This is a genomic window from Erwinia sp. TECH1 (assembly GCF_054057575.1).
Genome location: NZ_JBSRZK010000001.1, coordinates 4443794 through 4500888, shown reverse-complemented (window position 1 = coordinate 4500888; position 57095 = coordinate 4443794). Strand labels below are relative to the sequence as shown.

General features: G+C 56.1%; 48 protein-coding genes and 2 pseudogenes (1 of these 50 cut by a window edge). 29 read left to right on the top strand and 21 right to left on the bottom strand.

Annotation, left to right across the window (positions count from 1 at the left end; translation table 11 throughout):
• Window positions 1–208: 208 nt before the first annotated feature.
• From ACVWZ0_RS21160 to ygfK, 4 genes are all read right to left on the bottom strand, one after another.
• Window positions 209–1540, bottom strand: a complete 1332-nt coding sequence (locus tag ACVWZ0_RS21160; RefSeq protein ID WP_253457395.1) for a nucleobase:cation symporter-2 family protein — start codon at window positions 1538–1540, stop codon at window positions 209–211.
• Window positions 1541–1688: 148 nt separating this feature from the next.
• Complete coding sequence (locus ACVWZ0_RS21155) at window positions 1689–1844, bottom strand: hypothetical protein (RefSeq protein ID WP_253457399.1); 156 nt, start codon at window positions 1842–1844, stop codon at window positions 1689–1691.
• 58 nt (window positions 1845–1902) lie between these two features.
• On the bottom strand, window positions 1903–3228 hold the full coding sequence (gene ssnA, locus ACVWZ0_RS21150) for a putative aminohydrolase SsnA (protein WP_253457402.1): 1326 nt from the start codon (window positions 3226–3228) through the stop codon (window positions 1903–1905).
• A 2-nt stretch (window positions 3229–3230) separates the two neighbouring features.
• Window positions 3231–6338 (bottom strand): putative selenate reductase subunit YgfK, encoded by a 3108-nt coding sequence (gene ygfK, locus ACVWZ0_RS21145; protein WP_253457405.1) that lies wholly within the window; start codon window positions 6336–6338, stop codon window positions 3231–3233.
• 341 nt (window positions 6339–6679) lie between these two features.
• Here ygfK and ACVWZ0_RS21140 point away from each other — a divergent pair, with 341 nt between their 5' ends.
• Complete coding sequence (locus ACVWZ0_RS21140) at window positions 6680–6802, top strand: XdhC family protein (RefSeq protein WP_253457408.1); 123 nt, start codon at window positions 6680–6682, stop codon at window positions 6800–6802.
• 141 nt (window positions 6803–6943) lie between these two features.
• Here ACVWZ0_RS21140 and arcC read toward each other — a convergent pair whose 3' ends face one another.
• Genes arcC through ygeW form a run of 5 tightly spaced genes read right to left on the bottom strand, consistent with a single transcriptional unit; the run spans window position 6944 to window position 12949 of the window.
• Window positions 6944–7876: a carbamate kinase gene (gene arcC / locus ACVWZ0_RS21135; protein ID WP_253457411.1), complete on the bottom strand. Its 933-nt coding sequence runs from the start codon at window positions 7874–7876 to the stop codon at window positions 6944–6946.
• Entirely contained in the window at window positions 7873–9261 is a 1389-nt protein-coding gene (gene hydA / locus ACVWZ0_RS21130; protein WP_253457414.1) for a dihydropyrimidinase, read from the bottom strand. The genes arcC and hydA overlap by 4 nt, the downstream gene beginning before the upstream one ends.
• Window positions 9262–9290: 29 nt before the next feature.
• Window positions 9291–10502 carry a YgeY family selenium metabolism-linked hydrolase gene (locus ACVWZ0_RS21125; protein ID WP_253457416.1) on the bottom strand — a complete coding sequence of 404 codons (1212 nt, stop codon included), beginning with the start codon at window positions 10500–10502 and terminating at the stop codon, window positions 9291–9293.
• Window positions 10503–10518: 16 nt separating this feature from the next.
• On the bottom strand, window positions 10519–11715 hold the full coding sequence (locus ACVWZ0_RS21120) for a diaminopropionate ammonia-lyase (protein WP_253457419.1): 1197 nt from the start codon (window positions 11713–11715) through the stop codon (window positions 10519–10521).
• A gap of 43 nt (window positions 11716–11758) precedes the next feature.
• A complete protein-coding gene (gene ygeW, locus ACVWZ0_RS21115) occupies window positions 11759–12949 on the bottom strand; it encodes a knotted carbamoyltransferase YgeW (protein ID WP_253457422.1) in 1191 nt (396 codons plus the stop codon).
• Between the two features lie 355 nt (window positions 12950–13304).
• Between ygeW and ACVWZ0_RS21110 the strand changes: the two genes are divergently transcribed.
• On the top strand, window positions 13305–15083 hold the full coding sequence (locus ACVWZ0_RS21110) for a sigma 54-interacting transcriptional regulator (RefSeq protein ID WP_253457425.1): 1779 nt from the start codon (window positions 13305–13307) through the stop codon (window positions 15081–15083).
• Between the two features lie 3 nt (window positions 15084–15086).
• On the opposite strand, the gene ACVWZ0_RS21105 is transcribed toward ACVWZ0_RS21110, so the two are convergent.
• From ACVWZ0_RS21105 to ACVWZ0_RS21095, 3 genes are read right to left on the bottom strand one after another with little or no spacing between them, the layout of a single operon-like run.
• Window positions 15087–15653, bottom strand: a complete 567-nt coding sequence (locus ACVWZ0_RS21105) for a nucleotidyltransferase family protein (protein WP_253457428.1) — start codon at window positions 15651–15653, stop codon at window positions 15087–15089.
• Between the two features lie 7 nt (window positions 15654–15660).
• Window positions 15661–16122, bottom strand: a complete 462-nt coding sequence (locus tag ACVWZ0_RS21100) for a (2Fe-2S)-binding protein (protein WP_253457431.1) — start codon at window positions 16120–16122, stop codon at window positions 15661–15663.
• Window positions 16123–16133: 11 nt separating this feature from the next.
• The gene (locus tag ACVWZ0_RS21095; RefSeq protein WP_253457434.1) at window positions 16134–19352 is read right to left on the bottom strand and encodes a molybdopterin cofactor-binding domain-containing protein; all 3219 of its coding nucleotides are present in this window, start codon (window positions 19350–19352) and stop codon (window positions 16134–16136) included.
• Between the two features lie 364 nt (window positions 19353–19716).
• Between ACVWZ0_RS21095 and ACVWZ0_RS21090 the strand changes: the two genes are divergently transcribed.
• From ACVWZ0_RS21090 to fdhF, 3 genes are read left to right on the top strand one after another with little or no spacing between them, the layout of a single operon-like run.
• Complete coding sequence (locus ACVWZ0_RS21090) at window positions 19717–21660, top strand: FAD-dependent oxidoreductase (RefSeq protein ID WP_253457437.1); 1944 nt, start codon at window positions 19717–19719, stop codon at window positions 21658–21660.
• Complete coding sequence (locus ACVWZ0_RS21085; protein WP_253457440.1) at window positions 21657–22184, top strand: 4Fe-4S dicluster domain-containing protein; 528 nt, start codon at window positions 21657–21659, stop codon at window positions 22182–22184. Before ACVWZ0_RS21090 ends, ACVWZ0_RS21085 begins: the two co-directional genes overlap by 4 nt.
• On the top strand, window positions 22177–24327 hold the full coding sequence (gene fdhF / locus ACVWZ0_RS21080; RefSeq protein WP_253457443.1) for a formate dehydrogenase subunit alpha: 2151 nt from the start codon (window positions 22177–22179) through the stop codon (window positions 24325–24327). Before ACVWZ0_RS21085 ends, fdhF begins: the two co-directional genes overlap by 8 nt.
• 135 nt (window positions 24328–24462) lie before the next feature.
• Here the strand turns inward: fdhF and ACVWZ0_RS21075 are convergent, their stop codons facing one another.
• Entirely contained in the window at window positions 24463–25302 is an 840-nt protein-coding gene (locus ACVWZ0_RS21075) for a MurR/RpiR family transcriptional regulator (protein WP_253457446.1), read from the bottom strand.
• 265 nt (window positions 25303–25567) lie between these two features.
• Window positions 25568–27487, bottom strand: coding sequence for a bifunctional 5-dehydro-2-deoxygluconokinase/5-dehydro-2-deoxyphosphogluconate aldolase (locus ACVWZ0_RS21070; protein ID WP_253457449.1), 1920 nt, complete (start codon window positions 27485–27487; stop codon window positions 25568–25570).
• 528 nt (window positions 27488–28015) lie between these two features.
• On the opposite strand from ACVWZ0_RS21070, the gene iolD reads away from it, so the two are divergent.
• The 4 genes from iolD (at window position 28016) to iolE (ending at window position 32976) form a co-directional block, all read left to right on the top strand.
• Window positions 28016–29956 (top strand): 3D-(3,5/4)-trihydroxycyclohexane-1,2-dione acylhydrolase (decyclizing), encoded by a 1941-nt coding sequence (iolD, locus tag ACVWZ0_RS21065; protein ID WP_253457452.1) that lies wholly within the window; start codon window positions 28016–28018, stop codon window positions 29954–29956.
• A 79-nt stretch (window positions 29957–30035) separates the two neighbouring features.
• Window positions 30036–31049 (top strand): Gfo/Idh/MocA family protein, encoded by a 1014-nt coding sequence (locus ACVWZ0_RS21060; protein WP_253457454.1) that lies wholly within the window; start codon window positions 30036–30038, stop codon window positions 31047–31049.
• A 60-nt stretch (window positions 31050–31109) separates the two neighbouring features.
• Window positions 31110–31991, top strand: coding sequence for a sugar phosphate isomerase/epimerase family protein (locus ACVWZ0_RS21055; RefSeq protein ID WP_253457457.1), 882 nt, complete (start codon window positions 31110–31112; stop codon window positions 31989–31991).
• Window positions 31992–32079: 88 nt separating this feature from the next.
• Window positions 32080–32976: a myo-inosose-2 dehydratase gene (gene iolE / locus ACVWZ0_RS21050; RefSeq protein ID WP_253457460.1), complete on the top strand. Its 897-nt coding sequence runs from the start codon at window positions 32080–32082 to the stop codon at window positions 32974–32976.
• A gap of 203 nt (window positions 32977–33179) precedes the next feature.
• On the opposite strand, the gene ACVWZ0_RS21045 is transcribed toward iolE, so the two are convergent.
• Together ACVWZ0_RS21045 and ACVWZ0_RS21040 are read right to left on the bottom strand one after the other, a co-directional pair.
• Window positions 33180–33737, bottom strand: coding sequence for a DcrB family lipoprotein (locus ACVWZ0_RS21045; protein WP_125289947.1), 558 nt, complete (start codon window positions 33735–33737; stop codon window positions 33180–33182).
• Between the two features lie 133 nt (window positions 33738–33870).
• A complete protein-coding gene (locus ACVWZ0_RS21040; protein ID WP_253457463.1) occupies window positions 33871–34536 on the bottom strand; it encodes a 7-cyano-7-deazaguanine/7-aminomethyl-7-deazaguanine transporter in 666 nt (221 codons plus the stop codon).
• 195 nt (window positions 34537–34731) lie between these two features.
• On the opposite strand from ACVWZ0_RS21040, the gene tusA reads away from it, so the two are divergent.
• Window positions 34732–34977 carry a sulfurtransferase TusA gene (tusA, locus tag ACVWZ0_RS21035; RefSeq protein WP_253457466.1) on the top strand — a complete coding sequence of 82 codons (246 nt, stop codon included), beginning with the start codon at window positions 34732–34734 and terminating at the stop codon, window positions 34975–34977.
• Window positions 34978–35017: 40 nt separating this feature from the next.
• Here tusA and ACVWZ0_RS21030 read toward each other — a convergent pair whose 3' ends face one another.
• Window positions 35018–37240: a zinc/cadmium/mercury/lead-transporting ATPase gene (locus ACVWZ0_RS21030; RefSeq protein WP_253457469.1), complete on the bottom strand. Its 2223-nt coding sequence runs from the start codon at window positions 37238–37240 to the stop codon at window positions 35018–35020.
• An 84-nt stretch (window positions 37241–37324) separates the two neighbouring features.
• Entirely contained in the window at window positions 37325–37951 is a 627-nt protein-coding gene (locus tag ACVWZ0_RS21025) for a lysoplasmalogenase (RefSeq protein ID WP_253457472.1), read from the bottom strand.
• A 132-nt stretch (window positions 37952–38083) separates the two neighbouring features.
• Between ACVWZ0_RS21025 and ACVWZ0_RS21020 the strand changes: the two genes are divergently transcribed.
• Window positions 38084–38434, top strand: coding sequence for a DUF2500 domain-containing protein (locus tag ACVWZ0_RS21020; protein ID WP_253457475.1), 351 nt, complete (start codon window positions 38084–38086; stop codon window positions 38432–38434).
• 29 nt (window positions 38435–38463) lie between these two features.
• On the opposite strand, the gene ACVWZ0_RS21015 is transcribed toward ACVWZ0_RS21020, so the two are convergent.
• Both ACVWZ0_RS21015 and rsmD read right to left on the bottom strand, forming a co-directional pair.
• On the bottom strand, window positions 38464–38733 hold the full coding sequence (locus tag ACVWZ0_RS21015; protein WP_253457478.1) for a DUF1145 family protein: 270 nt from the start codon (window positions 38731–38733) through the stop codon (window positions 38464–38466).
• Window positions 38723–39328: a 16S rRNA (guanine(966)-N(2))-methyltransferase gene (gene rsmD / locus ACVWZ0_RS21010; RefSeq protein WP_253457481.1), complete on the bottom strand. Its 606-nt coding sequence runs from the start codon at window positions 39326–39328 to the stop codon at window positions 38723–38725. Before rsmD ends, ACVWZ0_RS21015 begins: the two co-directional genes overlap by 11 nt.
• Before the next feature lie 298 nt (window positions 39329–39626).
• Here rsmD and ftsY point away from each other — a divergent pair.
• The 4 genes and pseudogenes from ftsY to rpoH all read left to right on the top strand — a co-directional run bounded on the left by ftsY (window position 39627) and on the right by rpoH (window position 43890).
• Window positions 39627–41124: pseudogene (ftsY, locus tag ACVWZ0_RS21005) on the top strand (signal recognition particle-docking protein FtsY).
• A 5-nt stretch (window positions 41125–41129) separates the two neighbouring features.
• The gene (gene ftsE, locus ACVWZ0_RS21000) at window positions 41130–41798 is read left to right on the top strand and encodes a cell division ATP-binding protein FtsE (protein WP_125289938.1); all 669 of its coding nucleotides are present in this window, start codon (window positions 41130–41132) and stop codon (window positions 41796–41798) included.
• Entirely contained in the window at window positions 41788–42774 is a 987-nt protein-coding gene (gene ftsX / locus ACVWZ0_RS20995; RefSeq protein ID WP_253457488.1) for a permease-like cell division protein FtsX, read from the top strand. Before ftsE ends, ftsX begins: the two co-directional genes overlap by 11 nt.
• Before the next feature lie 261 nt (window positions 42775–43035).
• Window positions 43036–43890 carry an RNA polymerase sigma factor RpoH gene (gene rpoH / locus ACVWZ0_RS20990; RefSeq protein ID WP_125289936.1) on the top strand — a complete coding sequence of 285 codons (855 nt, stop codon included), beginning with the start codon at window positions 43036–43038 and terminating at the stop codon, window positions 43888–43890.
• Between the two features lie 265 nt (window positions 43891–44155).
• Here rpoH and panM read toward each other — a convergent pair whose 3' ends face one another.
• A complete protein-coding gene (gene panM / locus ACVWZ0_RS20985) occupies window positions 44156–44542 on the bottom strand; it encodes an aspartate 1-decarboxylase autocleavage activator PanM (protein ID WP_253457491.1) in 387 nt (128 codons plus the stop codon).
• Window positions 44543–44927: 385 nt separating this feature from the next.
• Here panM and ACVWZ0_RS20980 point away from each other — a divergent pair, with 385 nt between their 5' ends.
• The 14 genes and pseudogenes from ACVWZ0_RS20980 to ugpQ all read left to right on the top strand — a co-directional run.
• Entirely contained in the window at window positions 44928–46040 is a 1113-nt protein-coding gene (locus tag ACVWZ0_RS20980) for a branched-chain amino acid ABC transporter substrate-binding protein (RefSeq protein WP_253457494.1), read from the top strand.
• Window positions 46041–46229: 189 nt separating this feature from the next.
• Window positions 46230–47156, top strand: coding sequence for a high-affinity branched-chain amino acid ABC transporter permease LivH (gene livH, locus ACVWZ0_RS20975; RefSeq protein ID WP_125289933.1), 927 nt, complete (start codon window positions 46230–46232; stop codon window positions 47154–47156).
• Window positions 47153–48422, top strand: a pseudogene (locus ACVWZ0_RS20970) (high-affinity branched-chain amino acid ABC transporter permease LivM). Before livH ends, ACVWZ0_RS20970 begins: the two are co-directional and overlap by 4 nt.
• Window positions 48419–49183 carry a high-affinity branched-chain amino acid ABC transporter ATP-binding protein LivG gene (gene livG, locus ACVWZ0_RS20965; RefSeq protein WP_253457500.1) on the top strand — a complete coding sequence of 255 codons (765 nt, stop codon included), beginning with the start codon at window positions 48419–48421 and terminating at the stop codon, window positions 49181–49183. Before ACVWZ0_RS20970 ends, livG begins: the two are co-directional and overlap by 4 nt.
• Window position 49184: 1 nt before the next feature.
• A complete protein-coding gene (gene livF, locus ACVWZ0_RS20960; RefSeq protein WP_253457502.1) occupies window positions 49185–49892 on the top strand; it encodes a high-affinity branched-chain amino acid ABC transporter ATP-binding protein LivF in 708 nt (235 codons plus the stop codon).
• A 244-nt stretch (window positions 49893–50136) separates the two neighbouring features.
• Entirely contained in the window at window positions 50137–50739 is a 603-nt protein-coding gene (locus ACVWZ0_RS20955) for a lysozyme family protein (protein ID WP_253457505.1), read from the top strand.
• The gene (locus ACVWZ0_RS20950; RefSeq protein WP_253457508.1) at window positions 50729–51157 is read left to right on the top strand and encodes a hypothetical protein; all 429 of its coding nucleotides are present in this window, start codon (window positions 50729–50731) and stop codon (window positions 51155–51157) included. The genes ACVWZ0_RS20955 and ACVWZ0_RS20950 overlap by 11 nt, the downstream gene beginning before the upstream one ends.
• A 360-nt stretch (window positions 51158–51517) precedes the next feature.
• Window positions 51518–51805 (top strand): lysozyme family protein, encoded by a 288-nt coding sequence (locus tag ACVWZ0_RS20945; RefSeq protein ID WP_253457511.1) that lies wholly within the window; start codon window positions 51518–51520, stop codon window positions 51803–51805.
• 308 nt (window positions 51806–52113) lie between these two features.
• Window positions 52114–52530 (top strand): hypothetical protein, encoded by a 417-nt coding sequence (locus ACVWZ0_RS20940; RefSeq protein ID WP_253457514.1) that lies wholly within the window; start codon window positions 52114–52116, stop codon window positions 52528–52530.
• Between the two features lie 277 nt (window positions 52531–52807).
• On the top strand, window positions 52808–54124 hold the full coding sequence (gene ugpB, locus ACVWZ0_RS20935; protein ID WP_253457517.1) for a sn-glycerol-3-phosphate ABC transporter substrate-binding protein UgpB: 1317 nt from the start codon (window positions 52808–52810) through the stop codon (window positions 54122–54124).
• A 78-nt stretch (window positions 54125–54202) separates the two neighbouring features.
• On the top strand, window positions 54203–55090 hold the full coding sequence (gene ugpA, locus ACVWZ0_RS20930) for a sn-glycerol-3-phosphate ABC transporter permease UgpA (protein ID WP_253457520.1): 888 nt from the start codon (window positions 54203–54205) through the stop codon (window positions 55088–55090).
• Window positions 55087–55935 carry a sn-glycerol-3-phosphate ABC transporter permease UgpE gene (gene ugpE / locus ACVWZ0_RS20925; RefSeq protein WP_253457522.1) on the top strand — a complete coding sequence of 283 codons (849 nt, stop codon included), beginning with the start codon at window positions 55087–55089 and terminating at the stop codon, window positions 55933–55935. The genes ugpA and ugpE overlap by 4 nt, the downstream gene beginning before the upstream one ends.
• A 1-nt stretch (window position 55936) precedes the next feature.
• Complete coding sequence (locus ACVWZ0_RS20920; RefSeq protein WP_253457525.1) at window positions 55937–57004, top strand: sn-glycerol-3-phosphate import ATP-binding protein UgpC; 1068 nt, start codon at window positions 55937–55939, stop codon at window positions 57002–57004.
• Window positions 57001–57095, top strand: partial view of a glycerophosphodiester phosphodiesterase gene (gene ugpQ / locus ACVWZ0_RS20915; RefSeq protein WP_253457528.1) — the 5' end (the start) only. 649 nt of this gene lie beyond the right edge of the window; the window shows 95 of its 744 coding nt (coding positions 1–95); its start codon is at window positions 57001–57003; the stop codon falls past the right edge of the window. The genes ACVWZ0_RS20920 and ugpQ overlap by 4 nt, the downstream gene beginning before the upstream one ends.

Genomic DNA, 57095 nt, shown 5'->3' with positions numbered 1-57095 from the left:
TGTCGGTCAGGGATAATGAATATAAATATGTCGGCACAGGCTATCGGTATCAAAATACTGCGTCACAACTTTGACAGCATGGCGATACGCAGGGGCTAATATTTATTCTTTCCTGAAGCCAGCCTCTGCAGCTGGCTGCTCTCTGGATAAGATGCCAGAAATAGCGGCCTCAGGTTAATTGCTACCCGGTTTTAGCTGTACGAATTTTTCAGCCGGACTGACTTTCCTGCACGTCTGGCGTTCCTTTGATGGTGTTAAACACAATATTCAGCAGCACGGCAACCACGCAGGCGGCGCTAATGCCGGAGTGGAAAATCGTTCTGATCCAATCCGGGAAGCAATCGTAAAACGTGGGCATCACAATGGGGATCATGCCAAACGCAATAGCCGTTGCTACCACTACCAAATTCATCGTGTCTTTATAATCGACTTTTGCCAGCGTACGAATACCGGATGCCCCCACGGTACCAAACAGTACCACGCCCGCACCGCCCAGTACCGGAGCCGGAACGGCTGCGACTATCCGACCCAGCACGGGCAGACAGCCAAGCAGCACCAGGATAATGCCGCCCGCCGCCACTACATAGCGGCTTTTGATGCCGGTAATGGCAACAAGACCAATGTTCTGTGCAAATGCGCTTTGTGGAAAGGAGTTAAACAGCGGCGCGAGCGCGCTGGCTAACATATCCGCCCGCAGACCGCTGGCGATACGTTTGCCGTCGACCTCCGTGTCGATAATCTCGCCAATAGCGATCAGTCCGGCAGTGGTTTCCGTCAGCAGAACCAGCACGATAAGCGTCATGGACAGAATGGCCGCTACGTTAAAAACCGGCAGCCCAAAGCTGAGGATACCCGGTAGCGCTATCATCTCGCCGTGCAGGACATCAGTAAAATGCGCTTTGCCGCTGACAAAGGCAAACAGCGTGCCCAGAACTATTGCCGCCAGAACGGCCAGTCTTTTCATCGCGGCATTACCCACGCGATGAAAAAGTAGCACCAGACCTAAGGTCAGCGCGGCCAGCCCGATATTGCCTGGCGATCCCCATTCCGGCGCGTCGGCATCGCCACCCATCGCCCAGCGGGCGGCAACCGGCATCAGCGACAGACCGATGACCGTAATCACCGTCCCGGTAACGACGGGAGGGAAGAAGCGGATGACATGAGCAAACAGCGGCGCAATCAGCAGGCCAATCAGCGACGAGGCTATTACTGCGCCAAACACTACCGGTAAGCCACCGTCTCCCGCCACCAGCGCCATCATGGTCGCCACGCCCGCAAAAGAGACGCCCTGTACCAGCGGCAAACGGGAGCCAAAGAAGGGCACGCCCAGCGCCTGCAATAAGGTGGCACAGCCGCTGACAAACAGCGCAGCCGTGACCAGCATGCCCAGTTCGGCAGCATGCAGCCCCGCTGCCGAGCCGATAATCAGCGGCGGCGCGATAATGCCGCCATACATCGTCAATACGTGCTGCAATCCCCAGACAAAGGATTTGCCTACCGGATAAAGTGTATCTTCTGGCCTGACGCGATCGATGCTCATAACAGTTGTCCTTTATCGGGGAGTAGCCCCGTTACTGTCTGCCTTGCAGGCCGCGATTTCACACTGCCTGCGGAAGAAATGCTGCGGCGGCAGCGAGGTGGCAAAGCGACAGACCACCAAAGCGCAGCCGGACGGCACGATAATCCGTTTACCGGCTATGCCAGACGCCGTGCCGATGGCCAGCGGCACGGCATACCAGCACATGCTCCAGGCCAAAGAGGGTCGGGTGTCCGGCGGGCAATACCCGATCGACAGGCGGCGCAGAAACCGGAAGCGGTTCAGGACGAGCGACAGAAGCGTTCATTAATGTATCTCCCTTACGGCCGGGAACGCACCCGGCTACGATTCGAAGGCGTACAGATCTACAGCTTTGCCATGTTTTGCCACAGCCTGGCTGCGGCTTTGCGCGCCCGCGCATAGAGCGGTGCAATGTCGGAGGGGAACTGACGATCTTCATAGACCAGCCGGCCGGCGATAATGACGCTGTGCACCGCCGCGCTGTTAAGTCCAAAAGCCAGATGCCCGGCGAGATTTTCCGCCTGCAACGGCGTCGGTGAAACGTAGTCGCAGATGGTCAAATCGGCGGTATAGCCCGCCGCCAGCTGACCAAAAGGTTGGGCAAAATTACGCTCCAGCAAAATATTGCCGTTATGCAACATGCGCAAAAAGCTGTCAGGCCAGAGCGGGCCGCCCGCGTCCCGGTGTTTGAAATAAGCGAATTTCAGCTCCTCAAACATGTCGGCACCGATACCGTCGGTGCCAAGCGCCGCCAGCTGGTAATCAGCCAGATGATGGTTGTAGCCGACATGATTGTTCATGTTGGATCGCGCATTGTGCGCCAGGCAGGCGCTACGCTGGTTCAGCAACGCAATCTCATCGGCCGAGAGCCAGAGTCCATGGGCGATAAGCGTTTTCTCATCCAGCAGGCCGAATTTATCAAGGCGGGCAATAGGATCCATGCCGTATCTGTCGTGACTGTGTGAAACATCGTAACGATCTTCCGCTACGTGGATATGCAGGCCGCGCCCCGTTTCCTGCTTCGCTTCGGCCAGCATCGTCAGGCCGCTGTCCGGCACGGTGAAGGGAGCGTGCGCGCCGATATGGCATTCCACCAGGCGCTCTTCCAGGCTATCGTTTCGCCGGGCGTCAATCAGCCGGGCAAAATCGATATTTTCCGCGATGCCTGCTTCCAGCTCCTTCAGGCCGCCGTTGCGATCCGTGGTTTCAAAACAGGTCATGCCGCGCAGTCCGGCTTCAATAAAGCCGCGCCGCAGGATCGCCAGCGATCCTTTGATAAGATTTGGCGAAGCATGATGATCGATAACCGCAGTGCAGCCGTGGCGAATGGCCTCCAGCGAACAGATCAGGCCGCTGTAATAGAGCGACTCTTCATCCAGTGCGCGATCCAGCCGCCACCAGAGGTTTTTTAACGTAGAGATAAAGTCCGGGCAGGGCGCTATCGGCGCCATGATCCCCCGCGAGAGGCCGGAGTAAAAATGATTATGCGCACAGACCAGCCCCGGCATAACCAGTTTGCCGTGCAGATATTTGCATTGCGCATGAGGATAATCCACCGACAAATCGCCGCCGACGGCAATAATTTTTTCGCCATCGATGGCGATATCACCGTTTTTGACAACCCGGGCGGGATTGAAATTTATTAGAGTGCAGTTTTTTAGCAGCAGCATGGTTATTCCTCCACTCTGCTCAGCAGATAAGAATGCTGCTGACGCGTGTAGCTGATGATGCGGGCCATTGTCTTTAAGTCTTCAGGCAGCGCTTCCGTGATTTCGCCCCGGTCGTCAACGTTTAGCTGCCAGACGCGGTTGTTCAGGCGTAGCCGCACGCTCTGCTTATCCAACAAAAATCCGGGGTTGCTGCTGTTGTCAAAATCATCCTGACGACTGAACAGGGTAATCTTGTCCTGATAAGGTTTGCCCCGCCACGGGCAGAACTGCGCGCAGTTGCCGCATTCGTTGCAAAGCGCATCCAGATGCAGGATCTGTTGACGACTGCTGAAACCCGGCACGGCAAGCGCGACGTTTGCACGGTTTGGACAGACATCAACGCAGCGCGCGCAGACGTAGTTGCATTCCAGGCATCGGGCCGCTTCCTGCCTGGCAAAAGCTTCCTGGTCGTCTGCATCAATCTGCCGTACGGCAACAATGCCGCGTCGCTGATAAATGGTGAGGGGATTGCTGTTCAGCCAGCGCTTGTGATCGTCGTCGCAGTGGATATTTTCCCGCTGGAGGATAGTGCGGGTCGCTTTACGGGCGTCGCCAATTGCGGCCACGACCGAAGCGGGGCCGCTCTGTACGTCACCGATTAAAAAAACGTTCGGCAGGCTGGTTTCCAGCGTATGCGGGTCAACGTCAACCTGCCCGGAAGCGGAGAGCGGCAGGCCGATTTGCCGGAGTATTTCGCCGTCCGGTTTTTCTCCGGTAGCGGCTATCAGGGCGTCAAAGCGTTGGTTCAGCGTTTGTGATGTGGCTAACGGACGACGGCGCCCCTGTGAGTCAGGCTCGCCGGACTGCATCACTCGCAGCGTCAGGCCTCCGTCAGGCGTAAAAGTTTCCGGATTCACCAACGTCATAAACTGCACGCCATCCTGCCTGGCTTCCGCTATCTCTTCCGGCCAGGCGGGCATATCCCGCTCTTCCCGACGATAAAGCAGCGTTACCGATCGCACGGCTGGCACCTTCAGCGCGGCCCTGGCGCAGTCCATTGCCGTATTGCCCGCGCCGACTACCGCCACATCGCCCTGAATAGCCGGATCGACTCGCTGCTGGTTAAATTGCTGCAAAAAGCCAAAGGCGTCGAACACGTGCGGATTGCCGCCTGCCAGCGACAGCGCGTTGCTTTTTCTCGCGCCAATACCTATGCAGATCCAGCGGAAGCCCTGCTGACGAAGCTGCTCAAGCGTCAGATGAGGGTCACAGTTGAAAACGAACCTCACGCCGTGGTCGGCAATAAACTGAATGTCCTGCTCAATCAGGTGCGCCGGAATGCGAAAACGCGGCACGATATGCTGCACGATGCCGCCTGGCGTGGCTTCCCGCTCAAACAGCGTAACCGGATGGCCCGCCCGCGCCAGAAAAAAGGCGGCGGCAAGCCCTGCCGGGCCGGCACCCAGGATCGCAACGGGGTGTTTATCGCCCGAGCCTGCCGGTTTGTGCCAGCGTTGACGATAGGTCTCCCAGCCTTTTTCCAGCACAATTTTTTTGATACGCCGAATATTCAGCGCATTGTCGTAATCCAGTCGGGTGCAGTTGTTCTGACACTGATGGTCGCAAATATGGCCCGTAATGGCCGGTAGCGCATTGCGTTGATAGATAAGATCCAGTGCCTCGACATAACGGCCTTCTCCCGCCAGCCGCAGGTATTCCGGAATATCCTGATGAATAGCGCAGGCGGTGACGCAGGGCGCGACATAGCAATCCGTCAGCGGCAGCGGGCCGCCTACGTCTATCTGCTCGCGAGATTTCCATGACTTTTGCGCCCATTGGGCGGACAGGGCATCATCAGCCAGCTTTTGCAGCCCGGCAACATCGATGCACTGGCGTTCCCAGCCCTGACTGTTTTCCAGGATTTGCGCGCAGGTCTTCAGCCGCAGATAGCCGCCGGGCTTGAGCAGGTCGGTAGCCAGGGTGATCGGTTGGATGCCAGTCGCGAAAATATCGGCGATATTGTACTGGCTGGCACCGCCCGAATAGGAGATGGGCAGCCTGCCGGCGAAATGGGTTGAAAGCAGCGCCGCAACGTTAATCGATAGCGGATAGAGGGCGCGCCCCGACATATACATCTCTTCGCCCGGCAGGCGATGCTTATGATTACGAGCGCCCAGCGTATTGGTCAGTTTTACACCGAAAGTCCGCTGTTTTTCCCGCCCCAGCGCCATTAATCTTTCAAGCATTCCCAATGCTTGCCCAAGCGGCAGATCGTGGCTGAAAGACGCCTCGTTCAACTCGATATAGTCAAAACCATTGTTATCGAGGATCTGACGCACGCGCTGATATCCCAGCAGCGTGGGATTCAGCTTAACAAAGGTGTGCAGCTGCTTCTCTGTCAGCATATAGCGACAAATAGACTCGATTTCGTCAGGCGGGCAGCCATGCATGGTGGAAAGCGTCACGCTGTTGACCATGCGGCTGGAAATGCGTGCGGGCAACGCCTGTAAATCAGCGGGCTGGGCTTTTTGCAGCAGCTGCCAGTCGCCCTGAGTAATAAAACGCTGCAGCTTTTGTTGATAAAGCGCGAATTTCTCATTCTGAGCGGCGTCCAGCATCTCATTGATAAAGGTCTGCATAGCGGGCTGCTTTATGCCCTGCAGGTCGTAGCCGACGCTCATATTAAAAATAAAAGAGCGTTTTGCGCCGTCGCGCCGTGGCGTATAAATCGTTTCCAGCAGGTGCAGGATAAACCAGGCCTTCAGGTATTCGTCCCAGGCCTTCTTCAGCGTAAATTCGGTGGACCACTCGGTGTTAAAAGCTTCGTCGCTGGCATCAATACAGGGCTTTTCAAGCTCCAGCCTGTCCAGGATCTGCACGGTTTTCAACTCGATAAAACTGCCGCCGGTCAGCCAGGACACGATGATATTTTGCGCCAGCTGCGTATGCGGTCCGGCGGCCGGGCCGACAGGCGTGTCGCAGCTTTCGCCAAACAAAGCGATTTGGCGACGCGGATCCCGTTGATAAAATTCCGTTTCCGGGATGCCGAAAATCGAACGATTCTCTTGATATTCCGCGCAGGTTCGCATCAAAAGTTCATCGAAAGGGATGGGACGCATGATGTCACCCATAAGTAGCTCCTTAATGCTGCTGAGCGATGCCGCTCGTGTAAACAAATGCAGTTTTGTCAGTGCGTAGCAACAAGTGAGCCAGAGGCGTTTAGCGATGTCTTTTCATGCAGGTTTCGTGACACTATTCGCAAAATCATCGTCTGCCTGCCCGCAGAAAAGCGGGTAGTGAGAATGAGTAGCATCCAGAATGGCCAGGCCTGGCGCGACATGGGGAAATCTTCGCAATATAAGAACGTAAGCTCTCATTATGAGAAGGCTTGCCCTGGCCGGTTGCCCGGCGCGCTGAAAAAAGCGGCGCAACGGTTGCAGCAGACTAAAAGATCCACACTCAGGAGAAGGAGGTGAGCCTGTCTGCTATAGCCAGCCGTCTGGGGAAGGAAAACCGCGCTTTTACGCTATTACATGTCGTCGAGAGTCGCGGCTCTGCACCGCGTCACGTAGCCACCATGCTGGTGCGAGAATAGGGCAAAACGGACGGGACGATTGGAGGGGGAATGATTGAACGTCTGGCGCCGGAAGAGATAGCGGTAAGCATTGTGGCCGCGCCCATCCGACGCGTCGGCGGCAGGGCAGGCCTGAAACAGCCGCCGATGCGCGCTCTGCCGCTACTGTTGAATAAGCGTGCCGGTCTGGCCAACAATCCCTTCTCTGGCCTTAGAAAGCAGCGTAATCAGGGCCTGACGGCCAGGCTTTGATTCGGCAAATGCGACGGCCGCTTCGACTTTCGGCAGCATCGAGCCTGGCGCGAACTGATTATCAGTAATATGGTGCAAAGCTTCCTGCGGCGTCAGCGTGTCCAGCCAGCGCTCCGTCGGCTTACGGAAATCGATAGCAACTTTTTCGACCGCGGTCAGAATAATCAGCATATCCGCATCGATATCCTGAGCCAGCACCGCGCTGGCAAGATCCTTATCAATAACGGCATTTGCGCCCTGTAGATGATTTCCCTGGGCGACCACCGGGATGCCGCCGCCGCCAGCGGTAATCACAATCTGACCGGCTTCCAGCAGGGTTTTTACCGCGCGCGCTTCGACGATCTCCAACGGTTTGGGCGAGGCAACTACCCGTCGCCAGCCGCGCCCGGCATCCTCCATCAGCAGCATCCCTGTTGATTTCAGCTTGCGCGCCTCCTCTTCTGACAGAAAAGAGCCGATCGGCTTGTCGGGATGAGTGAAAGCGGGATCGCGCGCGTCCACGCGCACCTGCGTGATCAGCGATACCACGTTTTTATCCATGTTCTGATTAAGCAGCGCTTCCCGCAGCGCGTTTTGCAGATCGTAACCGATATATCCCTGACTAAGCGCCACACATACCGACATCGGCAATACCGGAGAATGCGCCGCCGTGTGGGCCGCCGCTTCAAAGGCCTGATGGATCATCCCTACCTGTGGGCCGTTGCCGTGGGTGATCACCAGCTCGTGGCCTTCGGCTATCAACGCCACAATGGTTTCCGCCGTATTCTGCACGGCCTGCATCTGCTCCATCAGCCCCGCGCCAAGGGCGTTGCCGCCCAGCGCCAGTACTATCCTCTTTTTCATAGGTGACTCCCTGTTACAAATGGCTTGCGAGAAATAAAGCGGCCGTGTCCTGCCTGACCGGTAAAGCGGCCTTCCCGACAGACCACTGTTCCACGTGAAAGGGTCATAACCGGCCAGCCCTGACAGCAGAAGCCTTCATAGGGCGTATAGTCGCCGTTATCATGCAGATCGGCATGGTGGATAATCTGCTGACGTCGGGGATCGAAAAGCACCAGATCGGCATCCGCGCCGGGCTGTAGGCTGCCTTTTTCCGGCCACAGACCAAACAGTTTTGCGGGCATCGTGCTGGTTAGCGAAACAAAGCGTGAACGGCTGATACGCCCTTTCATCACGCCTTCGGAAAAAAGCAGGGCCAGGCGATTCTCTACGCCCGGCAGGCCGTTGGGGCAGCGGGTAAAATCGTTGGCCGCCATCTGTTGGCGTTGCCGGTAAGGAAAATTGCAGTGGTCGGTAGCCAGGGTATCAATCGCGCCGTTGGCGATACCAACCCATAATTTATCCCGCTCGCTGCATGGCCGCAGCGGCGGGCTGAGGATGTATTTCAGCCCGTCAGGCCGCAGGTAGCGGTTGATGTCCAGCAGCAGATACTGGGGGCAGGTTTCTGCCCATACCGGCTGGCCGCTGGCGCGCGCCATACGGACATAATCCAGCCCGAGGCCGTTGGAGAGATGAACGATATATAAAGGCGCATTGTCCGCCAGCCTGGCCAGGTTGATAGCGCGCGCGATCGCCTCCGCTTCGCAGGCCAGCGGACGGCTGTGAGCGTGCCAGACGGGCGCCGTTTTCCCCTGTTGCTTAAACTGTTGTCGTCGCCAGCGTATGGCCGCATCGTTCTCCGGGTGCACCGTGGCCAGCGCGCCCGCTTCGTTAAGGCGCTGCAGCACGTTCAGGACATCTTCATCATGCAGCATATAATCGTAGGTCAGATAAAATTTGAAGCTGCTGATCCCCTCATGCTGCGCCATCGGCGCGATCTCCTCCAGAATTTGAGGCGTCACATGCTGGATCACGCCGTGAAAACTGTAATCGATAACTGCCTCGACCGCGTCGCGATGATATTTCTCCAGCTGGTGGTGCAGCGTACAGCCTGGCGGGCCAAAGCCCATATGATCGACAATAGTGGTGGTACCGCCGCAGGCTGCGGCGCGCGTACCGGCAAAAAAGTCGTCGCAGCTCTGCGCGATGCCGACGTCGATATTAAAATGGGTATGCACATCCACACCGCCCGGCATTACCAGTAGCTCACGAGCGTCGATAATGTTCATGGTTTCGTCCGCCTCGATTTGCGGCGCGCGACGAACGATTTTTCCCTGCATGATCAGCAGATCCTGGCGGTATTCCCCGGCGTCATCTACCAGGGTGCCTCCCTTCAGTAACGTTTTCATCCCCGTCCTCCTGTCGACGCCGGTTGCCGTCAGGCCTGCTGCTGTAGCCAGGTCAAAGGCGTGGCGGCATAGAGTGCGGCGCAGGTGACCAGATGCGCTTTCCAGGTTTTTTCATTCGGCGCGTGGGCTTCTGGCTCTTTACCTGGCCCAAAGCCGATAACGGGAATGCCATGACGGCCCATAATGGAAACGCCGTTGGTGGAAAAGGTCCACTTATCCACCACCGGCTCGCGTTTAAACAGGCCCCGATAGGCCGCGCTAAGCGTTTTGACGGTGATGTGGTCAGGCTCCACTTTCCAGGTAGGAAAGTAGCAGTCGGTTGGGTAGACCAGCCCCGTCCAGGAAGGGCGCTCGTAGGTATAAAGCGAGACTTCTGCCTTAGCCGACTTAACGGCAGGCAGAGCGCGGATCTCCTCCAGCGCGTTTTCCCATGTTTCGCCCCAGGTGAGACGACGATCGATGGAAATGGCGCAGCTGTCTGCGACGGCACAGCGGCTGGGCGAGGTGAAAAAGATTTCCGAAACGGTCAACGTGCCTTTACCCAGGAATTCGTCATTGCCCAGCTTGCCGGACAGCGCCTGCAGCTCGGTCAGGATGGGCGCCATTTTGAAAATCGCGTTATCGCCGCGTTCCGGCGCAGAGCCGTGGCAGCTGACGCCCTGTACCTCTACCCGTATTTCCATGCGGCCACGGTGTCCGCGATAGATTTGACAGTCGGTAGGCTCCGTACTGATGACAAATTCGGGCCGGATATTCATCTGCTCAATAAGATATTGCCAACAAAGGCCGTCACAGTCCTCTTCCTGAACCGTTCCGGTAATCAGCAGCGTGTAGTCGTCTTCCAGATGGAGATCCTTAATGATCTTCGCCGCGTAAACCATTGCCGCCATGCCGCCTTCCTGATCCGAGGATCCGCGCCCGCCGATCAGCTCGTTATCCTCCATGCCTTCATAAGGATCGAAACGCCAGTTTTTGCGATTGCCGATGCCCACCGTGTCGATATGGGCGTCCATCGCCAGCAGGCGTGGGCCGTGGCCGATATAGCCCAAAATATTTCCCATGGGATCGATCTCGATTTTATCGAACCCTACTTTTTCCATCTCCTGACGTATGCGCGCGACCACAAGCTTTTCATCGCAGCTTTCGCTGGGAATGGCGATCATCTCACGCAGAAAGCGCGTCATTTCCGGCTGGTATTTATTTGCCAGAGCAAGAATATCGTCGAACGGAACGGATTTCATAGTTAACTCCTGTTAATTAAGCGGTAATGCCGTCTTTTCCTTCCCACACTACTTCCCGGTAGTGCTGAGGATCGGTGTCGCCTTCGGTGCTGAGCAGCAGCACGCGCGAAGCCGGGGTAAGCCTGAGTTTTTCTTTTAGCGCCTGCGACTGGGGATGATGCAGAACGGCAGCCAGCACGCCTGCGCTGACCGCGCCCGATTCGCCGGATATAATGCGTGGATCGTCGCCCAGCGGATTACCCAGCACGCGCATCCCCAAAGCGGCGACGCGATCTTCGCAGGAGATAAACTGCCGGGCGCAGCCGCGCAATAGCGGCCAGCCAAGCGGATTTGGCTCGCCGCAGGCCAGCCCGGCCATAATGGTATTCATCTCGCCGCCCACGTTGACCATTTCGCCCCGTTTGGCGGAACGAAAGAGACAGTCGGCTTTGTCCGGCTCTACGACCACAGCATGCAGGCTGGCGGCCTCGTATACGTCGCACAAATAGCCGAGCACGCCAGCAGCCATTGCCCCCACGCCCGCCTGCAAAAAAACGTGGGTCGGCGAAGTGCCCAGCGCCTGCATTTGCTCTACGGCTTCATCCGCCAGCGTGGCGTAGCCCTGCATAATCCAGGTGGGTACCTCGCGATAGCCTTCCCAGGCGGTGTCCTGCACGACTTTCCAGCCCTGCTTTTCGGCATTGCGCATGGTCAGACGCACCGTGTCGTCGTAGTTCATTTGGGTAACGATGCACTCGGCGCCCAGGTCGGTAATATGTTTGACGCGGGCGGGCGAGGAGCCTTTAGGCATATAGATAACGGCATGTTGTCCCAGCTGGCGCGCCGCCCAGGCAACGCCGCGCCCGTGGTTGCCATCTGTGGTGGCGGCAAACGTCATGGGTACGCGCTGCTGCTGACGAAAGGCGGCAAAGGAAAATTCGTTAATATCGCTGCCGGTTTCTTTGCAGAGCAGGCGGGCAATAGCCCATGCGCCGCCAAGCATTTTGAAAGCGTTCAGACCAAAGCGTTGCGACTCATCCTTAACCAGGATTTGTTCAACGCCGAGCGCGGCGGCCAGAGCGGGCAAAGAGAGCAGCGGAGTCGGACGATAGCCCGGCAGCTTGCTGTGAAAAGCCCGTGCGGCCCTGGCGGTGCGGCGGTTGAACAGGTCGGACCGTTCAGGCGCATATGCCGCGTTGTCTTCAATAACCATTTTTAACTCGAAGCTGGACATAGCTGACCTTTCCTCAAAAAAGTGATCGGGAACCGTGGTTTTTTCAGCATTTAATCCTTGGCTGCGCTTCCTGGAGGCGGCGGGTCAGCACGGCAGCGGGATCGGCAAATTTTCGGGCCAGGATCATGCTGGCGATGATCCACGGTTTCCAGCTGGCCTCTTTATAGGTGGCAATGCGATAGCGCTCAAAAACGCTGGCGGCGACCTCGCCCGCCTCGCAGGAAACGTCGGTGATGTCGGCGGGCAGACAGTGCATATAGAGCGCGCTGCCGTCGCGGGTCAGCTTCATCATCTCTTCCGTACAGTGCCACTGCTGATGACGCGCATTTTGTTGCAGACAATGCTGCTCAAGGGCTTTTAGTCCGGCGGTATCCTGATTGCGCAGCAGCATGGTTCTTTGCTGCATCACTTGCCAGGGCGCCCAGGATTTTGGATAGACGATATCGGCGTCGCGGAACGCCTCTTCCATCGTGCTGACCTGACGGAAGCTGCCGCCGGACGCTTTGGCGTTGCGCTGGGCCACTTCCAGCACGTCGGGGATAAGGTCGTAGCCCTCGGGATGCGCCAGCGTGACTTCCATACCAAAACGGCTCATCAATCCAATAATGCCCTGAGGTACCGAAAGCGGTTTGCCGTAGCTGGGCGAATAGGCCCAGGTCATGGCGATTTTTTTGCCTTTCAACTGGTCCAGCCCGCCGAAATGTTCTTTAAGCCAGGCCAAATCCGCCATGGACTGCGTGGGGTGATCGATATCGCATTGCAGATTGACCAGGGCAGGTCGCTGGGGCAGAACGCCCTGGCTAAAGCCCTCATCCAGCGCTGCACCGACTTCCCGCATATAGGCGTTACCCGCGCCCAGATACATGTCGTCGCGAATGCCGATCGCATCCGCGCAAAAGGAGATCATATTGGCGGTTTCACGTACCGTTTCGCCATGCGCGATCTGCGATTTGCCCTCGTCCAAATCTTGTTGCGTCAGCCCCAGCAGATTCAGCGCCGAGGCGTAGGAAAAACGCGTACGGGTGGAGTTGTCGCGGAAAACCGAAATACCGAGCCCACTATTAAAAATCCGGGTATCGATGTTTTTCTCACGCATGATTTTCATCACCTGAGCAATATCCAGCACTTGCTCAAGTTCTTCGCGGGTTTGCTCCCAGGTAAGCAAAAAATCTTTACTGGCCAGGCCAGTTTTCCTCTGGCCAATGGTCCGTAGCAGTGCGCCTGTCTCTTCCATTTAAGCGATTCCTTATAGCGATACGTTATCCCTGCCGCTAACGACATGGCAGGAAGCCTGACCGCTGTAATCAACTTCTGTGCCAGGAGTGGGAGACGCGGCTATCGGTGGCAGAAAAACGTGATCTGTCGCCGAATTTGCGAGATATGTAGCAATTTTAAAACGAAGTGGTTAATGAAGAGGGCTTGAGCAGGGTAACGGGCATGACAGCCAAGGGCATGACGGAGTATGGTGTTACGCGATCGTTGGATTCTCAGCGCTCAAAATGATAAAGCCTGCTGTTTCTCTCAAAATGAGATTCAGCACATGACTCTCCAGGATGAGAGAAGGGATTGTGAACAAAAGGATGCACGTCATGGATGAAGCTCCATCGTTACCCTCTGGTCTGATGGCCATACAGCCGACCATTCTGAATTTCAGCAGCCTGCTGGCTAACGTGCTGGAAATGGAAGTGGAGGTTGTCGATCGCCACCTCATTCGCATTGCCGGCACCGGCCCTTACAGTTATCGCTTCGGACATAGTCCGGAAAGCAATAACCATCTGCTCAGAAACGTCATCGAAACGCAAAAGGAAATGGTTGTCGTCGACTCGCGGTACAACCCCCTGTGCAAAGCCTGTCAGCACCGACAGTTTTGCAAAGAGCGAGCTTTTATCGGCGTACCTATCCTGGCCCCTCACCGTTGTCTGGGCGTCATCAGCCTTATTGCCGTCAATAATGAGCAGCACCGAAAACTCAGCGATAACGCGGATATGTTTGTGCAGTATATGCGGCACGTTTCCCGACTGCTGGTGGCTAATCTCGCCAGCGCTCAGCCACGGCAAACGCAAAGCGATGCCGTCTGGCACACGCTGTTAGGCAGTATGGATCAAGGGGTGATCCTGCTGGATCGGGACGGTAAAGTGAAAGCCGTTAACGATCGTGCGCTCAGCCAGCTGGATGCCACTCACGAAAGTTTAACGGGAAGATCCCTGGCTATTGAGCCGCTCAGCCGTCAGCGGAAAGCGGCTCACGGTCATGCCCAGCACCGCGTGATTATGGGCGACCAGCAGATGCTGTTGACGGGGCAGCTACATCATATCGGTCAGCAAAAACTCTTTTTAATGGCTTTTCATCAGGACGCGCTGGCTGCTTCTTTGCTGACTGAAAACGAGCCGCCCGGCATTGAACGGCTGGTAGGAAAATCCAAAGCAATCCACAAACTGAAACGGCTGATTATGCGCATCGCCTCCAGCCCTTCCAGCGTGATGATACTGGGGGAAAGCGGCACCGGAAAAGAGGTGGTGGCGCGGGCTATCCACAGGCTCAGCAAAAGGCACGACAGGCCGTTTGTGGCGATAAACTGTGCGGCCATTCCTGAAAACCTGCTGGAAAGCGAGCTGTTCGGCTACGTAAAAGGCGCTTTTACCGGCGCGGCGCCCGGCGGACGGGCGGGGCTGATCCAGTCAGCCAACGGCGGCACGCTGTTTCTGGATGAAATTGGCGATATGCCGCTGAGCCTGCAGGCTCGTTTACTGCGGGCGATAGAAAACCGCGAGGTGCTGCCCGTTGGCGCAAGCCGCCCTGTGTCTGTCGATATTCGAATTATTTCCGCTACGCATCAAAACCTGCGGCAATTTATTGAGGAGGGAAAGTTCCGGGAGGATCTCTACTATCGCCTGAACGTTATTCCGCTGGAGGTGCCGCCGCTGCGCGATCGCGAAGGGGATATCGAACTTTTGATGCACTATTTTCTTAATCATCACTCGCAGCGCATCGGCTGCGCCTATCCGGGTATCAGCCGGGAAGCGATAGAGCTGTTACAACGCTATCTGTGGCCAGGCAACGTGCGCGAGTTAAGCAATCTGGTGGAGTATCTGGTCAATATCGTTCCTGAAGGGGAGATAATAGACGGCGCCTTACTGCCTCCGCTGTTCCATACTACAATTCGTTCTGTGCCGTTGATGGCGTACCCGCCGAAAACGGTTTGCGGCCCGGTCGAGGAAGAGGAAGGGGCAAAGCTGAAATCAGTAGAAAAAAGTCTGATAGAAGAAGCGCTGCAGCGCACCCGCAATAAGAAGCAGATAGCGGAAGAGCTGGGCATTGGCGTAGCGACGCTTTATCGGAAAATAAAAAAATATGGCCTGCAGGCCTGAGCTTCAGCAGGCATTGCTAAGGCGTTGCTGATACTGTGCGGGCGTGTCTAAATCCCAGTGAACGGTTGGGCTGTCGATCGGTACGCTGATGCAGCCATATTCCTGAATCAGCTTGCGCAGCGTACTTTGTTCAGGCGCTGCGGTTATTCGCGCCGCCATCCCGGCAGGCAGCAGCACCGGATGCCCATTTTTGCCCGCGTAGCAGGGCAGTTGGCAGCAGAGACTTTGATGCCGCCACAGCTGTGCATAGATGGTCGGATCAATCGCGGGCATATCTCCGGGTACAACGAAAAAGCGCCCGCCGGAAAGCACGGCGGCACCGCAGCGTACCGAAGAGAACATCCCTGCCTGGTAACCGGCGTTGTGGCAAACATCCACGGCAGGCCAATGGGCGTAACGCTGATGAAGCTCTTCAGCACGATAGCCTGTTACCAGGATAACTCTGTCGCAGAACGCCAGCGCATTGCGGATGGCACTGTCCAGCACCGTCGTATCCTGCCATGGCAGCAGCATTTTCCAACATCCCATACGCGATGAGCGTCCGGCCGCCAGCATAATACATTCCTTCATAATGGCTTTACTCCGTCTTCAGCACCGCCTTAATTGATTTAATAATTGGCTTGTAACCGGTACAGCGGCAAAGATTTCCCTCCAGCGCTTCTGCAATCTGCTGGTCGCTCGGGCGAGGGTTTTTATCCAGCAGCGCTTTGGTGCTCATCAGCACGCCCGGCGTGCAAAAGCCACACTGCACGCCGCCGTGGCGCACAAATTCCTGCTGCAGTTTTCTACCGGTTTCATCCTGGTGTAGTGCTTCAATAGTGCTGACCGTCGCACCATCGCACTGCGCCGCCAGCACCAGGCATGAACAGACAGCCTTACCGTTCATGATCACCGTACAGGCGCCGCACTCGCCTACCGAGCAGCCCTCTTTGGTGCCGGTCAGCTGTAAATCTTCCCGTAAAAAATCAAGCAGGCGGCGATTATCCTCAACCGTTTTCTCAACCTGAACCCCGTTTACTGTCAGCCCGATCCTGTTCATTTTTTTGCTCCTTATTTTGTCCCGGCTTCACGGGCTTCCTGCAACATTTGACGCAGCATATTTAACGCTACCGGCACCTTGTACGCGGCGGACCAACGATTGCCTATCGCCGCCATTAGCAGGGCTTCCAGCGCGCTGGCACCCGCCTCTATCTGTGCGACCGTCAACGCCTGTCCGGTCAGAACTTTCTCTACCGCAATCAAGCGTTGAGGTTTACTCAACAACGCGCCATCTACCAGACGACAGCGAACCAGCATCCCCGCATGATTGAAGGTAAACTGGCCGGTAAAGCTCTGACGGGTAATGTTCAGCGCATTGCGACGACCCAGCTGTAGATAGCGTTGCTCAAGGCCAGGATCGCGATAGGGCGCGGGCAGTATCACCGCGGTCAGCAACTCGCCAGGCTGTAGCCGGGTACGATAGCCTGCGGTAATAAAGTCCGACAGCGGCATGCGGCGCTGCGCCTGCTGGCTCTGCAGCACGACGATAGCGTCATAGATAATCAGCGGCGGTACGGAGTCTGCGCAGGGCGCGGCATTAACGATATTGCCACCCAGCGTCGCCCGATTACGGAGCTGTAGTGAACCAATGGTGTTGCAGGCGGTAATTAATAGCGGATAGTGCTCCTGAAGCCGCTGGTCAGCCGTCAAATCACTAAAGCAAACGCCAGCCCCAATGGTCACGCCCTCATCGCAGAGGGCGATACGCTGTAGTTCTTTCAAACCTGAAATATCCACCAGCGGCAGCGGCACCGTACTAAGCCGCGCCTGTACCAGCACATCCGTTCCGCCTGCAATCGGCCTGGCCTGGCCGTCGGCCAGCGCCCGTAGCGCGTCATCCAGCGTGTCCGGCCGGTAAATTTGTAGCGTGTTCAGCCGTAAAACCTGTTTTTTACCGCCCGATTCAGCCTGTAGCTCGCTCTGGCGGACCGGTTTTTTCAACGCGTAGCCCAGGCGAACCTGCTCCAGCGTCAGCGGCAGCGTATAGTTGCGACGTCCAAGCGCGAAGCTCACGGCGTTATTTAGCGCCGCGCCGCCAAGCTCCAGCACGGGTTCGCCAATAACTTTGGCGCCATAGGGGCCAGCCTTGTCATGGTTTTCTACCGCGACGATGTCGATATTCGGCACGTCTTTAATCGTGGGCAGCAGATAGGTATCAAAGTTCTCAGACTTAACCTCGCCTTGCTCTGTATTGAACTCTTCCAGCATGGCGTAGCCGATCATGCCCTGAACCAGACCGCCGTAGACCTGCCCTTCAAAGCCGACTTTGTTGATCACTTTGCCGACGTCATGCACGGCCGTGGCGTTGTTGAACGTAATTTTTCCGGTGCGGGTATCCAGCGCGATATCGGCGACCTGACAGCCGTAAACCCAGGTAAAGTAGGGGCTGCCGCTTCCTTTTTCTTCGTCCCAGTGGATAGCCGGCGCGACGTGCCAGCCGTAAGCCGAAAGATTGGCACCGGCAGCTTTGGTCACGTCAACGACCTGCCGGAACGGCAGTCGCTTAGAGGGTTGTCGGCGGTGAAATACGGTGCCGTTTTCCCATACCAGATCGTCGGGATCGGTTACATCCAGCGTTTGCGCCAGCGCTTTAGCCATGCGTCGCTTGATGGTATTCGCCGCGCTAAGCACCGCCTGTCCGCCCATTAGCGTGCCGCGCGACGCGACGGTAGATCCCCCATCAGCAATCATGGCGGTCGGCGGATCGGTGAAATGAATCTGTGTCAGATCCAGACCAAACGCTTCCGCTGCAATAAGCGACATGGTGGTCTGCAATCCCTGGCCGTTTTCAGACACGGAGGTGGAAAGATTCAGGCTGCCGTCGGCATTGATCTGTATCAGCGCGGAAGAGGCATCCAGCCCCTCGGCGCCCAGCGAACAGCCCCGATGACTGAGCGCCAGCCCAATGCCATATTTAATCGGCCCGCCCAGCTGATTGAGCTGCCGATAGTGCTCCCGCTTCGCCAAAAACTCGGTTTTGTCGATAGCCTTTTGCAGGACTTCCTGCGCGGAGACCTGATGCTCGCTGAGAACCTGCCCAGCCATGCTGGTGTCGTTCTGGCGCAGTACGTTTCTCAGGCGCAGCTCGACGGGTGACAGCCCCATTTTTTCCGCGACCTCGTCCATCAGCGATTCGTTGGCAAAAATAACCTGTGGCGCGCCAAAGCCGCGATAGGCGGAGGTATAATTATTGTTGGTGTAGACGCCGGTAATATCGACGCGCACGTTGGGAATATTATAAGGCCCGGCAGCCTGTACGGAGCTACGCCAGGTGACAAAAGGCGTTTGCCCGGCATAGCTGCCGCCATCCGCAAGGATATCTATTTTTATTGCCTGGATACGCGCCCGATCGTCCAGACCGATTTTGTAATGCATCTGATAAGGATGGCGTTTATAGCTTTCCCGCATTGACTGTTCGCGGTTATAGGTCATTTTTACCGGGCGCGAAGTCAGCACGGCCAGCAGCGCCGCGCGGCAGGCAAGATGATCGATAATATCGTCTTTGCCGCCGAAAGATCCGCCCAGTACGGAGCGCTTCACGTTAACCTTCGACTGCGGCAGATCCAGATATTTCGCCACCATGCCGCGCACGCGATGCGCGTTTTGTATTGACCCATAAATCGTGACGATCTGTTCATTATCGTCGTAGCCAACGGTGATCGACTCTGGCTCAATATAGGCGTGCTCCTGAAAGCCGACCTCAAAATCGCGCTCAAAGATATAGCTGGAGGCCGCAAAGCCCGCCTCAATATCGCCCTTAATCGTATGGTGATGATTAATAATATTATTTTCTTTGTCACTGTGGATGGGCCGTGCCCCCGGCCTGATGGCTTCTCTCACCGATGTTATCGGTGTCCAGGGCGTATAGGCTACGCGGATTTTATCGGCGGCCTGGCTGGCTATTTCATAACTTTCCGCCGCGATCACGGCAATGACGTCCCCCCGAAAAGCAATTTCGCTCTCAACGATAGGCGGATAGTCCGGGATAACCACGCCGATACAGCGCTGGCCTGGGATGTCCTTCCAGGTGGCGATTTTCACCACGCCAGGTAGTTTTTCCGCTTCCGAGATATCCAGCGAGGCGATTTGGCCTGCGGCGATATCGGCGTAGCGACACACGCCATAAAGCATGTTTCTCAGCACAATATCGTCACCATATACGGCTGCGCCTCTGACTTTCGCCTCGCCGTCGACGCGCGGTACTTCATTGCCCACTAAAAGAGTTTTCACGGATTTTGGCCCTCCAGATGCTTCCCGGGACAGCCCTAAGCAAGTGATATGCCAGAGTGTGAAGATGTCCGCGACAAGCGACAGGGCTGTGAGGCATCTCGAAGAAACTGATTTAAAACAAGTCCGCTGCTCGCTTGTGTGTCGCTGGAGTCGTTTCACTTTGAGGTTTTTTTCTCAAAATGAGACGGTAATTCTCCTGTTTACATCTGCCATAGCGGCGACATCCCTCTGTCAAACCGACGTTCTCGTCAGCAACTGCGTAATGCCTCACAAAAATCAGTTCTGAATGGCTTTTTTCCGCAAATGTGCCCTTTTTTTGCATAACCCGACGAAAGGGATCTGTGCGGCATAAAAAGGAGTAAAAATGAACCGGTTTGTCACTGTTAATCCCAGCGAGTGTATCGATTGTCATGTTTGTGAAGTGGCCTGCGCACTAGCGCACGGCGATGGCGAATGGCCAGCCCATCGTGGGCAGTTTCGGCCGCGCATTCATCTTGTCAAAGGCTGCGGCCCCGTTACCTGTCGTCAGTGCAACAAAGCGCCTTGCGTCGCCAGTTGCCCAACTCAGGCGCTTGTTTTTCAATACAACAGCGTGCGGCTGCATGAGGAAAAGTGCATAGGCTGCAAAAATTGTCTGCTGGCCTGCCCGTTTGGTGCGATTGAACCGGCTGCTTCTGAAGACGTAATGAGTAAGTGCGATCTCTGCGAGCAAACCGAGCAGGGCAAGCCCGCTTGCGTGGCTTCCTGCCCGACCCAGGCGCTGCAGGTGATGGATGAAAATACATTGACGCGGCTTCGGCAATACCGTCAGTACGCCACCGCTGACGATAAAGCGCTGCGGCCAGTAGCCGGACGCGCCGCAAAGGCGCTGGATAAGCTGCCGCGCATTGGCGCCCGCAAGCTTAAACCCACGGAGCGCGCCAGGCATTTCTGCGAGATTTATCAGGGCCTCTCGCCGTCGCAGGCGGGCTATGAGGCCGAGCGCTGCCTTTATTGCGCGCAAAAAGCGTGGTGCGGCTGGGCCTGCCCGCTGCACAACGCCATCCCCGATTTTATCCGCCTGGTGCAGGAGGGGCGAATTATCGATGCGGCAGAGCTGTCGCACCAGACCAGCAGCCTGCCGGAAATTTGCGGGCGCGTCTGTCCACAGGATCGGCTCTGCGAAGGCGCATGTACGCTCAGCGGTCGGTCGGGCGCGGTTTCGATAGGTAACCTCGAACGTTACATCACTGATGAAGCGTTCAGGCAGGGCTGGCGCCCGACGCCGCCAGCGATTGAGGCCCGGCGTGAAAAGGTAGCGGTGGTGGGCGCCGGGCCTGCCGGGCTGGGCTGTGCCGATATCCTTGCGCGCAGCGGCGTTCAGGTGGATGTCTACGATCGCCATCCCGAAATCGGCGGGATGCTGACCTTTGGGATCCCCTCTTTCAAGCTGGATAAACAGCTGATGGCAACCCGCCGCGCTATTTTCAGCGAAATGGGAATTAAGTTTCACCTTAGCTGCGAAATTGGCCGCGACCTTCCTTTCTCTCGTCTGCTGGCGGATTACGACGCCGTCTTTTTGGGCGTGGGCACCTATAAATTGATGCAGGCGGGCCTTGAGCATGAGGATGCGCCCGGCGTTATTCAGGCGCTGCCCTATCTGACCGCTAATACGCGACGGGTCATGGGGCTGGCAGAGGATGAACAGCAGCCTTATGTCTCGCTGAAGGGAAAAAAAGTCGTAGTACTGGGCGGCGGCGATACGGCGATGGACTGCGTGCGTACCGCCATCCGGCAGCAGGCGAAACAGGTAATTTGCGCCTATCGACGCGATGAAGAGAGTATGCCTGGCTCTAAAAAAGAGGTCGCCAACGCGCGCGAAGAAGGCGTGGAATTTATGTTTAACCTGCTGCCGCAATATATCGGGCTGGATAAGGGCGGTCGCCTGAGCGGCATAGGGATGATCCGCACCGTTGCCGGTGAGCCAGGCAGCGACGGGCGTCGACGACCGCAGCCGGTCAAAGGATCTGAATTCGTGCTGGCTGCCGACGCGCTGATCCTGGCCTTTGGCTTTCAGGCGCACGAGATGCCCTGGCTGGCGGGACAGGCGATTCGTTTCGATCGTTGGGGGCTGATCAAAACAGGCCAGGCGGGCCGCACAACGCAAACGCATCATCCAAAAGTGTTTGCCGCCGGGGACGCCGTGCACGGTGCCGATTTGGTGGTAACGGCTATGGCGGAAGGGCGTCGCAGCGCGCGAGAGATGCTGGCGATGTTTGAACAGAGCGCGGAAATGACCCGCGCAGAAAGAAAGGAGCGGGCCTTATGAGCCAGTTTATCGTCGCCCAGCCTGAAAAATGTATCGGCTGCCATACCTGTGAGGTTGCCTGCGCCGTGGCGCATACGGGCACGCCGTTACTGGCTGCGCAGCGCTATTTCCCTCGCCTGAAGGTCATTAAATCGTCGCAGGTTAGCGTACCCGTTATGTGCCATCAGTGTAATAACGCGCCCTGCGTCTCTGCGTGCCCTGTTGCGGCGCTGTATAAGGGCGAGCTGGGTATGATAGCAACCCGCCGTCACCGCTGTATTGACTGCAAAAGCTGCGTTATCGCCTGCCCGTTTGGCGCTATTGAAATCGTCAGCAAGCCTGAAGAAAAGCCGCTGATAGTGAAATGCGATCTTTGCGCGGGTCAATCCGACGGGCCTGCCTGCATCCACGTGTGCCCAACCGGCGCGTTGACTTTGATGACCGCCGCCGGACTGACACAACGACAGCAGCAAAAGCAGCAGCGAGCCGCAGCAGAAAGCCAGCTGAACGGCCCTTATTTACAGGAGGTGGAGACACATGGATAAAGCGATTGTTGTTTGTCCCTACTGCGGCTGCGGCTGCAAAATTGCGTTGCAGATTGCAGACGGGAAAGTCGTTGGCGCGGAAGGCGCGCCCGGCGTAACCAATGAGGGAAAGCTTTGCCTGAAGGGCTACTTCGGCTGGGAGTTTTTGAATAATACCCGCCTGCTGACGCCGCGCTTGCAGCATCCTGCCATTCGTCGTAAACGAGGCGGGCCTTTTGAAAAAGTCAGCTGGCAGGAAGCTATCGATTTTGTCAGCAGGCGGCTGCAAAAAATTCGCGCTCGTTCAGGGCCTGAAAGCATTATGGTTACCGGATCTTCACGCGGGCCGGGAAACGAAACCAACTATGTTATGCAGAAGTTTGCGCGCGCCGTATTGGGAAGCAATAACATCGACTGCTGCGCCAGGGTGTGCCACGGCCCTTCCGTCGCTGGCCTGCGGGCGACCCTGGGCAATGGGGCGATGAGCAACGGCATGAAGGATATTGAAGAAAGCGACTGCCTGCTTATCTTTGGTTATAACGCTGCGGATTCTCATCCGATCGTGGCCAGACGCATTCTGCATGCCAAAGAGAAAGGGGCCAAAATTATCGTCTGCGATCCGCGCTATATCGAAAGCGCCCGGCTGGCCGATCTGTGGCTACCGCTAAAAAACGGCAGCAATATGGCGCTGGTGAACGCGCTTGCTCACGTGCTGATCGCTGAAAAACTGTGGGACAAAAGCTATATCGATAAGCATACGGAAGGGCTGGAAGCGTGGCGGGAAGGCGTCCAGCGCTATTCGCCGGAAGCGGTGGAAGCCATCACAGGACTCAAGCCGGAGCTTATTCGCCAGGCTGCTCGCCTTTATGCCAGCGCCCGCAACGCCACTATTTTATGGGGAATGGGCGTGACCCAGTGGGGGCAGGGCGTGGATGTGGTGAAAGGATTGGCCAGCCTGGCGCTGGCTACCGGCAATTTCGGGCGGCCGGGCGTCGGCGTGGGGCCGGTCAGAGGGCAAAATAACGTTCAGGGTGCCTGCGATATGGGCGCTCTGCCAGATGTTTTCCCCGGCTATCAGCCCGTAACGGATAAGGCGGTACGCGAAAAATTTGCCGCCGCCTGGGGCGTTGACTCGCTCAGTGATAAACCCGGATACGCCATTACCGATGTTCCCCATTTAGCGCTGGAGGGCAAGCTGCGTGCCTACTGGATTATGGGCGAAGATCCGCTGCAAACCGAACCGGATCTCGCCCTGATGCGTCAGGCGATGGCAAAGCTGGATCTGATCGTGGTGCAGGATATTTTTATGACCAAAACGGCAGAGCTGGCGGATGTCCTGTTGCCCGCCACCAGCTGGGGCGAGCATGAGGGCGTTTATACCAGTGCCGATCGAGGGTTCCAGCGCTTTGAAAAAGCTGTAGAGCCGCAGGGCGACGTCCTGCCGGACTGGGAAATTATCTGCCGCGTGGCGCAGGCGATGGGGTATCCCATGCGCTACGAAAACAATAAAGCGATCTGGGATGAATTGCGCGCGCTTTGCCCGCTGTACACCGGCGCCACCTGGGAGAAAATGGCCGGGTTCGGCTACGTGCAGTGGCCCTGTCCTGATGAAGCACATCCCGGCACGCCTTACCTCTATGAAGGAAACCGCTTTTCGCGTCCTTCCGGTAAAGGGCTGCTGTTTGCCTGCGACTGGCAGCCGCCCGCCGAAGCAACCGATGAAGCCTGGCCGCTGGTGCTCTGTACGGTACGTGAAGTGGGCCACTACAGCTGCCGCTCGATGACCGGCAACTGCCACGCCCTGGCGGCTCAGGCCGATGAACCCGGCAGGATCCAGATGAATACGGCAGACGCGCGTGCGCTGAATATTCATAACGGCGAACTGGTATGGGTAGCTTCGCGGCGCGGCAGGGTGCTTAGCAGAGCTGAAGTCAGCGACAGAACAAATCAGGGCGCGGTCTATATGACCTATCAGTGGTGGATAGGTGCCTGTAATGAGCTGACCCTCGATCATGTCGATCCGGTAGCGAAAACGCCGGAGTTTAAACACTGCGCTGTTAGGGTAGAGAAAATCGCCGATGCGCAGTGGGCGGAACAGCAGGTTACGGAGCGCTATCGACAAATGAAGGATCGCCTGGCGAAAGCAGCGGCGCCGCTGACGTAAGGCCTGGCGGTTTGCGACCTTCGGGTCTGGCTATTTCTAACCTTCAGGCCTGGCGGTTTATGACCCTCGGGTCAGCGGCTTTAAACTCCCGGGCAGCCGCTGCCTGGTTTTACACTAACGCCATCAGGCGGCCGATCAGTCCTTGACGTTGTGCAGCGCCAGAGAAACGGCCAGCGTCTGCGCAAGGCACAGCGAAGCAACCTGTGAACGGAAGCCGTCAACCTGGGCTTCACGCACCACAAAGCAGACGTCGCTGAAGGCGGCCAGCGGGCTGACCTGGCTGTCGGTAATGGCAATCTGCTGCGCGCCGCGTTTAGCACCCAGCTCAACCAGCTCGACGGCTTCACGCGCATAGGGCGAATAGCTGATAGCGATCACCACGTCTTTAGGGTTCACCATGCTGAGCTGCTCGGTAAACATCCCGCCCAGGCCGTCGATTAAAAAAGCGCGACGTTCCAGATGGCGCAGCGCATAGGTCAGATAGGAAGCGACGCTGAACGAACGACGCAGGCCAATCACATAGATATTTTCCGCCTGCGCCAGCAGCTCTACGGCTTTATTCAGCTGTTCCGGGTTGGTCTGCATCGCCAGCTGCTGCAAAGCCTGGGAATTGACCATGGTAAAGACGTTGAGAATTTCAGCCGGGTTTTCCGGCGGCGTGGCCGTTTCATCCGTCGAGGTCTGGCGGAACAAACGCGCGCGCTCGGTATAGTTAACGGTTTCTTCCATCAGATGCTGACGAAACACCTGCTTCATTTCGTTAAAGCCGCTGAAGCCAAATGCGTTGGAGAAGCGAATTAGCGTAGAAGGCGGCACGTCGGCCTGCTGGGCGATCGAGGCTACGGTGTCAAAAGCGATACTGTTGCTGTTGTCGAGGATATAGCGAGCCACCTGTTTAAGGCGCTTACTCAGGGTATCGTAGCGACGACGAATATCGTCCTGTAACAGGGAAAGCTGTGTTGGGGTAATAGTCATTGACTCAGGCTCGCTAAATTTTAGTCATATTCTTCTGGCGGTTATTCTATCAGATGAACAAAAAATTTCACTTGCTAACGAAATTCAGCGGTTCTATTTCATCGCTATATGAATTCCATCACAGAAAAAAACACGATCGCTGCGGCTTTGCCGACGTTCGCCTTTTTTAAAAACGTAAACCGGGAGGAAGTTACAAAACAGGTGAAATTAACCGCACCGCCAGCGGACGGAAAATGAAGCTGGCGGGCGGCACAGGCACGGAAGGTCAGGTTGCAGGACGGACTTCCCGCCAGTAGTCGATCAGACGCAGATAATTCCCTTTTACCTCAGCGATCAGGGCTTCGTCATTAAGTTCACCTTGCAGCCACTGGCGTGAAGGCTGGCCAAAAATAGTGCGGCCTACCGCAAAACCTTTTACCCAGGGAGCCTGCGCCGCCGCGGCGAATCCCGCCTTCAGCTTCTCTTCCGGCGCATCCAGTCCCAGGATCAAAATGCCGCGACACCAGGGATCCTGCTGCTCAATCAGCCCGCTGATGGCCTGCCAGCTTTCCAGGCTCAGCGGCGGCAGTTTCCACCAGTCCGGCTGGATGCCCAGCGAATAGAAGTGGCTCAGCATCTCCAGATAGTAAGACTCTTGTTTATCCGGATTATTTTCCGGCAGGATCACTTCCAGCAGCAGTTCATGGCCGGTCTTATTACAGCCTTGCCAGACGTCAAGGATGAGCTCGTCCTGCTCTTTACGCAGCTCGGCGCTGTCGTGCGGATGATAGAAAACCAGGCACTTCACCACATGCTCCTGCGGCCAGTCCACCAGCTGCGAACCGATATTGCCATGCTCCAGACGCAGCGGCCTTGAGCCTGGCATCTCAATCGGACGACCGATCCACCAGCCTTTGCCGGTAATCGCATTCAGCGTGGATTGCCCGAAGGTGGTATCGGCCAGAATGCCGCTACGGCGATCCAGCCCGGCTTCCGTGGCGGCTTCCTGCGCCGCGCGCAGCAATAGCGTTTTCAGCTCCGGCAGGCGGGTCGTGTCCACGCCCGCCTCGTTCGCCATATCTACCAGCTGTTTACGATGGTCAAAAGCGAACACGCACAGCTCCGGCCACTGCTGTTTACGCGTGGTAACGCGATGCAGGTGATTCAGGCGGCTGTCCAGGTCGGGCCGCTTAACTTCTTTATCGCGGCTCAGGAAGTCATCCAGCTCGGCTTTGGTCGGCATCGCCGGCGCGCAGCCGTGACGCGAAACCACCAGCGCGCCGCAGGCGTTGGCGTAGCGGCACGCCTGTTCCCAGCTCTCATCGTTCAGCCAGCCGCGCAGCAGGCCGGACATAAAAGCATCGCCCGCGCCCAGCACGTTCAACACTTCCACGCGCACGCCGCTTTGCAGTTTCGTCTGCTCCCAGCTTGTCGGGATTTCGCCCTCCAGCACCACGCAGCCCAGCGCTCCTCGTTTGCAAACCAGCGTCGCTTTAGTTGCCTGACGGACGTTTTTCAACGCGGTCAGCGTATCGGTACTGCCGCCGGCGATATGAAACTCCTCTTCGGTGCCGACCACCAGATCGAAATAATGCAGCACTTCCTGCAGCTGCTGCGTCACGTGGCTGGATTCGATAAAGCGGGTTTCACCGTCACCGAGCGAGGTCAGCCCCCACAGAACCGGACGATAATCAATGTCCAGCGCGGTGCGCAGACCGTGGCGACGAGCGATGTCCAACGCCTTCAGCACGGCAGCGCGGGTATCAGGATGAGACAGATGCGTGCCGGTCACCGCCACGGCGCGGGAAGAGGCGATGTAATCTTCCTGAATATCTTCAGGCGTCAGGCCCATATCAGCGCAGTTATCCCGATAGAACACCAGCGGGAAAGTATCCTGATCTTTGATCCCGAGGATCACCAGGCCTGTCAGGCGGGTTTTATCCGTGATCAGGCATTCGGTATCCGCACCTACGCGCTGCAGCTCTTCCCGCAGAAAGCGGCCCATATGCTCATCGCCCACGCGGGCCAACATACCGGATTTCAGCCCCTGAATGGCCGTACCGTAAGCGACATTGCCGGACGACCCGCCCAGATATTTGGAAAATGTGCTCATATCTTCCAGCCGGGCACCAATCTGCTGACCATAGAGGTCAACGGCAATGCGCCCGATACAGATCACATCAAGCCGCTTCTGTTGTGTACTCATTCTGTTTCCTTCTGTGATAGGCCAGCCGCGCTGTGTCAGCGCATCCTCCTGAACGCATAGCGGCGTCCGGATATGAAGTGAAAATCAGTATGGGGAATAAATATTTCAACTTCAACCAAGAATGAAATTTATACCCCAAAAATGTGAAGTGGCTAAAACTCTCGCATTTTGCGGCGATATGGCGCTGTCACGGCACTCTTTTCATGGTTTCAGCCAGGCAACAGACAGGTTAAAAAATGTGTATTTATATTAATTATTTATTTGATATATAAAGAAATAATCCGCATTTTTGTTGCTGGCATCAGGCCATGCTGCTGCTGCCGGGCCAGGCATTCCGGCGATGTGCGTTGCAGGGCATAATTTGATCTCACTCGCAAAATGAAATGTTTCTTCTGTAATGTGGTTTAGTGAAAAAAATATTTGTTTATAATCGCCTCACGTTTCATTTTCGGCCATTACCGCAGTGGCGATTACTCGGGCGAAACGCGGCAGACCGACGGTCTGTCGCCGTACCGTAAGGAAGAGCAAATGGGCAAGATCAGATTAACCACGGCACAGGCTTTAGTCAGATTTCTCGACAATCAGTATCTGTCGGTAGATGGCGTCGAAACCAAGTTTGTGAAGGGCATTTTTGCTATTTTCGGCCACGGCAACGTGCTGGGGCTGGGGCAGGCGCTGGAGCAGGACAGCGGCGATCTGATCGTGCGTCAGGGGCGTAACGAACAGGGCATGGCGCACGCTGCTATCGGCTACGCCAAGCAGAAGCTGCGGCGGGAGATCATCGCCTGCACCTCTTCCGTGGGGCCTGGCGCGGCCAATATGATCACCGCTGCGGGCACCGCTTCCGCTAACCGTATTCCTTTACTGCTGCTGCCTGGCGATGTGTTTGCTACCCGCCAGCCCGATCCGGTGCTGCAACAGATTGAACAGAGTCACGATCTTAGCATCAGCACCAACGATGCGTTTCGCGCGGTCAGCAAATACTGGGATCGGATAAACCGCCCGGAACAGCTGATGACCGCCTGCATCAACGCCATGCGCGTGCTGACCGATCCGGCAGAAACCGGCGCCGTTACCCTTTCGCTGCCGCAGGACGTGCAGGGCGAAGCCTGGGATTATCCCGACTATTTCTTCCAGAAGCGCGTGCACCTGCTCGATCGCCGTCTGCCGACCGAAGCCCAGCTGGCGGCCGCGCTGAAGCTGATCGCCGGCAAACGCAAGCCGCTGATTGTCTGCGGCGGCGGCGTGAAATATTCCGAAGCGGGCGAGGCGCTCCGCCAGTTTGCCGAGCGTCATCAAATCCCGTTTGCGGAAACGCAGGCCGGTAAGGGCACGATCCTTTCCGATCATCCGCTGAACGTCGGCGGCGTGGGTGAAACCGGCTGCCTGGCGGCCAACCTGCTGGCGAAGGAGGCCGATCTGGTGATTGGCGTCGGCACGCGTTACACCGATTTCACCACCGCTTCAAAATGGATCTTCCAGAACCCGGACGTCAGCTATCTCAACGTTAACGTCAGCAGCTTTGATGCCTGGAAGCTGGACGGCGTACAGGTGGTGGCCGATGCGCGCGAGGCGCTTACCGCACTGGATAACCGGCTGGCCGCTCAGGGCTTCACCAGCGGCTGGGGAGAGAAAATTGCTCAGGCACAGAGCAAATTATTGAAGGAAACGCAGCGCGTTTATCAGGCGGTTTACAGCAACGAGGGTTTTGTGCCGGAGATTGACGATCGTCTGGATCGCGAGGCCGTTTTTGCCGAATTCAACCGGCTGACCGATTCGTTCCTGACGCAAAGCAGCGTGCTGGGTACGCTAAATGAAAATCTCCCAAAGGATGCGGTGATCGTCGCCGCGGCCGGTAGCCTGCCGGGCGATCTGCAACGCGTGTGGCGCAATAAGGATTACAACGGCTATCACGTTGAGTACGGCTATTCCTGTATGGGCTACGAGGTCAACGCTTCGCTCGGGGTCAAGCTGGCCGAGCCGCACCGCGAGGTCTACACGCTGGTCGGCGACGGCTCCTTTATGATGCTGCACTCCGAGCTGGTGACCTCTCTCCAGGAGAACGCCAAAATCAACGTGGTGCTGTTCGACAACATGACTAACGGCTGCATCAACAACCTGCAAATGGAACACGGCATGGACAGCTTTACCACCGAGTTCCGCTTCCGCAATGCCGAAGGCGGCAAGCTGGATGGCGGCCTGATCCCGGTAGATTTCGCCGCCATCGCCGCTGGCTACGGCTGTAAAACATGGCGCGTCACCACGCTGGCGCAGCTGAAGCAGGCGTTGGAAGAAGCGCGTCAGTCGCCGGTATCCACGCTGATTGACATTAAAGTGCTGCCAAAAACCATGGTGCACAAATATTTCAGCTGGTGGCACGTGGGCGGCGCGCAGGTATCGCAGTCCGAACGCATTAACGCCGTGGCCCACATGCTGAACGAGCATCTCGACCAGGCACGTAAATACTAATTCATTCTCTGTGGCCTGAACCGGACGGGTTTTCCCGTCCGGAAGACTCCCCTATACCCTACATTCGAACGGAGTAGTTATGACACTGAAACTTGGCGTAATCGGCACCGGCGCAATCGGTCAGGAACATATTCGTCGCTGCAGCAAAGTGTTGCAGGGCGCGAAAGTGGTGGCCGTCTCCGATATTAATATCGAAGGCGCTAAAGGCGTGGTTAGCCGTCTGGGTCTGGAGGCGGAAGTCTATGCCAACGGCCACGATGTTATTCGCTCCTCTGACGTTGACGCGCTAATCGTCACCTCCTGGGATCCCACGCATGAAGAATTTACGCTCGCGGCCATCGCGGCGGGCAAACCGGTATTTTGCGAAAAGCCGCTGGCGCTGACGGCTGAAGGCTGCCGCCGCGTGGTGGAGGCTGAAATTGCCCACGGCAAGCGTCTGGTGCAGGTGGGCTTTATGCGTCCTTACGATACTGGCTACCGCGCGTTAAAGCAGGTTATCACCAACGGCGATATCGGCGAGCCGCTGATGCTGCACTGCGCCCATCGCAACCCAAGCGTACCAGAAAGCTATACCACCGATATGGCGATTACCAGCACGCTGATCCACGAGCTGGACGTGCTGCGCTGGCTGACCGAGGACGACTATAAAACGGTTCAGGTGGTTTTCCCGCGCGATACCAAAAATACGCATGCGAAGCTGCGCGATCCGCAAATCGTGCTGTTTGAAACGCAAAAAGGCGTGCGCATCGACGTCGAAATCTTCGTTAACTGCGCCTATGGCTACGACATCCAGTGTGAGGTCGTGGGCGAAACCGGGATCGCCAGACTGCCGGAGCCAGCCTCTGTCCAGCTGCGTAAAGAGGCGAAGCTGTCCACTTCCATTCTGACCGACTGGAAGGATCGCTTTATCGATGCCTATGACGTTGAGCTACAGGCGTTTATCAATGACGTCACGGCTGGCCAACTGCACGGCCCTTCCGCATGGGATGGCTATGCGGCTTCCGTAGCGGCAGATGCCTGCCTGAAGGCGCAGGAAAGCGGGGCGATTGAAAGCGTTGAGCTGCCGCCGCGTCCGGCGTTTTACAACAAATAATGCCGACCGACTCCTCTGCGCAGGCAGAGGGGTTGTCAAATGATTAGCAGGGAGAAACCGATGAAAATCGCCTTTGATGTAGACGTCATTAAAGATTTGGGCATCACCAAAATGGTTCACCAGGTGGCGGAGTGGGGCTACAAATATATTGAGCAGTCGCCGCATCCGCAGATTAATCCGTTCTACAAACATCCCAGGGCCAGCCGGGAAATCATCACCGAATACAAAAACGCGCTGCGTGAAACCGGGCTGGAAATCTCTTCCTATATCGTGGTCTACCGTTGGTCAGGCCCGGATGAGGCACGTCGCCAGGCGGCCGTGCGCAACTGGAAGCGTATGATTGAAATCGCGGTGGAAACTGGCGTGCAGGTTATCAATACCGAGCTTTCCGGCACGCCGAACGAACCGGAGATCTGCGAAGAGATGTTTTACCGCTCTATGGAGGAGCTGCTGCCCATCGTCGAGCGGGAAGGTATTCGCATTGAAATTCAGTCACACCCCTGGGATTTCTGCGAAGAAAACAACGAAACTGCCGATCTGGTGAAGTCGTTCCGCAGCGAAAACGTCAAATATCTTTATAGCGTGCCGCATACCTTCTTCTACGACAAAGGCAAAGGCGACGTAAAAAGCATGCTGGAATATGCGGGCGGCGACCTTTCACACGTGCTCATCGCCGATACCATGAACCACACCAAACACTGCCGCTATATCGTCAATCCGCCAGGCGTGGATGCCACCATCCATCAGCACGTGGGCGTGGGTGAGGGCGAAGTGGATTTCGATACGCTGTTTAAAACCCTGCGCGAGATGGATTTTGCCAACCGCACTCATAAAGTCGGCGGCGAGTCGATAGTTGCCGCCTCGCTGTTTGGCTATCCGGAAAAAATGAAATATCAGGCCGTGGAAACCCGTGAGCTGATCGAGCGCGAACTGCTTCGCTAACCTTCAGGCGCAACAGGCCGATCCTACGCGCGGAAAGCCCAGGCAGGCGCGCCGCGCCATCTTAATGACAGACCGCTGAGGCACCACCATGAACAAAGAGAACGTAAAGCTGGCGATAGCCCCGATTGGCTGGACCAATGACGATATGCCTGAGCTGGGTGCAGAAAACACTTTCCAGCAAATCGTCAGCGAAATGGCGCTGGCTGGCTTCACCGGCAGTGAGGTCGGCAGTAAATATCCGCGCGATCCGGCGGTGCTGAAACCGATGCTGAACATTCGCGGTATTCAAATCTGCAACGCCTGGTTCAGCACCTTTTTCGCCAATGGCGACAGGGCAAAAACCATTGATGAATTTATCAACCATCGCGACTTTCTTCACGCGATGGGCGCTAAAGTGATCGGCTGCTCCGAGCAGAGCAAAAGCATTCAGGGCACCACGCTGGCGGTGCTGGAAGAGAAGCCGCATTTTACCGAAGAGGAGTGGCGGCTGACGGCGGAGGGCTATAACGAGCTGGCCGCGCTGGCGGCGGAAAAAGGCATGCAGGTTTGTTTGCACCATCATATGGGGACGGCCATTCAGACTGCGGCAGAGATCGACAAATTTATGTCGTTGACCCAGGACAACGTTTATCTGTTGTTCGATACCGGCCATGCCTACTACTCGGAAGGCAGCCAGGCGCAAATGCTGGCCATTCTGGAAAAATATCTGCCGCGAATCAATCACGTACATCTGAAGGACGTGCGTGATGAGGTGGTGGCACAGGTCAGAAGCCAGCGGCTCTCTTTCCTGGACGGCGTAAAAAAAGGTACCTTTACCGTTCCCGGCGATGGCGTGATTGATTTTGATCCGGTGTTTAAAATCCTGGACGAGTCGGGTTACAAAGGCTGGATGGTGGTGGAGGCGGAGCAGGATCCGGCGCTGGCGAATCCGTTCGAATATGCCGTTAAGGCCCGAAAATATATTCGCGAACACGCAGGTCTGTAAGCCGATCTGTCAGGCATTGCCCACAGGGAAATGTTAGCCAGTAAGGAGTAAGCCGGGAAAGTGATGGTCAGGCATGCGTTTCCCATCACAACGGCAACAGGACTTAGTAAACGGCGCGGTCGGGAAAAGGCTGTTGCAAAACCGCCGCGTAAATAAAAATAGCGCCCGATATTTCCGCCGGGCGCTATTTTTTTAAAGGGAAATTATTTCAGCACTACCGTGTTGATAATATTCTCTGCTTCGGTCTGCGACTGCTGCTGATTGTCCGCAGGCAGCGTAATCTGCAGGGTCAGCAGTTTGCCGTCAACTTTCGCCAGCAGCACTGACGACCAGGAAGACTGGCCCTTGGCCGAAATCACCGAATCCAGCTGCTGTGCTGGCTGGCCTTTCAGCTCGACAGATTTATTGGTCACTACCTGCAGCTGCGCATCGCGGTTACGCTGCTGATCTTCCAGGCGCTTCGCCAGCACGTCCAGGCTTTCATTCGTGGCGTCGCCCGCAATCACGATAATCGCTTTCTGGCCGCTGGCATCGGCGTACACGTGCATATTATTGGCCTGCGTGCCCATTTTTCCACTTTGATCGGACATGCCTGCCGGCAGCGAGAAGCTGAGCTTGCCGTCCATCAGGGTAACGGTCTGGCTGCTTTGGCTGCTGCTGACGCCGTTATCATCGGCGGCGGCTTTATCATCTTTGCCGTCGCAGGCGGCCAGTCCGACCACCAGTAAACCGATACCGGCATATTTCAGTAAGTTACGCATCGTGATCCCTTTTACGTTAGTCGTTCGCGCTGTTCAGCAACTTATACAATAGTAATCAGCGGCTAAAAGCAACCTGCCGTGGCGCGCTGCCCGCCAAAATGCATGGCCGGGCGCGACGCCACAGAGTGACAGACTAGCCGAAGTTGACCTGAGCGCCAGAGGATTTTTCCGTTATCCGCTTCAGCGTGGCGTTTAACAGCACGCCATAGGCCGGCAGGAAGAAAATCATGCAGATAAGCACCTTAAAGCTGTAGTCCACCAGCGCAATTTCCACCCAGTTCTGTGCCATAAACGGATCGGGGCTTTTGTAGAAAGCGATAAAAAAGAACGCCAGCGTGTCGCTGATATTGCCCAGGAACATAGCGGAGGCGGGGGCTACCCACCATTGCGGCAGCTTGCGCAAGCGGTTAAAAACGTGCACGTCGAGGATTTGTCCCAGCGCATAGGCCATAAAGCTGGCGCAGGCGATACGAGCGACAAACAGGTTAACGCTTGCCAACGCGCCCAGTCCCTGCCATTCGCCCTGATAGAACAGCGCAGAAATGCTATAGGAGATAAACAGCGCCGGGATCATCACCGCAAGAATAATTCGTCGGGCCAGCGGCGCGCCGAAAATTCGTACCGTTAAATCGGTAGCCAGAAAGATAAAGGGAAAGCTGAACGCGCCCCAGGTGGTATGGAAACCAAAAATCGAAATGGGCAGCTGCACCAGATAATTACTGGAGGTAATAACCAGCAGATGGAACAGCGATAGCCAGATCAGCGCATGTGTACGCTGACGAGAAGAGAAAGAGATCATCGATGTAGCCTTTTTTAACTATGGGGTGAGGGAACCCAAAAAATTGTCTCGCCTGAGCGATTGCGCGGCATCTTACCGAATCAGCCTGCTAATGCAATGGTTAATTTTAGCGCAAACGTTGTCGTTCATAGCCTGGCTTGCACATACCGACGTCGGGGGTAAAATAGGGGCATTTCCTGTCTGATTGAGAATGTTATGAGCGAACCGTTCGCAAATCCCGACCAAACCCTGGATGCTTTGGGCCTGCGCTGTCCTGAGCCGGTGATGATGGTGCGTAAAGCCGTACGCCATATGCAGGAGGGCGAAACGCTGCTGGTTATCGCCGACGATCCGGCCACCACGCGCGATATCCCCGGTTTCTGCCGCTTTATGGAACATACGCTGCTGGCACAGGCAACCGAGGAATTACCCTATCGCTATCTGTTAAAAAAGGGGTTGTAGCGCCGCGTCCTGCCCGTATCACCACGGGCAGGTTGTAAAGTTAGCGCTTACTCAGCAATCGTAGCGCGTTCGCCGTGACCAACGCGGTGGCGCCGGAGTCCGCCAGCACGGCCAGCCACAGCCCGGTAATGCCCAGCAGCGTGGTGACCAGAAATACCCCCTTCAGCCCGAGCGCCAGCGCAATATTCTGCCGGATATTGGCATGGGTGGCGCGTGCCAGGCGGATCATCGTCGCCAGGCCCGCCAGCCGGTTATGCGTCAGCGCCGCGTCGGCGGTTTCCAGCGCGACGTCGCTGCCGCCGCCCATCGCAATGCCCACCGTTGCCGCTTTCATTGCAGGCGCATCGTTGATGCCGTCGCCGACCATCGCTACGGCGCGCCGTTGGTTTAGCTCATGAATGGCCGCTACTTTGTCCGCAGGCAGCAGGCCCGCGCGATAGCTGATGGCAAGCTCGTTGGCGATAGCGGCCGCCGCGCGCGGGTTGTCGCCGGTCAGCATGACCGTTTCTATGTTTAAAGCATGAAGTTCGCTCAGCGCGGCAACAGCGTCCGCACGTAGCGTATCGCGCAGTGCGATAAGCCCGATCGGCATAGCATCCTGTACGATAATGACCACCGTATTTCCCGCCGACTCCAGCTCCGCCACAATCCTCAGCTGTTCTGCTGTCAGCCTTAGTCCAGCGGGCGCGCAGATTAAAAGTTTGTGACCGCTCACTGTTGCTTCTATACCGCTTCCTGCCACCGCCCGCTGCGCCGTAGCGGCAGGTATAACAAGCTGGCGCTGCTCTGCCAGCCGCACAATCGCCCTGGCCAGCGGATGAGAAGAACCCTGCTCAACGGCAGCGGCTTTAGTCAGCAGTTCCGCTTCGCTGAGGGCAGCAAAGGCCTGAATGCTCTCAATACGGGGTTTGCCTTCGGTCAGCGTGCCGGTTTTGTCGAACGCCAGCGTGCGCACGCCGTTGAGGCTTTCCAGCGCCGCGCCGCCCTTAATCAGTACGCCATGGCGGGCCGCAGCGGCCAGGCCGGAGGTGATCGCCGCTGGCGTAGAGATCACCAGCGCGCAGGGGCAGCCGATCAGCAGCAAAGTCAGCCCTTTATAAATCCATGACGTCCAGTCGCCGGCAAAGAACAGCGGCGGCACGGTTGCCACCAGCAGCGCGACAGCCATCACCAGCGGCGTGTAAATGCGGCTGAACCGATCGAGAAAACGTTCGACCGGCGCGCGGTTAGCGTCTGCTTCTTCAATCAAATGCAGGATACGGTCGATAGCGCTCTGGCCAGGTTTTGACGTGACTTTCAGCCTCACCAGGCTATCGACGCTCAGGCTGCCTGCCGCCACGGCTTCGCCTGCCTGCCGCTCTACCGGCATGGATTCGCCAGTCAGCGCGCTTTCATCAAAGCTGGCGAAGGATGTGACCAGGCTGGCGTCGGCAGGCAGGCGCCCGCCTGCGGCAACCTCAATAAGATCGCCAGGCCGTAGCGCGCTCACGGCCACGGTTTCACGCACCTCGTTCCGGATGCGCAACGCCTGCTCGGGTTTTAACGCCATCAGCGCCGTTACGCCACGGCGCGCGCGCCCTGCTGCAAAAGCCTCCAGACGTTCCCCAAGCATAAACAGCAGCAGCACCATGGCCGCCTCTGCGGTCGCACCGATAAAAAGCGCGCCAAGCGCGGCTACGGTCATTAACGTTTCAATGGCAAAAGGCGTCCCGCTGCGCATCAGGCGCAGGGCGGTACGGGCAACGGGCCAGCAGCCCGCCAGCGTGGTGACGATAAACGCGACTTTCCCGGCCTGCGGATCGATCGTCTGTAGCAGCCAGCTGGCGAGCAGAAGCCCGCCGAGCAGCAGCAGCATGCCGTTTTCCCGCCAGAACCCGGCTGACTTTGCCGCTGGCTGCGTGGCAGAGCGCAGGGTAAACCCGGCTCTGGCAACCGCCTGCTCAACCTGCTGCTGCACATCTTTATCGGCGCTTACCACCAGCTTTTCCGTAGCGAACAGGACGCGAGCCTGAGTGACGCCTTGCAGCTGGCCTACAGCGTTTTCGATTTTCCTGGCGCAGCCCGGACAGTCCATGCCGCCGATTTGCCAGCTGTAGTCCGCGCCGATGCTTTCTTCTTTCTCAGGCAGCGGATCGCTGGCGGTGGCGCACTGGATGTGAAAAGAGGTGATTTTCCCCAGTTCGGGACGCGGCCTGCTGCAACCTTGCTGTCCGGCCGCGTGGCGCTGCCCGCAAAGGCAGGGAGAAGATGGGTGTTGTTGCATGACGCCTCCAGATAAGCCTGACGGGCTGCTTCCCCGCCAGGCTTATCTTACACTCTGGAGCTGACTCCAGAGTCAAGGCATAAATCAGAGATAGAGCGAGCGGACGATCATAAAGTGACCCGCGAAATAACAGGCGGCCGTGATGGCACTGTCGGCGGCAAAGCGGCGACGATAGTGGCTAACCAGCCAAACGATATTGGCGAGCAGCAGCAGCGACGTTCCGACCATTAATGAGAAACCGTAGTCCGTCGGCCGGAAAACGTATTGCTCGGTGGTCAGCCAGACCATCAGCAGCGTCATGCCGATAAAGGTGCAAACCGGCCAGCGCAGATCCTCCAGCTTTGTCCAGATAGCCGCAATCAGCAGCGCGCCGATAACCAATACGGTCAATGGGATCGGCCAGAAGAACGTCAGCGTCATATGGCTGGCGAAGCAGATGGTATAAAGCAGATGCGAGAGGAAAAATGCGCCGATAGCGTAGAGCATCCGCCGTTCGGGCAGCAGCATCAGCGCATCGCCGACCAGCGTCGCCAGCAGACCAAACAGAATGAGATAATCCGTGGCGCTTAACGCTGGCGCTTGCCAGGCCCAGGCGAGCAGCAGTAAAAGCGTGACCGGTTTAAAGACCCAGCGCTGCCATTGCGGGCCACGGTAAGTAGCGTCAACGTACAGCCAGCCGGAAAAAAGCACTGCCAGAAACGACCAGATCATAATGTGTCCCTTTGTTTTTAGATGCTAAATTCCACAGTTCTGGTTTTAGTTTAGGACAGGGGCCAACGATGTGACAATGAGAGGTCTCTGGTTGTATTCTTTCTGTTTACGCTGCAAAAAAGAGGAAAAGTCGTGAAGCCACCCCTGATTTTTTTTATTACGCTGGCCATTATCGCCGTGCTGGCAACCCGGCAATTTATCAAACAGCGACAGGAAGTGGCGGTCAACGATGCTTCGCCCGTACGCAGCCTGCCGGTCGAAATCAAAGACAAACGGGAAGTCTCCACCTCTGCCCTACGCTCGCGCCAGCGTGAAAATATTCCGGTCGAAACAATGCGATACGAAGCGTGGTTCCATCCGCTGAACGGCGCGGGAGATTTTAAGCTGGTACTGAAAGCCAGCGACTATCACCAGCTGGCACGGGGAGAAAAGGGCGAACTACAGGTACAGGGCACGCGATTTATCGCCTTCCGGCCGCGCTGACGGCATGGCCGGAAAGACGACCCGGCCGCCTACTGTTTGGGAAACTGCTTTTTCTGCCAGGCCAGCAGTTCAAACACGCCAAAAAAGAAGATCTTAGCCTGAAGCGCGCCGCTCAGTTTTGGCGCCTCTTTAGCCTGCGTGGCGCGCATCAGCACCAGCTGTAAGCCGTGCATAATCACCATAAAGAACAGCGCGACGTTAATAAAATATTTTAGCGGCGCGGGGTAAGGATGGATCAGGTTGAGCAGCAAAAAGGCCCATACGCATACCATCAGCGCTCTGCCCAGATTAATCAGCATGGCTTTCTCTCTTCTCAGGGGAACGACGAACATAAAGACGACAGGCAACCTGGCCGGCGACCTTCTCGCGGTACAGCTGCCAGTTTACCGGCACGGGCGGCACGCCGCTTTCCACTTCGCTTTCTACATAGATTAAGGCTTCTTCCGCCAGCCAGCCTTGGCTTTCCAGCAGCGTCAGCGTTTCTTCCAGCAGCCCTTTGCGGAACGGCGGATCGATAAAGGCCATCTGGTGAGGTTCGCCAGGCTTCGCCAGAAACTGTAGCGTATTGGTATTAATCACGCGGCCGTTTGCCGCGCCCAGCGTGGCCAGGTTTTTCTCCAGCTGCTGCGCGACCGGGCGCTCCAGCTCCAGCAGCGTAGCCGAGGCCGCATGGCGCGACAGCGCTTCCAGCCCCAGCGCGCCGCTGCCGGCAAAGCAGTCCAGACAACGCGCGCCCTGAATATCGGGCGCCAGCCAGTTAAACAGCGTCTCACGCACGCGATCGGTGGTAGGGCGCAGTCCGGCACTGTCGGGCACCGGCAGCTTTCTGCCGCGCCACTGGCCGCCAATGATGCGGATCTGTCCGGCGCTGCCGCCGCGAGGTTTTTTATTCATCTGACTTAACTCTTCATAATTTGTTGCACAGTTTAACGGGCTTACCGGGCAGAGGAAACGTAAAAAGGGTGCTGTGTTGCGTCAGCAGGAAAGTGTTAGACTAGGGGATTAAGATTATTTTCAGAGACCTGACGGTTTTTTTCCCCGCGAGGAGTGTGGTTGCACCATGGCAAAAAATAAAAAACGTGGCTTTTTTTCCTGGCTGGGATTAGGACGCGAAGAAAAAGCGCCTGAGGAAGAGGTCCAAACGTCAGAACAGCAGCAGAGCGAAACCGCAGATGCCGCCACGCCCCCTGACGTGGAGCAGCGCGCCGAAGCCGTTGTAGAAGTGACGGAAACCGTCGCTCGCGAGCAGGCAGTACGAGACCCGAACGAACAGGCCAGAACAGAGCCGGAAGCGCGCGCAGCCGCTAAACCTGCCGCCAGGACGGAGCCGAAAGAGGAGCCGTTGCCGGAAGAGCTTGCGGTCGCTAAGGCGGAGCCAGAAGAAGAGTGGCTGCCGGAAGCGAGCGTAGCCGCCAGGCCGGAACCGGAAGAAGAGCCGTTGCCGGAAGAGCTTGCGGTCGCTAAGGCGGAACCAGAAGAAGAATGGCTGCCGGAAGAGACGGCGGCCGTACAGGCGGAGCCGGAACCTCTGCCTGAAGAGATTGTTGCTAACGCGCCGGAACCGGAAGAAGCTGCGATCGCCGCCGAACAGGCCGATGACATCACGCCGGAAGAACTGGAAGCCGCCGCGCTCTCTGCCGGTGCCTCAGAAGCTGAGCTGAAGGTCATTGAGGAAGAAGAATCCGTCGCTGCCGCGCTGGTTAAAGTTGAGCAGGCTAACGCCGCTGAAGAGCAGGAGCAGGCTGCGGAAGAGCAGGCGCGCCCGACCAAAGAAGGCTTCTTCGCCCGCCTGAAGCGCAGCCTGGTTAAAACGCGACAGAATTTAGGTTCCGGCTTCGTCAGCCTGTTCCGCGGTAAAAAAATCGATGATGAGCTGTTTGAAGAGTTGGAAGAGCAGCTGCTGATCGCCGACGTAGGCGTCGAGACCACGCGCCGCATCATTACCAACCTGACCGCTCAGGCAAGCCGCAAACAGCTGCGCGACGCCGAAGCGCTATACGGGCTGCTGAAGCAGGAAATGGCCGACATTCTGGCGAAAGTCGAGGCGCCGCTGGACGTCACCGGCAAAACGCCGTTCGTTATCCTGATGGTCGGCGTCAACGGCGTGGGTAAAACCACCACCATCGGCAAGCTGGCGCGCCAGTATCAGGCGGAAGGCAAATCGGTCATGCTGGCGGCGGGCGACACCTTCCGCGCGGCAGCGGTCGAACAGCTCCAGGTCTGGGGGCAGCGTAACAACATTCCTGTTGTCGCCCAGCATACCGGCGCGGATTCCGCCTCGGTCATTTTCGATGCGATTCAGGCGGCGAAAGCGCGCAACGTCGACGTCCTGATTGCCGATACGGCAGGCCGTTTGCAGAATAAATCGCACCTGATGGAAGAGCTGAAGAAAATCACGCGCGTGATGAAAAAACTGGACGAGCAGGCGCCGCACGAGGTCATGCTGACCATTGACGCCAGCACCGCGCCAGAACGCCATCAGCCAGACTAAGCTGTTCCATGAGGCGGTGGGCCTGACGGGCATCACGCTGACCAAGCTGGACGGCACCGCCAAAGGCGGCGTGATCTTCTCGGTGGCCGATCAGTTCGGTATTCCTATTCGCTACATCGGCGTCGGCGAAGGCATTGAAGATTTACGCTCGTTCAAGGCAGACGATTTTATAGAGGCACTATTTGCCCGAGAGGACTAGTTAGGATGATTCGCTTTGAAGAAGTCAGTAAGGCTTATCTCGGCGGTCGGCAAGCGCTACAGGGAGTGGATTTTCATCTGCAACCGGGAGAAATGGCGTTTCTGACCGGGCATTCCGGGGCGGGGAAAAGCACCCTGCTGAAACTGATCTGCGGCATCGAGCGCCCCAGCGCCGGCCATATCTGGTTCAGTGGGCACGACATCAGCCGCCTGAAAAGCCGGGAAGTGCCTTTTTTACGCCGCCAGATCGGCATGATTTTCCAGGATCACCATCTGCTGATGGACAGGTCCGTCTATGACAACGTGGCTATTCCGCTGATTATCGCGGGCGCAAGCGGGGAAGATATTCGCCGTCGCGTGTCTGCCGCGCTGGATAAAGTCGGTCTGCTGGACAAAGCGAAAAGTTATCCTATTCAGCTGTCGGGCGGCGAACAGCAGCGTGTTGGCATCGCTCGCGCGGTGGTTAACAAGCCTGCGGTGCTGCTGGCGGATGAACCAACCGGCAACCTGGATGAAGCCCTGTCCGAAGATATTCTGCGCCTGTTTGAAGAGTTCAACCGCGTGGGCGTGACCGTGCTGATGGCTACTCACGACCGGGCGCTGATCGCCCGCCGCAACTATCGTCTGATGACGCTGAATCAGGGGCGTCTGCACGGAGGCAACTATGGCGAATAAGCGTAACCCGCGTCCGGCCGCGCCAAAAGCGGCGAAGCAGCCTTCCAAAAGCAAAGCGCTGAAGGGCGGCTGGCAGGAGCAGTGGCGCTATGCGCTGCGCGGCACCCTGTCCGACATGTGGCGTCAGCCGCTGGCGACGCTATTGACGGTGATGGTGATCGCCATCTCTCTGACCTTGCCAAGCGTGTGCTTTATGGTGTGGAAAAACGTCAGCAGCGCAGCGCAGCAGTGGTATCCCGCGCCGCAGCTGACGGTGTATCTGAGCAAAACGCTGGATGACGACGCGGCGGAGAACGTTGTGGCCCAGCTGAAAAAAGAAGAGGGTGTGGATAAGGTTAACTACCTGTCGCGCGAAGAAGCGATGGGCGAGTTCCGCAACTGGTCCGGTTTTGGCGGCGCGATGGATATGCTGGAGCAGAATCCGCTGCCGGCCGTAGCCATCATCACGCCGCAAATCAATTTTCAAAACTCAGACACCATGAAGAACCTCAGCTCCCGCGTGGCGAAAGTGCAGGGCGTGGATGAAGTAAAAATGGACGACAGCTGGTTTGCCCGGCTGGCGGCGCTGGCAGGTTTGGTCGGCCAGGTAGCGACCATGATCGGCATCCTGATGATCGTGGCGGTCTTCCTGGTGATCGGCAACAGCGTGCGGCTCAGTATTTTTGCTCGTCGCGACACGATTAACGTGCAGAAGCTGATCGGCGCGACCGACGGCTTTATTCTGCGACCGTTTCTGTATGGCGGCGCGCTGCTGGGCTTCTGCGGCGCGCTGCTGTCGCTGGCGCTGTCCGAAATCCTGGTTTTCCGCCTGGAATCGGTGGTCACCCAGGTTGCCGCCGTGTTCGGCACCACCTTTAGCCTGCACGGGCTGGCCTGGGATGAAAGCCTGCTGCTGCTGCTGATTTCGGCCATGATCGGCTGGGTTGCCGCCTGGCTGGCGACGGTGCAACATTTACGTCGATTTACGCCGCAGTAACCTCTTCTCATTTTTTTTGGTATACTATTCCTCTGTTGCATGAGCATCGTGCCGCAGAGGAAGTCCTCCTCGTAAAAATCTTTCCGGCCTGCTCCCCTTCCCGAGAAATGTGTGTATATTACGCACAGCTGATAGTGAACTTGTGGATAACTTTGTAGTCGAAGTAGCACAGATTGCTCTCCTTTCTCGTTATCGTTCACGTAGTCTTGTGAACCGCTCAGGGAAAGTGCGGCAATATTGCTTAATACAGAGAGGGTTTGAATGACCAAAGAAATGCAAACTTTAGCTATTGCTCCTTTAGGCAACCTGGATTCCTATATCCGGGCGGCTAATGCCTGGCCTGTGCTGACGGCAGAAGAGGAAAAAGCGCTGGCTGAACGGCTGCATTACCAGGGCGATCTGGAAGCAGCCAAGAAGCTGATCCTGTCCCACCTGCGCTTTGTTGTTCATGTCGCTCGTAACTATTCCGGCTACGGTCTGCCGCAGGCGGATCTGATCCAGGAAGGTAACATCGGCCTGATGAAAGCGGTACGCCGCTTTAATCCGGAAGTGGGCGTGCGCCTGGTCTCCTTTGCCGTGCACTGGATCAAAGCCGAAATCCACGAATACGTTTTGCGTAACTGGCGCATCGTTAAGGTCGCTACCACCAAAGCGCAGCGCAAGCTGTTCTTCAACCTGCGTAAAGCCAAGCAGCGTCTGGGCTGGTTTAATCAGGATGAAGTTGAAATGGTGGCGCGCGAGCTGGGCGTAACCAGCAAAGACGTGCTCGAAATGGAGTCGCGCATGGCGGCCCAGGATATGACCTTTGATCCGACGCCGGAAGACGAAGGCGAAGGTCGCTCAATGGCACCAATGCTTTATCTGCAGGACAAATCTTCTGACTTTGCCGACGGCATTGAAGAAGACAACTGGGATAACCACGCCGCAGATAAGCTGAGCGACGCCATGCAGGGCCTGGACGAGCGCAGCCAGGACATTATCCGTGCCCGCTGGCTGGACGATGACAACAAAACCACGCTGCAGGAACTGGCCGACAAATACGGCGTTTCCGCCGAGCGCGTCCGTCAGCTTGAAAAGAACGCGATGAAAAAACTGCGCGTCGCGATTGAAGCGTAATTCGCAGCGGTAAAAAAGGCGGCCTTCGGGTCGCCTTTTTTGTTTTCAGGCTCCGCACGCTGCTAAGCTTTTTTATGCTGAAACGCCAGGCCCGACGTGCCAGACCTCAGGTTCGAACCCCAAAGCCCAAAGCCCAAAGCCCAAAGCCTGAATCCTAATCCCGGGCCTGAATCCTGACCCCAGGCCCGGACTTTACAGCCCGAGGCCTGAATCCTGACCCGGACTTTACAGCCCGAGGCCTTATACCTGAAGCGGCTCTTGCTGCCTAAGCCCGCTGCCAAACCCAGCCGTCTGCGTCGGCGATAAATCCTTGCTTGCGCATAAAAGTCGAAAGCCCTTCGTCACCCGTCTTCGCCATCCTCCAGCGTGTTACGGCCGCGTTTTGCGCCAGCACTTCTTCCAGCAGATAGCTGCCGACGCCGCGCCTTCTGGTGACTTCCCGCACCATAAAATCCTTCAGCTCGCCCTGCGCTTCATTCAGCGTCACTTTCACCGCCGCCAGTAGCCGATCGTTGAACTTTGCCGCATAGAGCCGATGACGATCGTCCAGCCTGTTTTCCAGATCTGCCGGATCGTCTTGCGGCCAGATTTTGCTCAGATCCACAAGATCCTGAGCGCTTAAGCGTTGCAGCCTGAGAATAGTCAGTTTCATAAAAAGTTACCGTGCCGACGTGAGAGGCAGATTGTAGCGAAAACGGACGTGAAGAGGCGCGTAACTTTTTTTGTATAAAAACAAAGCAATCTGTCAGGGTGGCGTTTAAAGTTAAAGATAAACGCTGAGTTAATGCGATGAATGCAGAATAACCCGCTGGCTGAATGCCCAAACAGCCCGCATTTGTACCAGTCATTTATGCTAAAGCTGGCGGTAATATCACATGAAGTCAGTTGATTTACAGAAGAAAATTCCTGTTTAATAACCTGAAATTTATAGTCTTATTAATAAAAATGGCTGTATCCCGCGTTAACCTGTTCTTCTTATGGCGTTTATCGACGGGAGCAGTATAAAAAACCAGCAAACACAAGATGGGGTAGTCAGGATGAAAATGAAAGGTAGCGCGTTTTTAGCAGGCTGCATGGCGTTGGCGCTCAGTCATGCCGCCGCCGCAGAAGACATTAAAGTAGCCATCGTTGGCGCTATGTCTGGCCCGGTCGCGCAATATGGCGATATGGAGTTCACCGGCGCGAAACAGGCTATTGCCGATATCAATGCCAAAGGCGGCGTCAACGGCAATAAACTGGTCGGCGTGCAGTATGACGACGCCTGCGATCCCAAACAGGCGGTTGCGGTCGCTAACAAAGTTATCAACGACGGTATTCGCTACGTTATCGGCCACCTTTGCTCTTCTTCCACCCAGCCCGCTTCCGATATCTATGAAGACGAAGGCGTACTGATGATTACTCCGGCGGCCACCAACGCCGACCTGACGACCCGTGGCTATAAAATGATTATGCGCACCACGGGCCTGGACTCCGATCAGGGCCCGACCGCGGCGAAATATATTCTTGAACAAATCAAACCGCAGCGTATCGCCGTGATCCACGATAAACAGCAGTACGGCGAAGGGCTGGCGCGCTCCGTGCAGGCGAGCCTGAAAAAATCGGGTGGCAACGTGGTGATGTTTGAAGGCGTGACCGCAGGCGATAAAGACTTCTCCACGCTGGTGGCGCGCCTGAAAAAAGAGAACGTCGATTTTGTCTATTTTGGCGGCTACTACCCGGAAATGGGGCAGATCCTGCGCCAGTCACGCGCGGCCGGGCTGCAAACCCGTTTTATGGGGCCAGAAGGCGTAGGCAACGCTTCGCTCTCTAATATCGCCGGCGCGGCTTCCGAAGGCATGCTGGTTACGCTGCCGAAACGTTACGATCAGGTGCCGACTAACCAACCCGTTGTCGATGCGCTGAAAGCGAAAAAGCTTGATCCAACCGGCCCGTTTGTCTGGACGACCTATGCCGCGCTACAGGCTTTAACCACCGGCATGGAGCGCAGCAAAAGCGCCGAGCCGGAAGAGATTGCTAAAAACCTGAAAGAGGGCGCGCCGGTGCCAACGGTAATGGGTGACTTAAGCTGGGACGCCAAAGGCGATCTGAAAGGCTTTGAGTTCGGCATCTTCACCTGGCATGCCGACGGCTCTTCTACCGCGGTAAAATAATAATAGCGGACGTCATACGCTGACGTCCGTAGCGCGATGCTTCACGGGCTGCCCGCATCATTGCTTACCAAGGTTTGAAGGGGTGGAAATATCGGGGTGCCGGATCGGCCCCGATAACGGACTGCTTTCCGCCCGTGTTGTTAAAGCATCTCTCTTTCCGCCTGGGCGGATAGCAGTAAGGTATTCTTTATGTCCGAGCAGTTTCTCTATTTCCTGCAGCAGATGTTCAACGGCGTCACGTTGGGCAGCACCTATGCGCTGATCGCCATCGGCTACACCATGGTGTACGGCATCATCGGCATGATCAACTTCGCTCACGGCGAAGTGTATATGATCGGCAGCTACGTCTCTTTTATCGTCATTGCCGCGCTGATGATGATGGGCATTGATGCCAGCTGGCTGTTGATCGGCGCCGGTTTTCTGGTGGCTATCGTTATCGCCAGCGCCTATGGCTGGAGCATCGAACGCGTGGCCTATAAGCCCGTGCGTTCCTCCAAGCGGCTGATCGCGTTGATATCCGCCATCGGTATGTCTATTTTTCTGCAAAACTACGTCAGCCTGACTCAGGGCTCGCGCGATCTGGCCCTGCCGGGCTTGGTCAGCGGGCAGTGGACGCTGGGCGTCAGTAACGGTTTTGCCGCCACCATCTCCACTATGCAGGTAGTGATTTGGGTGGTGACCTTTGTCGCGATGCTGGCCCTTACGCTGTTTATCCGCTACTCGCGCATGGGTCGCGCCTGCCGCGCCTGCGCCGAAGATCTGAAAATGGCCAGCCTGCTGGGTATTAACACGGATCGCGTGATCTCGCTGACCTTTGTGATCGGCGCGGCAATGGCGGCGGTAGCGGGCGTTCTGCTGGGCCAGTTCTACGGCGTCATCAATCCTTACATCGGCTTTATGGCCGGGATGAAAGCGTTCACCGCGGCCGTGCTGGGCGGCATAGGCAGCATTCCCGGCGCGATGCTGGGCGGCCTGATCCTGGGCATTGCCGAAGCGCTGACCTCCGCCTACCTCAGCACTGAATATAAAGACGTGGTTTCTTTTGCGCTGCTGATCGTTGTGCTGCTGGTAATGCCAACCGGCATTCTGGGCCGTCCGGAGGTAGAAAAGGTATGAAAAACCTGCTTAACGCCTCTGTTTCCGCGCTGATGCTGGTGGTGCTGGCCGCCTTCTTTATGGGGATGCGCCTTAGCCTGGACGGCACGCATCTGGTGGTTAACAACGCCGGCAGCGTGCGCTGGAACTGGATCGCCCTCGGCTGCGCCGTGGTCTTTTTCTTTCAGCTGCTGCGGCCGGTTTTTCAGCGCGGGCTAAAGAAAATTTCCGCGCCTTCGCTGGTGCTGCCGGGCATTGACGGCTCCACCCCAAAGCAGAAACTCTTTTTGCTGCTGCTGATCGTCGCCGCTGCGGCCTGGCCTTTTATGGTGTCTCGCGGCACGGTCGATATCGCCACGCTGACCCTGATTTATGTAATGCTGGGCCTGGGACTGAACGTGGTGGTCGGGCTTTCCGGCCTGCTGGTGCTGGGCTACGGCGGCTTTTACGCCATCGGCGCCTACACCTTTGCGCTGCTTAATCACTACTTCGGCCTGGGCTTCTGGGAATGTTTGCCGCTGGCGGGCATCGTGGCCGCGCTGTTCGGCCTGCTGCTGGGTTTTCCGGTACTGCGCCTGCGCGGTGATTACCTGGCGATAGTCACGCTGGGCTTTGGCGAAATCGTCCGTATTCTGCTGCTGAACAACACCGAGATCACCGGTGGGCCAAACGGCATCAGCCAGATCCCGAAACCGTCGTTTTTCGGTCTGGAGTTTAACCGCAGCGTGCGCGACGGCGGCTGGGACACCTTCCACCATTTCTTTAACCTGAAATACGATCCCAGCGACCGCATTATCTTTCTCTATATGGTGGCGCTGCTGCTGGTTGTGCTGACGCTGTTTGTGATCAACCGGCTGCTGAGAATGCCGCTGGGTCGCGCCTGGGAAGCGCTGCGCGAGGATGAAATCGCCTGTCGTTCGCTGGGCCTCAGCCCGACGCGCATCAAGCTCACCGCCTTTACCATCAGCGCCGCTTTTGCTGGTTTCGCGGGGAGTCTGTTCGCTGCGCGGCAGGGCTTTGTCAGCCCGGAGTCTTTTACCTTCGCCGAATCGGCCTTTGTGCTGGCTATCGTGGTGTTAGGCGGCATGGGGTCGCAGTTCGCCGTGATCCTCGCTGCCGTGCTGCTGGTGGTTTCACGCGAGCTGATGCGCGATCTGAATGAATACAGCATGCTGGTGCTGGGCGGCCTGATGGTGCTGATGATGATCTGGCGACCGCAGGGCCTGCTGCCGATGCAGCGTCCGCACCTGAAGTTAAAAAGCGTGACAAAAAGGAGAGCAGCCATGAAGCCTTTATTGGCCGTAAACGGCCTGATGATGCGCTTTGGCGGCCTGCTCGCGGTCAACAACGTCGAGCTGGAGCTGCGAGAGCAGGAGATCGTCTCGCTGATTGGCCCCAACGGCGCGGGTAAGACTACGGTATTTAACTGCCTGACCGGTTTTTACCGGCCGACGGGCGGCAGTATCAGGCTGGGCGAGCGCCAGCTGGCGGGCCTGGCGGGGCAGGAGATCGCGCGGATGGGTATCGTGCGCACTTTCCAGCACGTTCGCCTGTTCCGTGAAATGACGGTGATTGAAAACCTGCTGGTAGCGCAGCATCAGCATCTGAAAAGCGGCGTGTTTGCCGGACTGCTGAAAACGCCGGGCTTCCGTAAAGCGGAAAGCGAAGCGCTGGACCGGGCGGCCAGCTGGCTGGATCGCGTAGGATTACTGACGCTCGCTAACCGTCAGGCGGGCAATCTGGCCTACGGTCAGCAGCGTCGCCTGGAAATCGCCCGCTGTATGGTTACGCGCCCGCAAATCCTGATGCTGGATGAACCGGCGGCGGGCCTGAACCCCAAAGAGACGCTGGAGCTGGACGAGCTGATCGCCGAGCTGCGCAACGAACACAAGGTGTCGGTACTGTTGATTGAACACGATATGAAACTGGTCATGGGCATTTCCGATCGCATCTATGTGGTCAATCAGGGCACGCCGCTGGCAAACGGCACGCCGGAAGAGATCCGCAACAACCCGGACGTGATCCGCGCTTATCTGGGAGAAGCATAAAATGGCTATGCTTTCTCTGGAAAACGTCAGCGCGCACTATGGAAAAATCCAGGCATTGCACAGCGTCAGTCTGCATATCAATCAGGGCGAAATCGTTACGTTGATTGGGGCTAACGGCGCGGGGAAAACCACCATTCTGGGTACGCTCTGCGGAGAACCGCGTGCGACTCAGGGACGGGTGGTTTTTGACGGCAAGGATATTACCGACTGGCAAACGGCGCGCATTATGCGCGAGGCGATAGCCATCGTGCCGGAAGGCCGCCGGGTCTTTTCCCGCATGACGGTAGATGAGAACCTGGCGATGGGTGGTTTTTTTGCCGATCGTCAGCAGTATCAGTCACGTATCAGGCGCGTCTACGAGCTTTTTCCGCGACTTTATGAACGCCGCGTGCAGCGTGCGGGCACCATGTCCGGTGGCGAACAGCAGATGCTGGCGATTGGCCGCGCGCTGATGAGCCAGCCGCGCCTGCTGCTGCTGGACGAGCCGTCGCTGGGGCTGGCGCCGATCATTATTCAGCAGATCTTCGACACCATCGAGCAGCTACGTCAGGAGGGAATGACCATCTTCCTGGTGGAACAAAACGCCAATCAGGCGCTGAAACTGGCCGATCGCGGTTACGTGCTGGAGAACGGCCACGTGGTGCTGAGCGACAGCGGCGAGGCGCTATTGGCTAACGAAGCGGTACGCAGCGCCTATCTGGGCGGCTGAGATTACGGGGCTGGTTTACCGGCCCCTTTATTATTTCCGGTACTTTTTAATTAATAGTCTGCTTATTTTCCACGTTATTAAAATGTTCTCCCGCTTATTCTCTTTCTGAAGTTTTCTGTATTTATTTTTCAAGCCAACGCTGCGTAACCTTAGAAAATGCCGCCTTAAAATATTGCAGATAGCTACGTAGTAGGAGTATGATTTTTGTGCAGTAGTGAATGGAAAACAAGCACAAGGAGAGGCTATGTCGGAACCAAAGGAAGGGCTACTTACTTTTCGTGCGGAAGGCAATAATTTCAGAGGAAGTCGTTATTATTCCAGAGTTATTCACTGGCCTGGCAATGCCTCAGCTTGTCAGGGGGATGCGTCGGGCGTGACGATTGGACGCGGATTCGATATGGGCAGCAGAACCAAAGCCGAATCCTATAGTTATCTGATAAAGGCCGGGGTAGAGGCGAAAAAAGCAGAAAAAATTTCTACAGGTAGCCGGCTTAAATTTTGTGAGGCTGAAAAATTTGTCAGACAGCATAAAAATGAAATTGGTGAGATAACCGAATTACAGCAGCTGATGCTGTTTGAAGCTGTTTACCCTGAATATACTAATAAAGCTAAGCGTTTTTATAATAAATATAAGGGCGCTAATGCGGTAGCCTGGCGGGAGCTACATCCGGTTTTAAAAGAGGTATTTATTGATATGCGCTATCAGGGGGCAATGACAATTGGTTATGTATCCTCTTTTAAGCGTAACGATATTGGCAGTGCTTTAAAATTAATTGAATCGATTGGGGATTTATATGGCAAGGACAGATATATAAGAAGAAGGGAGACGTTAAGAAATGCTTTATAAAAAAATAAAATTGATGATTGTTATTATGATGAGTATTGTGCCACTGCCCCTATTTTCTCAGGCGTCTACAGTAGAAGAGAGTACCATAGCATTCTGCCTTAATGAAGGCCCTGTTAGCGCTATAGCGGGCTGTTTTACGGCGCTGGAGTTAAAGCGTAATGCGGATTACAATCGCACTTACCAAACGTTTATTAATGAAATAATAAAAAATAAAAGTAATTTTTTGAATTACAATGGGTTTCTTCAGAAAACCAAAAAAGCTAAAGGCTATTTTGATAAATATATGCAAAGTGAATGTCAGGCCTGGGCCGATCAGGTTATAATAGATTCGCCAGCATGGCATACGATTTATAGTCAGTGCATGATAAGATTTTATGAACAACGCATAAATTTTTATAAAAAATATGACTTTCAATAAATCACAGGTTTCATTTCAGGGATGTTTGTGAACGGTCAGGTTCATCACGAAAAATTGTCGAATACGATTGGTCGATAATTATTATAGGGTGTAATTAGATTTGTGTAATACCCTGCTTTTCTATTCTCTTATTAACTACAAAGGCAGGCAATTTATGGATAACAAACAACGCAAATTTCTTATATTAAATCTGGTAAAATCCTTAAAACCCAAGTGATATCAATCATTTTTCTGGAATGGTGATGAATATAACTAACGACTCTTAATACTGAACTGATCGAAAATTTATTGCGGATATGCACGAAGCAGGCGTATGATTTTTGTTCAGATTTGAATGACGAATAAGCATAAGGAGAGGCTATGTCGGACCAAAGGAGGGGCTACTTACTTTTCGTGCGGAAGGCTTTCAGAGGAAGTCGTTATTATTCCTGGATTATTCACTGGCCTGGCAATGCCTCAGCTTGTCAGGGGGATGCGTCGGGCGTGACGATTGGACGCGGATTCGATATGGGCAGCAGAACCAAAGCCGAATCCTGTGGTTATCTGATAAAGGCCGGGGTAGAGGCGAAAAAAGCAGAAAAAATTTCTACAGGTAGCCGGCTTAAATTTTGTGAGGCTGAAAAATTTGTCAGACAGCATAAAAATTAAATTGGTGAGATAACCGAATTACAGCAGCTGATGCTGTTTGAAGCAGTCTATGATGAATATATCATTGATGCAAAAAGATTTTATAATAAGTACCGCAAGCCTGCCTCGATCTCATGATTGGATTTAGACCAAAGAATTAAAGATGTTTTTATTGATATGAAGTACCAGGGCGTGCTTCGTACTGACATGGTCAGATTTTTTTCAAATAATGACAAGAATGATGTTGTCAGGCTGATAAAAACGCACTCCCGACTAAAAAAAGATGATGAAAATCGGCAAAGGATAAAATATTTATTGGAAAATAGAAAATGAAAATAAAGTTGATTTTTATAATTCTGTTGGCACTGTTTTATACCTTTCCTTGCACTGTAAACGCGCAGGTTGAGTTTGAACAGGTGAACTTTATCGGAGGTGCTTATAATATATATATCAACGATAGTGACTGCCAGGTTTTGACTGATTGCAAAAAAGTTAAAGCTGAAATAGTTGATAAGGGGAAAAAGGAAAAGTATAGCGTCTTTGGGGAGAATATTACAACAGGATTCGGGCGTAATCTAAGAGGATATAATTTTTATCGAGGAAACTATAAGTATGAAATATATCGCCCAGAGACAAGATTAAACAATCAGTCAGACCTGAGTAAATGGGTTTTAACCATTTACAAAAAAAATGGTCGTGAGGGTTTTAACAAAATTTTTAGCGAGGAAGGCGAGATGAATATTTGATACTTCCTCAATCAAACCGCGCAGAAGAATTTCATGCTGTGCTTAGCTGTATTTGTAACGATAACCTGTTATCGCCGTTATCGCCGTTATCGCCGTTATCGCCGTTATCGCCGTTATCGCCGTTATCGTCGCTACCTCCGTCTTCTCTCCGTCACCAGCCCGTCATCCGGCTGTCATGCCATTGTTATCTTTCCGTCATTTTTGCATGTCATTTTACCTGCCGAAGCGTTACAGGGCGCGGCTTTGCGCGTAACAACACCGGGTACAGGAAACCGACATGCCATTGTTCTTCCGACATACCATATGTATTGCACTGGGGCTGGCCTTTAGCGCACAGGCGCTGGCTGTCACCGAGATCCCTTTCTGGCACTCGATGGAGGGCGAGCTGGGCGTAGAGGTCAATTCGCTGGCGCAGCGCTTTAACCAATCGCACCCTGATTACAAAATAGTGCCTACCTATAAAGGTAACTACGAGCAAAGCCTGGCTGCGGGGATCGCCGCCGTGCGTTCTGACCGCGCACCTGCCATTCTTCAGGTTTATGAAGTCGGCACCGCCACGATGATGGCTTCACGGGCAATTGTGCCGGTGTACGAGGTTTTTAAAAACGCGGGTATTGCCTTCGATGAAAAACAGTTTGTGCCGACGGTAGCGGGCTATTACAGCGATGCCAAAACCGGCCATCTGATCTCCCAGCCTTTCAACAGTTCTACGCCGGTGCTTTATTACAACAAGGACGCTTTTAAAAAAGCGGGTCTGGATCCGGAGCAGCCGCCGAAAACCTGGCAGGCGCTGGCTAAAGATGCCGAAGCGCTGCGTAAAGCAGGCATGAGCTGCGGCTATGCCAGCGGCTGGCAGGGCTGGATCCAGATCGAGAACTTCAGCGCCTGGCACGGCCTGCCGGTCGCTACAAAAAACAATGGCTTTGACGGCACCGATGCAGAGCTGGAATTTAATAAGTCGACCCAGGTACGCCATATTCAGCAGCTCGCAGAGATGAATAAAAAAGGCGACTTTACCTATTTTGGCCGTAAAGACGAATCCACCGCCAAGTTCTATAACGGCGACTGCGGTATCACCACGGCATCCTCCGGCTCGCTGGCCGATATCCGTCACTATGCCAAATTTAACTATGGTGTCGGCATGATGCCGTACGACGAGACGGTGCCGAACGCCCCACAAAACGCCATTATCGGTGGCGCCAGCCTGTGGGTAATGAAAGGGAAAGATGAAGCGACCTATAAAGGCGTGGCATCGTTTATGCAGTTCCTGACACAGCCGGAAATCGCCGCCGAATGGCACCAGAAAACAGGCTATCTGCCGATCACCACGGCGGCCTACGAGCTGACCCGTCAGCAGGGCTTCTACGAGAAAAATCCGGGCGCCGATATCGCTACGCGTCAGATGCTGAACAAGCCGCCGCTGCCGTTCACTAAAGGGATGCGGCTGGGCAATATGCCGCAGATCCGCACTATCGTGGATGAGGAGCTGGAAGGCGTCTGGACCGGCAAAAAAACGCCGCAGGCCGCGCTGGATAACGCAGTGAAGCGTGGCAATCTCCTGCTCAGGCGCTTTGAGCAAACCGTTAAGCCATAATCTGTAGCGCTGCCGTGCTATACAGCGTACGGCAGCGCCTCGCTAAAACCCTCGCGCCGCACCGTTATCGAGCTTTATATGTCCTCTTCACGCCCTGTTTTTCGTTCACGCTGGCTGCCTTATTTATTAATGTTGCCGCAGCTGTTGATTACGCTGATTTTTTTCCTGTGGCCCGCTGGTGAAGCCTTATGGTATTCGGTGCAGCGCGTCGATCCTTTTGGTCTTTCCAGCACGTTTGTCGGCATGGAAAATTTCACCAGGCTGCTGGACGATGAGTACTATCTCGATTCCTTTAAAACCACGCTGATTTTTAGCGGCCTGGTTACGGTCATCGGCCTGATCGTTTCGCTGTTTTTTGCCGCGCTGACCGATCATGTCCTGCGCCTGAAGCGCTTTTACCAGACGCTGTTTCTGCTGCCTTATGCAGTAGCGCCTGCGGTAGCGGCGGTGCTGTGGATGTTCCTGTTCAGTCCGGGGCAGGGCCTGATTACGCATTTTCTGGCGCAGCTGGGCTATAGCTGGAACCATGCGCAAAACAGCGGCCAGGCGATGACGCTGGTCGTGCTGGCTTCCGTCTGGCAGCAAATGAGCTATAACTTCCTGTTCTTTTTTGCGGCGCTTCAGTCCATTCCCAAATCGCTGATCGAAGCGGCGGCTATCGACGGCGCAGGCCCGATACGCCGTTTTTTTTACCTCTCGCTGCCGCTGATTACGCCGGTGGGCTTCTTTCTGGTGGTGGTCAATCTGGTATACGCCTTCTTTGACACTTTCCCGGTGATCGATGCCGCCACGGGCGGCGGGCCGGTGCAGTCCACCACCACGCTTATCTACAAAATCTATCGCGAAGGCTTTGCCGGTCTGGATCTCTCTTCTTCTTCCGCACAGTCGGTGGTGCTGATGGTGTTGGTCATCGGGCTGACGGTGATCCAGTTCCGTTTTGTTGAGAAAAAGGTGCGCTACCAATGATTGAAAATCGACGCGGGCTGGCCCTTTTCAGTCAGATCATGCTGGGTCTGGGCGCGCTTACCGTGCTGTTTCCGCTCTATGTCGCTTTTGTGGCCGCTACGCTGAACGACAGCGAGGTGTTCCGGGTACCGATGTCGCTGATCCCCGGCCGTTCGCTGTGGCACAACGTGAGCTTTATCTGGCAGCACGGCGTGGGACAGAACAGCGCGCCTTTCGGCAGGATGCTGTTTAACAGCACGCTGATGGCGCTGGCGATAACCACAGGGAAGATTTCGGTTTCTATCCTCTCCGCTTTTGCGCTGGTCTGGTTTCGCTTTCCGCTGCGCGGCCTGTTTTTCTGGATGATTTTTATCACGCTGATGCTGCCGGTCGAGGTGCGCATTTTCCCGACGGTAGAAGTGATTGCAGACCTGAAGATGCTGGATAGCTATAGCGGGCTGACGCTGCCGCTGATGGCCTCCGCCACCGCCACCTTCCTGTTTCGCCAGTTTTTTATGACGCTGCCTGACGAGCTGGTCGAAGCGGCGCGCATCGACGGCGCCGGGCCAATGCGCTTCTTTTGGGACATTGTGCTGCCGCTGTCGAAAACCAATCTGGCCGCGCTGTTTGTTATCACCTTTATCTATGGCTGGAACCAGTATCTCTGGCCGCTGCTGATTATTAATGATGTTGATTTGGGCACCGCCGTGGCGGGCATTCGCAGCATGATCGGCACCGGCGACGGCACGCCCACGCAGTGGAATCTGGTGATGGCCGCAATGCTGCTGACCATGATCCCGCCGGTAGTGATTGTTTTAGTGATGCAGCGCGCTTTCGTTCGCGGGCTGGTAGAGAGCGAGAAATAGCATGGCAGGGGTAAAATTTCAGGCCGTTACCAAAACGTACGACGGTAAAAACCAGATTATTCAGCCGCTTGACGTCGATATTCGCGACGGTGAGTTTATGGTGATGGTTGGCCCTTCCGGCTGCGGTAAATCGACGCTGTTGCGCATGGTCGCCGGGCTGGAAAGGGTCAGCAGCGGCGATATCTATATCGACAGCGAACGCGTCACCGAGCGGGAGCCGAAAGATCGCGGCATCGCGATGGTTTTCCAGAACTATGCGCTTTATCCCCATATGAGCGTGGAAGAAAACATGGCATGGGGGCTGAAAATTCGCGGCATGGGCAAAGCGCATATCCGCCAGCGCGTGCTGGAAACGGCGAAAAGCCTGGAGCTGGAAGCGCTGCTGCACCGTCGTCCGCGCGAGCTTTCCGGCGGTCAGCGGCAGCGGGTGGCGATGGGTCGCGCTATCGTTCGCGAACCGGCGGTTTTCCTGTTTGATGAGCCGTTATCGAATCTGGACGCGCGGCTGCGGGTGCAGATGCGGCTGGAGCTACAGCAGCTGCATCGTCGCCTGCAGACTACCAGCCTGTACGTGACGCACGATCAGGTGGAGGCGATGACGCTGGCGCAGCGGGTGATGGTGATGAACAAAGGCGTGCTGGAGCAGCTGGGCACGCCGGTAGAGATTTATGAGCGTCCGGCCACGCGCTTCGTTGCCAGCTTTATTGGCGCGCCTGCGATGAACCTGCTGGAAGGCGAGATCGATCCGACCGGCACGCGGCTGCTGCTGGGCGACAGCGCCGTGACGCTGCCTCAGGCCAGGCCGCAGTGGGCCGGACGCCGATTGACGTTGGGGATCCGCCCAGAGCATATTAAACTGGCCGATCGGCAAAGCGGGCTGGCGCTGACGGTGGATACGCTGGAAATGCTGGGCGCGGACAACCTGGCGCACGGGCGCTGGGGCGGCCACAATATGGTGGTGCGGCTGCCGCACATCGAGCGCCCGGCCATCGGCAGCCTGCTGTGGCTACAGCTGCCGGCTGATTCGCTACACTTCTTTGATACTGACAACGGACAACGGCTCGAATGACTGCTAAAGCCTGGCCTTACCCGACCATCGTCGCGCATCGCGGCGGCGGCAAGCTGGCCCCGGAAAACACCCTCGCCGGTATTGATACCGG

Bases quoted from the DNA above. Each gene is read 5' to 3' on its own strand.
- ACVWZ0_RS21160 (WP_253457395.1), bottom strand. From the start codon at position 1,540: ATGAGCATCGATCGCGTCAGGCCAGAAGATACACTTTATCCGGTAGGC.
- ACVWZ0_RS21155 (WP_253457399.1), bottom strand. From the start codon at position 1,844: ATGAACGCTTCTGTCGCTCGTCCTGAACCGCTTCCGGTTTCTGCGCCG.
- ssnA (WP_253457402.1), bottom strand. From the start codon at position 3,228: ATGCTGCTGCTAAAAAACTGCACTCTAATAAATTTCAATCCCGCCCGG.
- ygfK (WP_253457405.1), bottom strand. From the start codon at position 6,338: ATGGGTGACATCATGCGTCCCATCCCTTTCGATGAACTTTTGATGCGA.
- arcC (WP_253457411.1), bottom strand. From the start codon at position 7,876: ATGAAAAAGAGGATAGTACTGGCGCTGGGCGGCAACGCCCTTGGCGCG.
- hydA (WP_253457414.1), bottom strand. From the start codon at position 9,261: ATGAAAACGTTACTGAAGGGAGGCACCCTGGTAGATGACGCCGGGGAA.
- ACVWZ0_RS21125 (WP_253457416.1), bottom strand. From the start codon at position 10,502: ATGAAATCCGTTCCGTTCGACGATATTCTTGCTCTGGCAAATAAATAC.
- ACVWZ0_RS21120 (WP_253457419.1), bottom strand. From the start codon at position 11,715: ATGTCCAGCTTCGAGTTAAAAATGGTTATTGAAGACAACGCGGCATAT.
- ygeW (WP_253457422.1), bottom strand. From the start codon at position 12,949: ATGGAAGAGACAGGCGCACTGCTACGGACCATTGGCCAGAGGAAAACT.
- ACVWZ0_RS21110 (WP_253457425.1), top strand. From the start codon at position 13,305: ATGGATGAAGCTCCATCGTTACCCTCTGGTCTGATGGCCATACAGCCG.
- ACVWZ0_RS21105 (WP_253457428.1), bottom strand. From the start codon at position 15,653: ATGAAGGAATGTATTATGCTGGCGGCCGGACGCTCATCGCGTATGGGA.
- ACVWZ0_RS21100 (WP_253457431.1), bottom strand. From the start codon at position 16,122: ATGAACAGGATCGGGCTGACAGTAAACGGGGTTCAGGTTGAGAAAACG.
- ACVWZ0_RS21090 (WP_253457437.1), top strand. From the start codon at position 19,717: ATGAACCGGTTTGTCACTGTTAATCCCAGCGAGTGTATCGATTGTCAT.
- ACVWZ0_RS21085 (WP_253457440.1), top strand. From the start codon at position 21,657: ATGAGCCAGTTTATCGTCGCCCAGCCTGAAAAATGTATCGGCTGCCAT.
- fdhF (WP_253457443.1), top strand. From the start codon at position 22,177: ATGGATAAAGCGATTGTTGTTTGTCCCTACTGCGGCTGCGGCTGCAAA.
- ACVWZ0_RS21075 (WP_253457446.1), bottom strand. From the start codon at position 25,302: ATGACTATTACCCCAACACAGCTTTCCCTGTTACAGGACGATATTCGT.
- ACVWZ0_RS21070 (WP_253457449.1), bottom strand. From the start codon at position 27,487: ATGAGTACACAACAGAAGCGGCTTGATGTGATCTGTATCGGGCGCATT.
- iolD (WP_253457452.1), top strand. From the start codon at position 28,016: ATGGGCAAGATCAGATTAACCACGGCACAGGCTTTAGTCAGATTTCTC.
- ACVWZ0_RS21060 (WP_253457454.1), top strand. From the start codon at position 30,036: ATGACACTGAAACTTGGCGTAATCGGCACCGGCGCAATCGGTCAGGAA.
- ACVWZ0_RS21055 (WP_253457457.1), top strand. From the start codon at position 31,110: ATGAAAATCGCCTTTGATGTAGACGTCATTAAAGATTTGGGCATCACC.
- iolE (WP_253457460.1), top strand. From the start codon at position 32,080: ATGAACAAAGAGAACGTAAAGCTGGCGATAGCCCCGATTGGCTGGACC.
- ACVWZ0_RS21045 (WP_125289947.1), bottom strand. From the start codon at position 33,737: ATGCGTAACTTACTGAAATATGCCGGTATCGGTTTACTGGTGGTCGGA.
- ACVWZ0_RS21040 (WP_253457463.1), bottom strand. From the start codon at position 34,536: ATGATCTCTTTCTCTTCTCGTCAGCGTACACATGCGCTGATCTGGCTA.
- tusA (WP_253457466.1), top strand. From the start codon at position 34,732: ATGAGCGAACCGTTCGCAAATCCCGACCAAACCCTGGATGCTTTGGGC.
- ACVWZ0_RS21030 (WP_253457469.1), bottom strand. From the start codon at position 37,240: ATGCAACAACACCCATCTTCTCCCTGCCTTTGCGGGCAGCGCCACGCG.
- ACVWZ0_RS21025 (WP_253457472.1), bottom strand. From the start codon at position 37,951: ATGATCTGGTCGTTTCTGGCAGTGCTTTTTTCCGGCTGGCTGTACGTT.
- ACVWZ0_RS21015 (WP_253457478.1), bottom strand. From the start codon at position 38,733: ATGCTGATTAATCTGGGCAGAGCGCTGATGGTATGCGTATGGGCCTTT.
- rsmD (WP_253457481.1), bottom strand. From the start codon at position 39,328: ATGAATAAAAAACCTCGCGGCGGCAGCGCCGGACAGATCCGCATCATT.
- ftsE (WP_125289938.1), top strand. From the start codon at position 41,130: ATGATTCGCTTTGAAGAAGTCAGTAAGGCTTATCTCGGCGGTCGGCAA.
- ftsX (WP_253457488.1), top strand. From the start codon at position 41,788: ATGGCGAATAAGCGTAACCCGCGTCCGGCCGCGCCAAAAGCGGCGAAG.
- rpoH (WP_125289936.1), top strand. From the start codon at position 43,036: ATGACCAAAGAAATGCAAACTTTAGCTATTGCTCCTTTAGGCAACCTG.
- panM (WP_253457491.1), bottom strand. From the start codon at position 44,542: ATGAAACTGACTATTCTCAGGCTGCAACGCTTAAGCGCTCAGGATCTT.
- ACVWZ0_RS20980 (WP_253457494.1), top strand. From the start codon at position 44,928: ATGAAAATGAAAGGTAGCGCGTTTTTAGCAGGCTGCATGGCGTTGGCG.
- livH (WP_125289933.1), top strand. From the start codon at position 46,230: ATGTCCGAGCAGTTTCTCTATTTCCTGCAGCAGATGTTCAACGGCGTC.
- livG (WP_253457500.1), top strand. From the start codon at position 48,419: ATGAAGCCTTTATTGGCCGTAAACGGCCTGATGATGCGCTTTGGCGGC.
- livF (WP_253457502.1), top strand. From the start codon at position 49,185: ATGGCTATGCTTTCTCTGGAAAACGTCAGCGCGCACTATGGAAAAATC.
- ACVWZ0_RS20955 (WP_253457505.1), top strand. From the start codon at position 50,137: ATGTCGGAACCAAAGGAAGGGCTACTTACTTTTCGTGCGGAAGGCAAT.
- ACVWZ0_RS20950 (WP_253457508.1), top strand. From the start codon at position 50,729: ATGCTTTATAAAAAAATAAAATTGATGATTGTTATTATGATGAGTATT.
- ACVWZ0_RS20945 (WP_253457511.1), top strand. From the start codon at position 51,518: ATGTCGGACCAAAGGAGGGGCTACTTACTTTTCGTGCGGAAGGCTTTC.
- ACVWZ0_RS20940 (WP_253457514.1), top strand. From the start codon at position 52,114: ATGAAAATAAAGTTGATTTTTATAATTCTGTTGGCACTGTTTTATACC.
- ugpB (WP_253457517.1), top strand. From the start codon at position 52,808: ATGCCATTGTTCTTCCGACATACCATATGTATTGCACTGGGGCTGGCC.
- ugpA (WP_253457520.1), top strand. From the start codon at position 54,203: ATGTCCTCTTCACGCCCTGTTTTTCGTTCACGCTGGCTGCCTTATTTA.
- ugpE (WP_253457522.1), top strand. From the start codon at position 55,087: ATGATTGAAAATCGACGCGGGCTGGCCCTTTTCAGTCAGATCATGCTG.
- ACVWZ0_RS20920 (WP_253457525.1), top strand. From the start codon at position 55,937: ATGGCAGGGGTAAAATTTCAGGCCGTTACCAAAACGTACGACGGTAAA.